Source organism: Geobacillus lituanicus (assembly GCF_050994965.1).
Lineage (GTDB): Bacteria > Bacillota > Bacilli > Bacillales > Anoxybacillaceae > Geobacillus > Geobacillus stearothermophilus.
Genome location: NZ_CP194773.1, coordinates 593877 through 651547 on the forward strand (window position 1 = coordinate 593877; position 57671 = coordinate 651547).

The window sequence follows — 57671 nt, forward strand, 5'->3', positions numbered from 1 at the left end:
AAGACGTCATTTTGTTCCGAAAACGAATTGTCTATGATACGGTATACAAGTCGCTGACCGTGACCATGAGCGGGCTGTTTATCGTCATGTTTGTAACGATGGTGTTGACGATCACCGAGAGCGGAAAAGACTTTCTCATGATTTTATTCGAAGCGACGTCGGCGTTTGGGACCGTCGGACTGTCGATGGGACTGACTCCAGAGTTGTCTCCGCTTGGAAAGGCGGTCATTATCTTGACGATGTTTGCCGGCCGCGTCGGTCCGCTGACGATCGCGTACGCGGTCACGCTGCGCCGTCAGCCTGATCCGTTCCGCTATCCGAAAGGGAAAATTATGATTGGATAGAGGCAAGACAGGAAAAAGAAAGAAAGCATAAAGATAAGGACGGTTTATGCGAAAAAGCGGCTCAAAGGCAGAGAAAATCGTTGTTTTTTCCGCTTTTTCTCTGTTTACGGAGAAAAGGGGGAGGAGTAATATATGGAAGCAGAAACAACTGAATATTTAGCGCTGAATCCGTCATGGAGCGGGGGACCCACTTGTTGCAACGCTCGTTGCTAGGGGTGAATCCGAAAGGACGGGCATCTCTCCAAGCCCGAACCCGACAGCTAACCTCGCAAGCGCTTTGGGGAGGGACGAGTATGGTTTTGAACCAAACGTAGCCGTTGAGCGCGTCCTCAGCGGTTTTTTCTTTTTGAATCAACTCGACATCACGAAAGCGGAAAAAGAAGCAGACCGCGCGCCGGTGACAGTGCTCTTGCCGCAATTTATCGTGAAAAAATGGTGGCATACATTTTTGCATAACCAAACCGCCATCATCTTGCGCTTTTTCTTGATCATGAAAAAAGATGTGGTCATTGCGACGCTGCCGTATCATTTGCGGGAATAATGTCGAGAAAAGGGGAAACATTTCCCCGGAAATCGATGCGTGTCGAATGGCAAGAAAGTCCCCTCTCTGTACGGAATTGCATATCGTACGGCAGGGGGGATTCCTATGTGGTTATGGGTGTCCATGATTTTGCTCGCTTTCAGCGTGAGCATGGACAGTTTGAGCGTAGGCATTACGTATGGAATGGGTGGTGTCCGTTTTTCCTGCTTTTCGTTGGCGCTTATTGCATGCATGTCTGGAATGATGGTGTTTGCGTCCATGAACATCGGCCGCCTGTTGGCGCTTGTTTTGCCATTGCAAGTCGAGCGAGGGCTTGCTTCGGTCATTCTCATGGCGCTTGGCGGTTGGGCGATTTATAACGTCTATAAACCAAAGGGAGACGGGAGCGAGTTTTCGATGGAGCCTGATGAAGCAGGGGGGGCTAACCGTTTCAGCGGCACTGTTCAAGTATTGAAACGCCCCGAACTTGGCGATCTTGATCGTTCAGGCACGATCAGTCAAAAAGAAGCGTTATTAATCGGCATTGCTCTTTCGATGGATTCCTTTGGCGCCGGGATCAGTTCGTCGCTTTTGCATTTTCCGCCGCTTTCGTTTGCCTTGCTGGTTGGTATGTTTAATCTTGTGTTCATCCGAGTCGGCTTATCGTTGGGGTACATGGTGTCGAAAACGGGAATCATGAAAAAGACGACAATGCTGCCTGGGGTTGCATTGATCGTCTTGGGGTTGATCAAATTATTTCGGTGACACCATGTTGGCGGCTTGTTCGTAATTCAAATGTGAAAATAGGTTGATGAAAAAGGAGAGAGGTCCGATGTGGAAAAAGTTTTTATCGAAATTCGGCATTGGCGCTGCCAAAGTGGATCTCGTGCTGCATCGCCCTCATGTGCGCCTTGGTGAAACGTTGGAAGGGGAATTTTTGCTGGAAGGTGGTTCGGTCGCCCAACACATTCGGAACCTAGATGTCGTATTGCAATTGGAGGTGCACGCGGAAGGAAAGGCATATCGCCGAACCGCAGCGGTGATCCCGGTCGCTTCCTCGTTTACGATTCAGCCCGGTGAGCGGAAAGTGCTCCCGTTTTCGTACGCACTGCCGCTCCATTTGCCGATCAGCCGCCCAACGGTCCGTTATACGTTCGTCACCCGGCTCGATATTGCCGATGGGGCGGATGCATATGACCAAGACGCCATTCACATTTTGCCGCCGACGGCCTTGGAGCAAGTGTTTTCCGCTTTGGCCGCCCTGGGATTCCGGGAGAAAGCGACATCCGGAAGCATTACGCCGCATGGCCAGGAATTTGCGTTCTTCCCGACGAGCGAATTTCAAGGGATCGTCCAAGAAGTCGAGTTTTTTGCCCTCGTCGAGGGAGAAGGGGTGCGTTTGTATCTGGAGATCGACGTCCGCCACGGCTTTGGCGGGGAACGCGAAATGAAACGGGAGCTGTTGATCACTCATGAACAGCTTCGCGATTCGGCGGCGGCAGCCCGTCTGCTTCGAGAAGCCATCGAAGAGGCGGTGCAGGCGGCTGGGGAGTTCGGCCAGCTGAGCGGGCATCCGTTGGCAACGCCACATTCGCCAATCTATAGCCATCCCGTAGGCCATTATTCACCCGTCCATCATTCGCACCATGGCGGACATGGATGGGCCGGAGCCATTGGCGGATTCGCGGCTGGCATGTTGGCGGGAATGGTAGCGGAGGAGTTGCTCGACGATGCCGTTGATGATGTGGCTGACGGTCTGGATGTCGATGACTGGTTTGACGGCGGCGATGGATTTGATGGCGGGGATTGGTTGTAAACAGGATGGAGGAAGGCGTTTCGCCTGAGGCGAGACGCCTTTTTTTGCTGGTGCGGGAAGCTTGGACAATAGTGACCATTTCCTTTTGGCAGGCATATACAGTAAATGGAAATCAACCAATGAAAAACAAGGGGAGAACGTGATCCATATGCATGGACAGATGCACGGCCATCGCCATTTGGCTTGGCATGAAACGTTGGAGTTGCATGAACTGATCGCTTTTCAAGCAAACGGTCTCATAAAAATGAAAAAGGCGGTCGGCAAAATCGACTGTCCTGAATTAAAAGGATTGTACCTTGAGACGATTCAAGGGCTGGAAACGAATTTGCGCGAGCTGCTTGCCTTCATTCCGGCGGCACCGATGATGGAAGAAAGCCGCGACCATGATGATGGCGACCGCGCCTTGCACGCTGGCGACTTGCTTGGCTTTTCAAAAACGGCAGTGCGTAATTATGCTGCTGCCATTACCGAGGCGGCGACGCCGGTGCTGCGCAAAACGTTTGTCAAACATCTGCTCAAAGCCATTGACACGCACGAAAAAGCGTTCAACTATATGTATGAACGAAGTGATTATCCAGCGTACGATCTCGTCCAGCTCCTTCACAACGATGTTCGCAATGCGCAAAAGGCGTTGTCAATGGGATATGAACGATGATGATGGCGAGGGGCTGACCCAAAAGTCCGCCAAAAAGCGGACTTTTGGAGTCAGCCCTCTCTGGTTTTTGTATATTTTACCAAACGGAACAAAATTCCGACTCTGTTCTCCCCCTCATTTACGCCACCAAGGACAATTGCTTGTCCCTAGCGGCTTTTTTGAGAAGATTGTGGGCAGCACAAACCAGCCCCCATTCGATGGAAACTTTTTGGAGGCCTCGCAGGACAAAGCGACGAAACCCGCGATTTTGTTTGATTTGCCCAAATACACTCTCAATGTCGGTTTGGCGTTGGCGGTATCGGGCTTGCCCTTCTTCACTCTCCAACCGTTCGCGGGCTTTCTGTTTTTGTTCATGATAGACGGGGTTCCATTGCGTGGTTCGTCCATACTTGGAAGTCGTGCAGGCCGAACGGAACGGACATCCTTCGCATTCATGGCATTGGTAGTGTCGGGTGACCGAGGTGTATCCTGATTCCGTGGTCTGTTTCGAAGTTCCGGTGCGAACCAGCTTTTTCCCATTGGCGCAAATCCAAACGTCTTCTTCTTCCACATAGGTCCAATTCTGCTGATGATGCGGATTTTTCTTGACCTTGCGCGTGTTCTCCTTCTCATACGTATGGTACTTGATCAAGGCCGATATGTGCTTCTCTTCCAGCTTCACGTAGTTCTCTTCCGAGCCATAAGCCGCGTCAGCGATCAAACGTTCGGGTTCCACGCCGTACTTCTCTCGAACGGTCTCCAAATGCGGGAGAAGACAACGAGTGTCGCCCGGCCTCTGATGAAGGGAATACCCCAAAATAAATTGGCCGGAAGAACCCACCTGTACGTTATAGGCCGGCTTGAGCTGGCCGTTTCGCATGTGATCCTCCTTCAACCGCATGAAGGTGGCATCCACATCGGTCTTGGAATAGCTGTTGCGATCCCCGCATACATGGAGTTGGTGTTCATACTTTTCACTGCGGGGCAAGTAGTCCTCCTTCATCTTCTTGATGGCCTTCTTCAACGGTTGGTTGTCCGGCTCGGCCTCCAACCGTTTTTCCCACTCCTCGGTTTTCTTTCGGATTTCTTCTGACGTAAAGGCCGGCGAAGGGTCGATGTCTTCCGCCTTTTCTTCTTCCACGATCGCCTCGATCTGGGCAATCAGCCGATCGACATTGGCTTGGAGTTTCTCCTGGTACTTCTCAGCCGATTTGCGCCAAACGAAGGTGTACCGGTTGGCATTCGCTTCAATTTTCGTTCCATCCACAAAATAATCTTCCATCTTGACATAGCCGTCGGCCACGAGCAGCGTGATCATTTCCCGGAACAGGTCGTCAATCAGGTCTTTCATCCGCTCCGAACGAAACCGATTGATGGAGCGGAAGTCCGGCTTTTGAAATCCACTTAGCCACATGAGGGGAAGGTGGACTTCGAGCTGCCGTGCAATCTCACGGCCATGATACATTTTTTGGGTGTAAGCGTAAAGGAGAATTTTGGTCATCATTTTCGGATGATAGGCGGAGGCGCCCCCTCCTTTGTAGTAAGCAAGAAACGTCTCCATCGGGATGCGTTCAACCATCTCATGAACCACGTGGGCCATGTTATCCCGTGGAATGAGATCGGCGATGTTGCTTGGCAAAGAGAGGTTGTCCATGGTATACTCTTTAAAGGAAATATGATCATGTTTCATAAAAGAATCGCCCTTCTTTCGGTGGTAGTGGTTTTGGTGACTCTATTCTACCAGAAAAAAGGGCGATTCTTCTATATTTGAGGCAAAAAAGTGGGGGCTGATCCCAAAACGCATTCGCGTTTTGGGTCAGCCCCCTCTTTCCTTGCAGCGGGGAGGAGCGGATGGACCGACGGCGAATACATAAAAGCGGAGAAACAGCTAAGCCTAATGGAGCTAGAAGAGAGGAAAGATCGTAAACGAAGGAGGCGCCATCGATGCGTTGCTATATCGTTTTCGACATTGGCGGCACGTATGTGAAACATGCCGTCATGAACGAGCGCGGTGATTTTTTGGAAAAGGGGCGCTACCGTTCGGAGCGTCATGACTTTCAACGGTTTCGCGACGACTTGCTTCGCGTCGTCCGCCACGCGCAGGCGAGTTACGAACTTTCTGGCATCGCGATCAGTTCGGCAGGCAGCGTCGACAGCGACATCGGTGTCATTGGCGGAAGCAGCGCCTTGCCGTGCATTCACGGCCCCAACTTTAAAGACGTATTCGGCGGGGCGACGGGTCTGCCGGTGGAGCTGGAAAATGATGCGAACTGTGCGGCGCTCGGCGAATTATGGAAGGGAGCGGGCCGGGGCTGCCGCGACATCGCCTTTGTCATCGTCGGCACCGGCATCGGCGGAGCAATTGTGAAAGACGGACGCATCCATAAAGGCGCGCATTTGCATGGCGGAGAGTTTGGCTATATGTTGATGGATGTCCGTTATGCAAACGGAACCCTTGAATGCAAAACATGGAGTGAACTGGCGGCGACGAGTGCGCTGATCCGGATGGCGGCCGAGGAAAAAGGGATGCAAGAAAGTGAACTGGACGGGGAAAAAGTATTTGCGTTGGCAGAGGGCGGCGATGAAGCCGCGCAAAAGGCGATCGATCGATTTTACTTCTCCTTGGCGCAAGGCATTTTTAATTTGCAGTATGCGTACGATCCGGAAAAAATCATTGTCGGCGGGGGCATTAGCAGCCGTCCTGATTTCATCAGTGAAATCAACAAGCGGCTTTCTGCGCTGCTGTCGGTTGTTTCGATCGCGAAAGTCCGCCCCGTTGTGGAGGCGTGCCGCTTCAAAAACGATGCGAACTTGCTCGGCGCTTTGTACCACTACCTAGAACGGCGCGGGGAGCTGGGGGCAGGCCCATTTCCGCCCGCTGACTGATGACTGACGCTCTTCCCGGCATCACACCCATCCAAAAACGTGCGGGTAGTAGAAACGAATGATTTGTAGTACAATAGAGCAGGCACGGCCGAAGCAGGGTGTTATTTTGCCCGCCCGGCCCATATGTATAAAAAGGACGACCCCGCGCAGAAAGGATGGAACGAATGAACTGGATCGAGCTGTTGAAGGCGGTTATTTTAGGGATGGTCGAGGGGCTGACCGAGTTTGCCCCTGTGTCTTCGACCGGGCATATGATCATTGTGGACGATCTTTGGTTGAAATCGACCGAGTTTTTAGGCAAGTACGCGGCGAATACGTTTAAAGTCGTTATCCAGCTCGGCTCGATTTTGGCCGCTGTTGTGGTGTTTAAAGACCGATTTCTTGATTTGCTTGGTTTCCGCGGCCGCCATCCGGGCGGACATCCGCGGCTGACGCTTCTTCACGTCATCGTCGGCCTGCTTCCAGCCGGGGTGCTCGGCGTCTTGTTTGAAGACTACATCGACGAACATTTGTTTTCTACGAAAACGGTGCTCATCGGCCTTGTGCTCGGCGCGCTGCTCATGATCGCCGCCGACAAATTCGCGAAAAGAGCTGCGCGGGCGCAGACGGTCGACGAAATTACGTACAAACAGGCGTTTCTCGTCGGATTGGTGCAATGCTTATCGTTATGGCCCGGTTTTTCCCGCTCCGGTTCGACGATTGCCGGCGGGGTGCTCGTCGGCATGAGCCATCGCGCCGCCGCCGATTTCACGTTCATTATGGCTGTTCCGATCATGGCCGGGGCGAGCGGGCTGTCGCTGTTGAAAAACTGGCAATACGTCACGGCTGCCGACATCCCGTTTTTCATCGCCGGTTTTTTGAGCGCCTTCGTCTTTGCCTTGCTGGCGATCCGTTTCCTCCTGCAGCTCATCAACCGCATCCGCCTCGTGCCGTTTGCGGTATATCGGATCGTGCTAGCCGTTGTTATTTCTTTGTTATACTTTTAGTCGCGCCGCTTGGCGGAGGTGTTCCGCCGGGCGGTTGTTTGTTATCTTCTTTTACTCTGTTGGCTGGCATGCATTCCGCTTAGGGGAACAAAAGATGATGGATTGTAGAAGACCAAGGATTTAAGGGGAAATGTTGTGCTTCAACAAGGTTTTTCAAATAGAAAAGTCTTGAAACATCATCATTTGCTTTTGGGCGAGCTCCCCAAACCGCATGAATTCGTTGTTTTTCGCCAGTCCGTCTTCTAAAAAATGTTAAGAAAAGTAAAAAAATAGTTGTTGCTTATCTGTACTATGGATTATAATACGGATAAGCCGTTTAGTCGAGTTGCTTATTTCCATGCCTATGCAAAATAAGGCGATGCCGAAAAAACGGCCGTGGTTGGCCGCGTCAGGCATCGCCTGCTTTCACCGGCGGGCGGTGTCTTGAATGATGGAAAGCAATGTTTGCAGCGGATCGCTTCCGCCGGCTTTCTCCATGTTTTTCCGGTAGCGCTCTTTGTTTTCATATAGGCAGCGAATGGCGGCATAGAACGATTCGTTTGTCAAGTCTTCTTCCATCAGCACTTCCGCATAGCCCGCGTTTTTAAACGAGCGGGCGTTGAGAATTTGGTCGCCGCGGCTTGCCGCTTTCGAGAGCGGGATGAGCAGCATCGGCTTGCGCAAGGCGAGCAGTTCGAAAATGGCGTTTGCGCCCGCGCGAGAGACGACGATGTCGGCCAAAGCCAACAAGTGTGGCAGCTCTTCGTTGACGTATTCGAACTGTTTGTATCCTTTTTGGTCTGCGAGGCTTGGGTCGATGTTTCCTTTGCCGCAAATGTGGATGATGTCAAATTCGGCAAGCAGCGTTGATAAGTTGGCGCGCAAGGCGTCGTTGATTCTTTTCGAGCCTAAGCTGCCGCCCATCGCCAGCAGCACCGGTTTTTTGCCGTCGAACTGGCACATCCTCCGCCCTTGGGCAACGCTGCCGTGCTTCAGTTCCTCGCGGACGACGGCGCCGATGTAGACCGCTTTATCGGCGCTGACGTGTTGCTTCGTTTCCGGAAAGGTGAGGCAAATTTTCGTCGCAAAGGGCATGGCGATTTTGTTTGCAAGACCGGGCGTCAAGTCGGATTCATGAATCACCGACGGTACACCGTTCAGCCAGGCGCCAAGAATGACGGGAACGGAGACGAATCCGCCTTTGGAGAACACGACGTCCGGCCTTTCTTTTTGGATAAGGCGGTACGCCTGCCAAACGCCTTTTAGCACGTTGAACGGATCTTTAAAGTTTTTCCAGTCAAAATAGCGTCGCAGTTTTCCGGTCGAAACCGAATAGTACGGTACGCCGTCGATGCGGCCGATGATCTCCCGTTCAATTCCCTCGTGAGAGCCGATGTAGATGATGTCCCAGCCTTGTGCTTTTAGTTTCGGAATCAAGGCGACGTTGACCATCACATGGCCAGCCGTGCCGCCGCCGGTTAAGACGATTTTCTTTCGCAATGCAGATCACCTGTCTTTTTGCAAGATGAATAACGTACAATGCGGCCGTCCCGTTCCGGCCGTCCGGCGGAACGGATATGCCGATGAATTGCTCTTTGCGGCTAGAGTTTCATACCGATTATGTATTATAGCAGATGCAACGTCATTTATGGAGGAAACCGATCGGCTGGACGTTTCGTATAGAAAAAGGGAACGCTTGGGCGTCACATGAAAATTTCATTGTTTTCCTTATTGATTTTTCATCGAAATTATATATAAATTTAGTAGTCTGTATTATATATTATTTATTATAGTAGTCTGTTCGCACGTTGTGATTTTTTAAAGGAAAAAATATTGCGAGGTGAGGACGATGTTGGCATGGCTTTTCGGTTGTCTGATCGCTGGAATCATCGTTTACGGGGTTGTGCCGACGATCGTCATTCGCAAAAAGCGGGTACTGTTGTTTCGGGAAGGAACAGCGCCCGATTGCCTTGCTTTGACGTTTGATGACGGTCCTGACCCGTATTATACGCCAAAACTGTTGGATTTATTAAAGAAACACGGTGTCAAGGCGACGTTTTTCGTCGTCGGCCGCAAAGCGGAACGTTATCCGGACATTGTGCGGCGCATGGTGGAGGAAGGCCATGAAGTCGGCATTCACAACTATCGCCATATAAGCAACTGGCTTGTGCCGCCGTTTTGGCTCGATTGGGGGGTGCGCCGCGCCGCTGCGGCGATTGAGCGGGCGACGGGCCAACGACCGATTTATTACCGCCCTCCGTGGGGGCATTTTAACGCATGGGCACCGATCGTACAAAAACGGTATACGACCGTGTTATGGACGCATATTGTTGGCGACTGGAACGCCAAACTGGGGGCAATGGAGTTGTTCCGCCGGTTAAAAGGAGCGTTGCGCGGCGGAGCTGTGATTGTTCTTCATGACAACGGCGATGCGTTGGGGGCCGACCGGCATGCGCCGGAGCAAATGTTGTCAGCGCTTGAGCTGCTGCTGAAAGATGAAGCAGCGAGAAAGATGCGCTGGGTGACGATTACAGAAATGAGAAACGCGCAAACTAACAAACGAATCTCGTCGATGTGATGGGGGAGCCATGGAAACAGGTGTATGGTTGCCGTACGTTCAGTCGTACGGATATGTGACGCTGTTTTTGTTTTTATTTTGCGGCATTGTCGGCATCCCAGCGCCGGAGGAAAGCTTGCTTTTTTTCGTCGGTTTGATCGTCGCCAAGGAGCAGCTGCTGCTTTGGCCGTCGCTCGCGTCATGCTGGGGAGGAGCGATGACCGGCATGGTGGCGGCGTATGGCGCCGGACGATGGTGGGGGGCGCCGTTTATGAAAAAGTACGGCAAATACGTGGGAATTACGGACGAGCGGTGGGGGCGGGCTCAGCTTTGGTTCCGCCGTTATGGGAAATGGGGCATTTTGTTCGGCTGTTATGCGCCAGGCGTCCGGCAAATCTGCCCGTATATGGCGGGGGTAAGCCGGTTTCCGTTTCGGCCGTTTTTGCTGCTTGCAGCGCTTGGAACGGCTGGATGGGTCGCCCCGCTGATGTTCGTTGGGCTGCTGCTCGGCCGGCATGTCCATATTCCCCTCGTTTTTTTCCCGCTTGTCGGATTGGCGTTGTTTTTGCTGTTTTTGCTTGCGGCGTGGATCGGACAGCGGAGGCGCAAAAAATCTTTCGAAAGCTAAAGGGTGCGATCGATGATGAAAGTGTTGTTCTTGCCGTTGTTTCAAATGAACACGGGACACCATAAAGTCGCGGATACGTTGATCGATTTTTTGCGGCGCCAGTTTCCGGCGGTCGAAAGCAAAAAAATCGATTTTTTGAGCTATTGCAATGAACTGATGGAAAAAATGGTGTCAGAAGCGTATTTGCGCTGGATTCGTTCACATCCCGCTTCCTATCATCGCGTGTACAAAACGTTTATGTATCAAGAGCCGCCGCGGTTCGAGTTTGTTTCATTTGAGCCATGGCTGCCATATTTCGAAAGCAAAATGAAAAAAATGCTCGAGCAGGAACGGCCGGATTTGATCGTTTGCACCCACTCGTTTCCGTCTCGCATTTTGCAGCAGCTTAAGCGGAAACAGGCGTTGTTTGTTCCTGTGGTGAACGTCTATACCGATTTTTTCATGAACAGCGTCTGGGGGAAACGGTTTATCGATTATCACTTCGTCCCCCATCCAGAGGCGAAATGGGAGCTGGTCACAAAATACGGGATTGACGAAGGGCGCATCGTGGTCACAGGCATTCCGGTTCATGATGCGTTTCGGAACACGACGGAAACGCGGCGAAAGAGGTGGCCGGCCCATATACTTGTCGCCGGCGGAAGCCAAGGGCTTGGCAATATGATGGCCTTTTTGCGGGCGGCCCGGGCATCGACGCTGTTTCGCTATTCCGTGCTATGCGGCGCCAACCGCCAGTTATACGACGAAATTTCCAGCTGGAATCTCCCGCACATCCGTCCGCTCCCGTACATTGCCGACCCGGAAGAAATGAACCGGCTGTATGATGAGGTGGACGCGGTGGTGACAAAGCCGGGTGGAGTGACGGTGAGCGAGCTGCTTCATAAACGCATTCCGATGTTTACGATCGATTGTCTGCCGGGTCAGGAGCGCATCAATTTGCAATATTTGCAGCGGAACGGCTTGATTTACCATTTAGCTGAACCAGACCGCGGCGAGCGGGCCATGTTGCGCCTGCTCAATGATGATGTTGAGAAAAACCGGTTTTTCCGCCGTGTGTCCGACTATTTCGCCGGGGTGGAGAAAACGGGGCAGGAAGCGCTCGCCGAAATGGTGGCGGCGATGCCGAGGCGTCGCGCCCAGCGTGTGCTTCACCCGTAGCGTGGGCCATCTAACGGACGTTAGATGGCATTTTTTTGTGCTAGGCGGATGCACCAAGAGTAGCGAAACAAGCTGCATCGTACATATAAAATATCAGACCGTTGGGCGCGAAACGTGTTACAATAGGAACGATGGCCAAGGAAAGAGGAGGAACGAAGATGAAAACGAGAGTCGGAGTGTTGTACGGCGGGAAGTCGCCGGAGCATCAAGTATCGTTGTCAACGGCGATGGCAGTGATGAACGCCATCGATCCCCATAAATTTGATGTGATTCCGATTTACATTACTCCACAAGGGCAGTGGATTAAAGGAAAGCGATTGACCGGACCGGTCAAAGAAGTGAAACAGCTGCAGTTCACGTCGACAGCGACGGCCATGATCCCGATATCTTTAAACCAGGTGCCGGCGTCGGAATCGTCGTCTGCGGACAGCGAGGAAACGATTGACGTCATCTTCCCGCTTTTGCATGGGCCGAACGGCGAAGACGGAACTGTGCAAGGACTGCTCGAAATGTTAAACCTCCCGTACGTAGGCAACGGTGTGCTTGCCTCGGCCGTCGGCATGGATAAAGTGATTATGAAAAACTTGTTTGCCCAAGCCGGGCTGCGCCAGGCGAAATATGTGGCGGTGACCAAATATGACTGGCAAAAAAGCGGGGAAGCCGTTTACGACCGGATCGAACGAGAGCTTGGCTACCCGTGCTTTGTCAAGCCAGCCAACGCCGGTTCGAGCGTCGGCATTTCCAAATGCAAGCAGCGCGGCGATTTGCACAAGGCGTTTGCCGAAGCGTTTAAGTATGACCGGAAAATCATCATTGAAGAAGCGATCGTCGGCCGGGAGATCGAGATCGGCGTCATCGGCAATGATGAACCGATTTGTTCGGTCGTCGGAGAAATTGTGCCAAAAAAGGAATTTTACGACTATGAGGCAAAATATGAAGACGGACAAACGGAACTGATTATTCCCGCTAAGGTGACGCCAGAGCAGTATGAAACGATTAAGGAAATGGCCATTGCCGCGTTTAAAGCACTTGACTTGTCCGGGCTCGTGCGTGCCGACTTTTTCCTCGCTGAAGATGGCACTGTGTATATTAACGAAATTAATACGATGCCGGGATTTACCCCGTACAGCATGTTTCCGCTTCTTTGGCAGCACAGCGGCGTGCCGTATCCGGAACTGATCGAGCGCCTCATTGCGCTGGCGTTGGAACGGCATCAAGAAAAGCAGACGATCACGTACACATTTGAAAAATAAAGAGGGTGAAAGCGGATGATGAAACGGACGGTGCGGCAAATTGCGGAGATGTCAGGCGGTCGGTGCGTGAAGCCGGAATGGGAGACGATTGCCGTCAGCGGCGTATCGACAGACACGAGAGCGATCCAAGCCGGCAACTTGTACGTTCCGCTTATTGGCGCGAAGTTTAACGGCCATGCCTTTGTGAACGAGGCGGTGCAAAAAGGAGCGGCAGCAGTGCTGTGGGCGGAAGCGGAAGGGACGCCGCCAGAAGGCGTTCCGGCGATTATCGTTGACGATACCCTTTCGGCGCTGCAGCGGCTTGCCGCCCGTTACCGCCAACAGCTTGGGCTGAAAGTGGTTGGCGTGACCGGCAGCAACGGCAAAACGACGACAAAAGATATGATTGCTGCGTTGTTGGCGGCCAACTACCGCGTGCAAAAAACAGAAGGCAACCTTAACAATCATATCGGCGTGCCGTTGACGCTGCTTTCGCTCGAGGAAGACACAGAGATTGCCGTTGTCGAAATGGGGATGAGCGGATTCGGAGAAATCGAGCGGCTCACGTTGATTGCCAAACCGGATGCAGCCGTCATTACCAACATCGGGGAATCACATTTGCAAGAGCTTGGTTCACGGGAAGGCATCGCCAAGGCGAAGTTGGAAATTTTGGCGGGTTTGCACCATGATGGTTTATTCGTCTACCACGGCGATGAGCCGCTCTTGACGGAGCGCGTGCCGAAGTTGCCGATTCCCCGCCATGTCGTGACGTTCGGGGCGGGCGAACAGAACGATTACTATCCGACCGATGTGCGCATTGAAGCGGGAGGAACATCGTTTGTCATCAATGCGCTCCCCGGCCGGACGCTGTTTATGCCGGTATTAGGCAAGCATCATGTGTACAACGCGCTCGCCGCCATTGCGGTCGCCCGCTTTTTCGGCATCGATTGGGAAGGCATTGATGCGTCTCTCTCCCGCCTGCAAGTGACGCGCATGCGTACGGAAGTCGTCAAGACGAAATATGGCTTTACCGTCATTAATGACGCCTACAATGCTAGCCCGACATCGATGCGCGCCGCCTTGACGCTGCTTGGGGAATTAGGCGGCTACCGGCAAAAAATCGCCGTATTGGGCGATATGTTGGAGCTTGGTGACGAAGAAGTGGCGTTTCATCGAGAGATCGGGGAGGTGCTGCGGCCGGGAATGGTGGACTATGTGTTCACTTACGGGCCGCTTTCGCACCATATCGCCGCGGCGGCCGCCCCATTTTTTGATGATGGACGGGTGAGGGAGTTCGACGATAAAGCAGCGTTGGCCGAGGCCGTGCGTTCCGTCGCGACTTCGGATGACATTGTTTTATTGAAGGCATCGCGCGGCATGAGATTGGAAGAACTGCTCCGCTATTGGGTGTAAAATTAGGCCAGCCGGAAAAACTAAGAGCGGCGTCATGGGCACCGCTTTTCATTCGGGCGGGGGTGGAAATGATGATCGGCTGTTTATGTATTCACGGGTTTACGGGAAGTCCAGAAGAAGTGGCGCCGCTGGCCGATTATTTGCGAGAGCGGACCGATTGGATGATCGAAACGCCAACCTTGCCGGGCCACGGAAGCGAACTGCGGTTGAAAGGAATTACATACGACCAATGGATCGCAGCGGCGGAACAAGCGTTTTTAGCGCTCCATCACCGTTGCAGTGTGGTGTATGTCATTGGGTTTTCAATGGGTGGAGTGATCGCCGTCTACTTGGCGGAAAAATACCCGGTCGCCAAACTCGTGCTGCTAAGCGCTGCGTTTTACTATGTCAACCCGCGCCAATTATGGCGCGACATCCGCGAGATGTTTGCCAATGGATGGAAAGGAGCGCGGGAGCACCCACTGTTTCTCCGCTATCGAAACAAAATGATGGCGACGCCGTTTTCAGCTGTCAGGGAGTTTCGCAAACTCGTTCGCGATGTGCGTCCCCGACTTCCGCGCGTCGCGGCACCCGCGCTCATTGTGCAAGGAGAAAAAGATGGGATCGTGCCGTTAAAAAGCGCCTGCTATTTATATGAACGCATGGGGTCTTCAGAAAAAAAGCTGTTGCTTTTGCCCAATTCGTTCCATCATGTTTGTCATAGCATCGATCGGCACGTTCTGTTTGCTGAGGTGGAAACATTTTTGCGCGCTGCCCATGCCCATCATTGCAAATCACCGCATAACATGGTATGATAACTGTCAAACCTTTCTCTCGGATAAAGGGACGATTTTTTATAAGGAGTTTGGATAACATTGACGACATTTCAAGAATTAGGATTAAGCCAAGAAGTGATGAAAGCGATCGAGCGGATGGGATTTGAAGAGACGACTCCGATTCAAGCAAAGACGATTCCGCTCAGTCTGCAAAATAAAGACGTAATCGGTCAAGCGCAAACCGGAACGGGGAAAACGGCGGCGTTTGGTATTCCGATTGTGGAAAAAGTGGACGTAAAAAACGGCGCCGTTCAAGCGCTCGTTGTCGCGCCGACGCGGGAGCTCGCCATTCAAGTGTCGGAAGAGCTGTATAAAATCGGCGCGGTCAAGCGGGTGCGCGTTTTGCCGATTTACGGCGGTCAAGATATCGAGCGGCAAATCCGCGCTTTGAAAAAACATCCGCACGTCATTGTCGGCACGCCGGGCCGCATTCTTGACCATATCAACCGCGGCACGCTGCGTCTTGAGCACGTGCATACCGTCGTGCTCGATGAGGCGGATGAAATGCTCAATATGGGCTTTATCGAAGATATTGAGGCGATTTTAAGCCATGTGCCGGCCGAGCGGCAGACGTTGCTGTTCTCGGCGACGATGCCGGACCCGATCCGCCGCATCGCCGAGAGGTTCATGAATGAACCGGAGCTCGTGAAGGTCAAGGCGAAAGAGATGACCGTGCCGAACATTCAACAGTACTACTTAGAAGTGCACGAGAAAAAGAAATTTGACATTTTGACGCGGCTTCTTGATATTCAGGCGCCGGAGCTTGCGATCGTGTTCGGCCGCACGAAGCGGCGCGTTGATGAGCTTGCCGAGGCGCTCAACTTGCGCGGTTATGCGGCGGAAGGCATCCACGGCGATTTAAGCCAGGCGAAGCGCCTGTCGGTGTTGCGCAAGTTTAAAGAAGGATCGATCGAAATTTTAGTCGCAACCGACGTTGCCGCGCGCGGATTGGATATTTCCGGCGTGACGCACGTATATAACTTCGACATCCCGCAGGATCCGGAAAGCTACGTCCATCGGATCGGGCGGACAGGTCGCGCCGGGAAAATGGGTGTGGCGATGACGTTTGTCACGCCAAGGGAGATCGGCCAACTTCACCATATTGAGCGGACGACGAAGCGGAAAATGGAGCGGATGAAGCCGCCGACGCTCGATGAGGCGCTGGAAGGCCAACAGCGCATTGCCATTGAGAAGCTTCTCAATGTGGCGGAAACGGAAAACTTGTCGTTTTACAAGCGGGCCGCCGAGGAGCTGCTGGAAGAGCATGATTCGGTGACGCTTGTCGCCGCCTGCTTGAAAATGTTGACGCGCGAGCCGGATACTACGCCGGTAAAACTGACCGAAGAGCCGCCATTAGCGGTCAAGCGGGAGAAAAAACGGGGCGGCCGCCCGGACGGCTCCGCGCGCGGACGGACGAAAAAACGGCGGATTACGGCGCATTAAGCGCCGTTTTTTCATGGCCGGACGACATGAAACGACGGCGGTCCGGGGCGGACGGTCAAAAACGGAGCGAGCAGCCCGCCGGTGACAAAGCCGAACAGATGGGCGATGAGGTTGCCGTCCGGCTCCATCAAGCCGAGCAACAGGTTGATGGCCATAGCGGCCAACAGCAACTGGGCGTGCCGGGGGGCGATGAGGTCGCGGCGAAAAAGGGCGAGATAGCTGTACATGCCAAATAAGGAGAAAATGGCGCCCGACGCCCCAACATGGCTGTACATCGGCGGAAGAAGCAAGGCGGTGGCAAGGTTGGCGCCGACGCCTCCCCCGATATAAAGAAGCAAAAACTTCCTTTTCCCAAGCGCTTGCTCGAGCCACGAGCCGAACAACCATAAGGAGAGGCTGTTCGCGGCTAAATGGTCGAAATCGAGGTGCAATAAAAGCGGGCTGACAAGCCGCCAATACTCCCCATGGCGGATGGCGCCGTTCGTTCCGACGATGCTCTGCCAGACTGGCTCAAGCGCCGGAAGAGGAAGCGTGAACAACCCCCATAAGCCAACATGGACGAGCAACAGGATGAATACGGCGGGGCAAAGGCGAGGCAGCGGCCGACCGTCCCCGGTACGGTGAAACATGAACGAGCCTCCTTTCTTGGCAGGAAACCAAACATAGGGATTGCTATAAGCCATCTTATGCGCGACGGCCGGAAAAAATTTGTCCGCGGCCGGCAAATCGATAGCAGGGGGGAACGCGATGATCATCGGCATCGGCATCGACATTGTGGAATTGGAGCGCATTCGGTCCATCCTTGCCCGCAGCCGCAAACTTCCGGAGCGGATTTTAACGCCGCGGGAGAAGGCGCGGTTTGATGAGTTGCCGCCTGCCCGGCAGGTGGAATTTCTCGCCGGACGGTTTGCGGCGAAGGAAGCGTACGCCAAGGCGCTCGGGACAGGAATTGGACGGCATTTGTCATTTCAGGATATTGAAATCGCCACAGACGCCTATGGAAAACCGCGCATTGCCGCTCACCGCGAACGTGAAGTCGTTCATCTTTCCATTTCCCATAGCCGCGATTATGCGGTCGCCCAAGTCGTCATCGAGCGATTGGAACCGTTCAAGCCGTTCGATCTTTGTCATAGCTAGTCTGCATATTCCCGGGTGTTGTCTCATATATTGTAGTGCATGGACAGAAACCGATATATGAGGCAAAGGGGTTGAAGCGATGGGCAGAAAGGTGCTTATGGCATTGGTCGGCATCATCTTTCTATTTGTGTTAGCTGGCTGCGGGTCCAAATCGCAGGAGGAAGTGCTCAAGGCGCTGAATGAAAAGATGGATGAGCTGACAGGCTACCAAGCGGAAGCGAAAATGACGTTCCGCACCGGCGCCGAGCCGCAAGTATACCATGTGGAAGTGTGGCATAAGCAGCCGTCGTACTACCGCGTCAGCTTGAAAAACGCCGACAAAGGGCAAAGCCAAATGATTTTGCGCAACGATGAGGGGGTATTCGTCTTTACACCCGCCCTCAACAAAAGCTTCAAGTTTGTCAGCGATTGGCCGAAAAACAGCAGCCAAGCGTATTTGTACGAATCGCTCGTCAAAGACATTTTGAGCGATCCAAAGGCAAAGTTTAAGGCAACGAAAAATCATTACGTGTTCGAGACAAAAACGAACTACCCGAACAGTGAGGTCGTCCCAACACAGGAGATTACACTGCGCAAAAAAGATTTGGCGCCGGTCTCGGTCAAAGTGATGGATACCGACCGGAAAGCATTGTTGACGGTCGAATTCTCCAATGTTGAATTTAACAAAAAGTTTGATGACGATGCGTTCGACACGTCCAAAAACATGACCGGGGCGCGTCTTGAGGTGCCAACGATGGCCGAAGGAAAAGAACAAGTGATGGAAGTCATGTACCCCGATTTGAGCCGGCTGCCTGAAGGAGTGAAAATGCTCGAGGAAAAAGAGGTCAAAAGTGAGAGTGGCAAACGAGTGATTATGACGTTTGGCGGCAAAAAATCATTTACGCTCGTTCAAGAAAAAGCGGAAGTGCTTCCGGCAACGAGCATGCCCGTCTTGGTGAACGGCGATCCCGTCGATTTAGGCTTCACCGTCGGCGCTCTCACCGATCGAACGCTGACATGGTCGTACAACGGGGTGGAGTTTACGCTCGCCTCGGACGATTTGACTCTACAAGAAATGATAATGGTGGCCAGCACAGTGCAGGAAAAAGCGGCAAAATAACGATGCCATCCGAAAAAAGGCGTGTCTCCCCGCTTCCGAAAGCAGGGGAGCCGCCTTTTTTCTATTGCCCGATTGGAGTTGCGGCACCGGTGCAGCCAACCGCAGCGCCCGTCCAACGTTTTTCGCTGTCTTCGCACGCTTTCCCCTATTCCTTCTTCCGCAATGGCATGGTAAACTAAAAAAGGACAAAAATGATTTCGAGCGCTTTCAAGTTTGCGCAACAGGAAAGGCAGCGAGAAACCATGAACGACTTTCATCGCGATACGTGGGCGGAAGTGGATTTGGACGCCATTTACGACAATGTGGCGAATTTGCGCCGTTTGCTGCCGGACGACACGCACATTATGGCGGTCGTGAAGGCGAACGCCTATGGACATGGGGATGTGCAGGTGGCAAGGACAGCGCTCGAAGCGGGGGCCTCCCGCCTGGCGGTTGCCTTTTTGGATGAGGCGCTCGCTTTAAGGGAAAAAGGAATCGAAGCGCCGATTCTAGTTCTCGGGGCTTCCCGTCCAGCTGATGCGGCGCTGGCCGCCCAGCAGCGCATTGCCCTGACCGTGTTCCGCTCCGACTGGTTGGAAGAAGCGTCCGCCCTTTACAGCGGCCCTATTCCTATTCATTTCCATTTGAAAATGGACACCGGCATGGGACGGCTTGGAGTGAAAGACGAGGAGGAGACGAAACGAATCGCAGCGCTGATTGAGCGCCATCCGCATTTTGTGCTTGAAGGGGTGTACACGCATTTTGCGACTGCGGATGAGGTGAACACCGATTATTTTTCCTATCAGTATACCCGTTTTTTGCACATGCTCGAATGGCTGCCGTCGCGCCCGCCGCTCGTCCATTGCGCCAACAGTGCAGCGTCGCTCCGTTTCCCTGACCGGACGTTCAATATGGTCCGCTTCGGCATTGCCATGTATGGGCTTGCCCCGTCGCCCGGCATCAAGCCGCTGCTGCCGTATCCATTAAAAGAAGCATTTTCGCTCCATAGCCGCCTCGTACACGTCAAAAAACTGCAACCAGGCGAAAAGGTGAGCTATGGTGCGACGTACACTGCGCAGACGGAGGAGTGGATCGGGACGATTCCGATCGGCTATGCGGACGGCTGGCTCCGCCGCCTGCAGCACTTTCATGTCCTTGTTGACGGACAAAAGGCGCCGATTGTCGGCCGCATTTGCATGGACCAGTGCATGATCCGCCTGCCTGGGCCGCTGCCGGTCGGCACGAAGGTGACACTGATTGGTCGCCAGGGGGACGAGGTGATTTCCATTGATGATGTCGCTCGCCATTTGGAAACGATCAACTACGAAGTGCCTTGCACGATCAGTTATCGAGTGCCCCGTATTTTTTTCCGCCATAAGCGTATAATGGAAGTGAGAAACGCCATTGGCCGCGGGGAAAGCAGTGCATAATCTGCTTCAAAAGACAAAGGATAGAAAATGGAGAAATGACTTTGCAGCGCCGTTGTTTAATGGTATCATGAAGTGGAAGCAATGAATGGCTGCAGTTCGTGGAGGTGTATATTTGTGTCGGAATCTGGCGCAACAACGGAAATCATCGTTCGTTTGCCGCAGTCGCTGCTGACGGAGCTCGACGTCCTCGTCAAACAGGAGAACGGCAATCGCAATGAACTTATTTACCAGGCGACGAAAATGTATATCCGGGAGCGGAAAAAGCGGCAAATTCGCGAAGCGATGAGACGTGGCTACATGGAAATGGCGAAAATCAATTTATCTATTGCTTCTGAAGCGTTTCATGCTGAATACGAGGCCGACCACACCGTTGAACGCTTAGTTAGCGGGGGGTAATGCTTTGATTGTCAAACGTGGCGACGTGTATTTTGCGGACCTTTCCCCGGTTGTTGGCTCAGAGCAGGGCGGCGTCCGCCCCGTGTTGGTGATCCAAAACGATATCGGCAATCGCTTCAGTCCAACGGTTATTGTAGCGGCGATCACGGCGCAAATCCAAAAGGCAAAGCTGCCGACGCATGTCGAGATCGATGCGAAGCGTTACGGGTTTGAGCGGGACTCGGTCATTTTGCTTGAACAAATCCGTACGATTGATAAGCAGCGGCTGACTGACAAAATCACCCACCTGGATGATGAGATGATGGACAAAGTCGATGAAGCGCTGCAAATCAGCCTAGGACTGATCGACTTTTGAAGCAAGCGCAAGGAAATCTTTCCGCTTCAACGTGAGGGACGCCAAAACAGCAAGTGTTGCTGTGGGAAGATCAATCGATGCGCGTGGAAGCAGCATGGGTGCGCAACGCCTCATGGCAGCGATGTCGGCTCACCGGCCAAACGGGCAGATCGGCTCATGGAACGGTCTGTCCCCTCTATTGGCATTTATGTGTATTCTTTCACAAAGAGGCTACGAATAAGTAGCTCTTTTTTTGTCATCCCCGGTCCGGAACTCTCTCCCTGCCCCAAGCTCGGTGCAACCGGCGGGGAATGATGGCTTCCTCTTGCTTCGAATGGACAAAAGATCAGCGGGCGCGCCCGGATTGCGGTGCGGTTGCGGCTGGGACATCGTGCCGCCCGGAATATGTTGCGTGAAGAAACGTCGTTTGCCGTCTTCGGAAGGCGGCCGAAGTGTGGAATACGCAGAGACGGTCTAGCGGGCAGCTGTTTGCAAACATTGCTCATTTTCAGGAGTGAGTGTAGATGGGAGAACGTTCAAGGCTGTGCATAAGGAGGGAACGGGTTGGCGATTGAACAGCGTTTGATTCAAACGATCGCTGCTGAACAACGGCTGGCAGCCAAACAAGTTGAAAACGTCATCACCCTGCATCAGGAAGGAAATACGATTCCATTTATCGCCCGCTACCGGAAAGAGATGACGGGGGCGCTCGATGAAGTGCAAATTCGTGCGGTGCTTGAGCGCTGGGAGTATTTGCAGCATTTAGAGCAGCGGAAAGAAGAGGTCATTCGGCTGATCGATGAGCAAGGGAAATTGACCGAAGAGCTGAAAAACGCGATTATCAGCGCCACGAAACTGCAGCAAGTCGAAGATTTGTACCGCCCGTACCGGCAAAAGCGGCGCACGAAGGCGACGATTGCGAAAGAAAAAGGGCTTGAGCCGCTTGCCGATTGGCTTCTTTCCTGCCCTGCCGCCCCAGCTCCGGAAGAGCAGGCCCGGGCGTTCATTGATACAGAAAAAGGGGTCGCAACGGCAGACGAGGCGCTGCAAGGGGCGAAGGACATCATCGCCGAGCGGGTGGCCGACGATGCCGCTCTTCGTCAATGGGCGCGGGAACAGACGTGGCGGAAAGGGATGATCGTGTCCACCGCGAAGGCGTCGGAGAAGGACGAAAAAAACGTATACGAGATGTATTACGACTACGAAGAACCGGTGGCGAAAATCGTCCCCCATCGCGTCTTGGCGCTAAACCGCGGCGAAAAAGAGGAGGTGCTGCGCGTCTCGGTCCAAGCGCCTGCCGAAGAAATCATCCGCTATTTGCAGCGGCAAACGATCGTCAACGAGGCGTCCCCGGCCGCTCCCGTCGTGGCCGAAGCGGTGGAAGACGGATACAAACGGCTGATGGAGCCCGCCATTGAGCGCGACATCCGCAATGAGCTGACAGAAAAGGCGGAAGAGCGGGCGATCCATATTTTTGCCGAGAATTTACGCAAACTGCTTCTTCAGCCGCCATTGAAAGGAAAAACGGTGCTCGGCATCGACCCAGCCTATCGGACTGGGTGCAAGCTCGCCGTTGTTGATGAAACAGGGAAGCTGCTTCATATCGATGTCATTTACCCACACCCGCCGCAAGAGAAAAAGGATGAAGCGAGGACAAAGATTCTTCGTTTACTTGACGACTATCATGTGGATATGATCGCCATCGGCAACGGAACAGCCTCTCGGGAAACTGAACAGTTTGTCGCCGACACGCTGAAGCATGTGCAACGCGATATCTTTTATTTGATTGTCAATGAAGCAGGAGCGAGCGAGTCAGTCAAGACTTTGTGGAGAACATTTTTTCGGTTCACTACGGGTGTTGTCAATCACTAGTTATAGAACCATTTTCAGGAATTAATATCGTAAGCGCTTTCGGACTCTCATCCCTCATCTTGAAGTGATGATATTGTATTCCATTTTTTTACACCCAACCACCATCCCGGAGCGCCGACAACGCTTGATGGATCGGCGTCCCGGATGACCGCTGCAGACACGGTAGATTCTGACGCACCACATCTGCCCATAACCGTCCGGCCTTCCGTTTGGCCTGTTCGATCCGCTTGGACTTTGTTGAGGCCGAGACGGCCGACTGGGGCTCTTGCTCCTCCCACCGTCCCTTTCTCCACCCGATCCCGTCGATTCGGGCCGCCATCGCCCTCAGAAACGCCCGAAGCCCTTGGTCTTTCCAGCTGCGGCGGGATTTCACCCGATGCGCAAACCGGCTCATCACGCTCTCGGCGTGGCCCATCGGACGCATGCCGGTCGTCTCCACCCCTTGCTCCGACAGCCACTCCCGATAGTCCCGGATGCATCCCGGCATCGACTCGATCCGGCGAATCAAGGCGGCCAGCTGTTGTTCTTTGCCTTCGTCCTCCAACGTGCCGACCGCGCTGTTCAGCTCCACGAGAAGCCCCTCTTCGTCTTGTTTCGCCAGCTTCTTCCGCACCTCCCGCCAACGCGGATGGCCGGACAGACACTGACGCAGCTCCCGCGCCACATGAAATCGATCCAGCTGAAAGCACGCCCGCTTCCCAAAATACTCCCGGCAGGCTGTGATCCACGACGCCGCGTCGCCGTTGATGATCAAAAGGTCCCGGCACGGGTCATAGGCATATTCGTTCATCAGCCACTCCTCAAACCGTTCCCACACGTCTCCCGCCCCTTCATGGAGGTAGTGGCGCCGGTTCACGAGCTCGAGCTGCGAACCGTTTCGTTTCCATCCCTCGTGAACCGCCAGGATTTTCTCTTCTTTCGCCCGTTTCCCTTTCCCCTGGCGGGAAATGAACAGCCCATCCGCCTCCACAAACAGCACTCGGCCGTGCCGTTGGGAAACAGGGTGGTGCAGCGAGACAGGGGCCTCCAGCACCAGTTGGCGAATCGCCTCGTGGCTCATGACCGCATACCCCACGATCGACTCCAACGTACGGGCCGCTTTGCGGTAGGAAGAGCACTCTACGGCCAACTCGACCGCCGTTTCCTCGAGGCAAGGACTGATCGATCGGGCCCCATCAAAGCCTAATTCGGCATCCAGCAAGAAGGTATAGTTCCCCGTTTGCCGGTCATAGTAGTAGTTCCGTCGAAACGTCACTTCTCCAAACAGCGTTTGGATCGTAGTCGGCCGTTTGTCTTTCAGCTGATACCGGCGCTTGTCCCGCGCTTCCGCCAGTTGTTGATCAATCTCCTCCAAAAGGGCCGCCAACAAGACAGCGAACACCTTTTGAAGAGTTCTGACTAATTGTTCCTCCAGCTCTTTTAATAAAGGCCATTCTGTGGTAAGATGTTTCATGGACTCTCTCCCTCCTGTTTTATGGATGTTGGTCATCACCATCATAGCAGGGAGAGAGTCCTTTTTGCATGACATTTGCTTTTTTCTACCGCGCTTCGCTTGGTGGCCCCGACGAGCGTCGCGAACAAAAGTTCGCAACCCTCGTCGGGGAATCATTCCTGAATGTCACCCACAAATATTTTACTCACACGGAGCGAGCGTCTACTCGGCTTCCGACCTTGCGCGCGCCGAGTTTCCCGACTTGCAAGTTGAAGAGCGGAGCGCGGTCTCAATCGCCCGCCGCGTCCAAGACCCGCTCGCCGAACTGGTGAAGATTGACCCGAAATCGGTTGGCGTCGGCCAATACCAGCACGATGTGTCGCAAAAAAAGCTGGCGGAGTCGCTCCGTTTCGTCGTGGAGACGGTCGTCAATCAAGTCGGCGTCAACGTCAACACGGCGTCCGTTTCGTTGCTCCAATACGTCTCGGGACTGACGAAAACCGTCTCCGAAAACATTGTCAAACGCCGCGAAGAGCAAGGGAAATTCCGCAGCCGCGAGGAGCTGAAAACGATCCCGCGTCTTGGGGCGAAAACGTATGAGCAATGCATCGGGTTTTTGCGCATTGTCGACGGCGACGAACCGCTTGACCGCACGCCGATTCACCCCGAGCGGTACGCGGAAGTGAAGCAGTTGTTGCAAAAGTTAGGATTTACAACCGCCGCCATTGGCAGCAATGAGCTTCGCCAAGCGCTGCAAGCCATCGATGTGAAAGCAGCGGCATCCGAATTCGGCATCGGGGAACTGACGCTCCGCGACATCATTGACGCGTTGTGCCGTCCGGAGCGCGACCCGCGCGACGAGCTGCCCAAGCCGATATTGCGAAAAGACGTTTTGAAAATGGAAGACTTAAAGCCAGGCATGGAGCTCGAAGGAACGGTGCGCAACGTCGTCGACTTCGGCGCCTTTGTCGACATCGGCGTCAAACAGGACGGGCTCGTGCACATTTCCAAGCTAAGCAAACAATACGTCCGCCATCCGCTTGATGTCGTCTCCGTCGGCGACGTCGTCAAAGTGTGGGTGGAAAGGGTTGATGCAGCGAAAGGAAGAATTTCATTATCGATGCTTCCGCCGGAATAAGCTGGAGAGGCTGTCCCGTACTGCCCAATGAACAGCAGGGACAGCCTCAAACACATGTTACGAACAGTGCTTTCTCCGATAAAAAAACCAGCATTGGTTTAACAACTTGATTTGATCCCGGTTTTTCTCATAATAGGCTCGTCTCATTTGATTTTTTAGCCATGTAGGCACATCGTCCACCCCCTGATGCGGAAAGGTAGTATATAATGTATGTAGCTGCGCATTGTCCTGTGCTGAAAACATAAAAAGGGGGGCGCCTGTCATGGATCAAAAACGCTTGCAAGCGCTCGTTGAACAAATTTCCATGAGCACATTTGGCAAGCCGTTCCGCCATACCGCTTTCTTCAACCCTCGTTTGCGCACTACCGGCGGGCGCTACATGTTGCAGACGCATAACATTGAGCTCAATCAAAAACATTACGAGCAGTTCGGCGAGGAAGAATTGATCGCCATTATCAAACATGAGCTTTGCCATTACCACTTGCACCTTGAGGGAAAAGGCTACCGCCATCGCGACCGCGACTTCCGCGAACTGCTGCAAAAAGTGGGGGCGCCTCGCTATTGTCGTCCAATCGGCCAAAAAACAGACAGGTCGAAAACGATCTATACATACATTTGCACATCTTGCGGCCTGACGTACACTCGAAAAAAGCGCATGAACACCGCCCGCTACGTCTGCGGGAACTGCCGCGGGCGGCTTAAACTAGCGAACCAACGCCGTTGAACGCTTCCTTGCTTATGCCGAACCCTATTAGGAACATCCGCCGTGTCTTTCCCGAAGGAAACGAAGCTTTTTATGGAGCTCTTGTATCACGGCCCGGATATGCGAACGTCCTCTTCGAAAAGAGAGCAGTATCACATTTTGCAAAAAAAGTGGTTGACAATTAAATTGGCCATATGCTAAATTATAAAAGCCGTCGCCAAACGGCGATGAAACAAACAGCAAAAAACATGTTGACAAAGAGTCGACAGCTCAATATAATAAACAATGTCGATTGTGAAAGTGTAGGAAATCTGATCCGTTCCACAATAGTTCAGCGACGAGCATTAGCATCATCGAATTCACTACGAGTTGCCTCGACGCATCTTGCCTCTTTGAATTATCTGGTAGAGGAAGAGGCAACGAGCACATCGTGGAGTATAGCATATAATTTCTTCATCATTCCGCAATAGCTCAGCGGTAGAGCAACCGGCTGTTAACCGGTAGGTCGTAGGTTCGAATCCTACTTGCGGAGCCAGTGTTTGGAGAAGTACCCAAGTGGCTGAAGGGGACGGTTTGCTAAACCGTTAGGTCGTGACTTAACGGCGCGCGGGTTCAAATCCCGCCTTCTCCGCCACTTTCAATAGTCGCATGGCCCGTTGGTCAAGTGGTTAAGACACCGCCCTTTCACGGCGGTAACACGGGTTCGAATCCCGTACGGGTCACTTACAGCGCGGGGGTTTCCCGCGGATTGCGGTCCCGTAGTGTAGTGGTTAACATGCCTGCCTGTCACGCAGGAGATCGCGGGTTCGAGTCCCGTCGGGACCGCCATTACACCAATCGCTGGGCCATAGCCAAGCGGTAAGGCAACGGACTTTGACTCCGTGATGCGCTGGTTCGAATCCAGCTGGCCCAGCCATTTTTTATCGCTATACATACCCGCAAGCTTGCCAAATCGGTGGGAAAGAAAGTATTATGAGCCATTAGCTCAGTAGGTAGAGCAACGAGCTTTGCATCGCTGAGTTCGCTTCGAGTTGTCCCGACGCATCCTGCATCTTCGAATATGCTAGTAGAGGAAGGGACATCGTTCACTGTGAGTGTATACCCAACTATGAGCCATTAGCTCAGTAGGTAGAGCAACGAGCGATGCATCATCGAGTTTGCTACGAGTTGTCCCGACGCATCGTGCATCTTCGAATACGCTAGCAGAGGAAGGGACATCGTTCACTGTGAGTGTATACCTAACCATGAGCCATTAGCTCAGTAGGTAGAGCATCTGACTTTTAATCAGAGGGTCGGAGGTTCGAGTCCTCCATGGCTCACCATTTGCGGGTGTGGCGGAATTGGCAGACGCACCAGACTTAGGATCTGGCGCCTCACGGCGTGGGGGTTCAAGTCCCTCCACCCGCACTGATTAGTTCATACGCGGTCGTGGCGGAATGGCAGACGCGCTAGGTTGAGGGCCTAGTGGGGGCAACCCCGTGGAGGTTCAAGTCCTCTCGACCGCATTTCACTAAACCAAAACATCATGTTGACAAAATAATGAGTGGTTGTTATAATAAAATTTGCTGTTAAAAATGCGCTCGTAGCTCAATTGGATAGAGCATCTGACTACGGATCAGAAGGTTAGGGGTTCGAATCCTCTCGAGCGCGCCATGATCGGGAAGTAGCTCAGCTTGGTAGAGCACATGGTTTGGGACCATGGGGTCGCAGGTTCAAATCCTGTCTTCCCGATTTGAATATCTTCATCAATTGCTATACGGGTGTAGTTTAGTGGTAAAACCTCAGCCACGAGCACTGCCTCATCGAATCCGCTTCGAGTTGCCCCGACGCATCCAGCGTCTTTGAATGTGCTTGCAGAGGAAGGGGCACGGAAGAGCGTGGCGGATGTTGGTTCGAAATCATATGCGGGTGTAGTTTAGTGGTAAAACCTCAGCCACGAGCATCGGCATCATCGAATTGGCTTCGAGTTGCCCCGACGCATCTGGCTTCTATGAATCAGCTGGTAGAGGAAGGGGCATGGAAGCAGCGTGGCGGATGTTCAACTAAATGATATGCGGGTGTAGTTTAGTGGTAAAACCTCAGCCTTCCAAGCTGATGTCGTGGGTTCGATTCCCATCACCCGCTCCACGAAGAAGCAAGAAGAGAAAAATGCAGGAAGTTACCTTGTTCCTTGAAAACTGAACGAAACGAAGCGCGACGAAAAGCGGAGGTCCGCGGGTCGCCGCGACGGGCAAATGTTCTTCGCCTGCAAGGGTGCTTGCACCCGGAAGGCGAAGGTTATTTGACCCCGAGCGGCGGCGGACCGAAGCTGGACAATACGAAAAGCGGAGGTCCGCATGGGCCGAAGCAAAAGCCAATCAACTTTCTTTGGAGAGTTTGATCCTGGCTCAGGACGAACGCTGGCGGCGTGCCTAATACATGCAAGTCGAGCGGACCGAACGAGGGCTTGCTCTTGTTTGGTCAGCGGCGGACGGGTGAGTAACACGTGGGCAACCTGCCCGCAAGACCGGGATAACTCCGGGAAACCGGAGCTAATACCGGATAACACCGAAGACCGCATGGTCTTCGGTTGAAAGGCGGCCTTTGGGCTGTCACTTGCGGATGGGCCCGCGGCGCATTAGCTAGTTGGTGAGGTAACGGCTCACCAAGGCGACGATGCGTAGCCGGCCTGAGAGGGTGACCGGCCACACTGGGACTGAGACACGGCCCAGACTCCTACGGGAGGCAGCAGTAGGGAATCTTCCGCAATGGGCGAAAGCCTGACGGAGCGACGCCGCGTGAGCGAAGAAGGCCTTCGGGTCGTAAAGCTCTGTTGTGAGGGACGAAGGGGCGCCGTTCGAAGAGGGCGGCGCGGTGACGGTACCTCACGAGAAAGCCCCGGCTAACTACGTGCCAGCAGCCGCGGTAATACGTAGGGGGCGAGCGTTGTCCGGAATTATTGGGCGTAAAGCGCGCGCAGGCGGTCTCTTAAGTCTGATGTGAAAGCCCACGGCTCAACCGTGGAGGGTCATTGGAAACTGGGGGACTTGAGGGCAGGAGAGGAGAGCGGAATTCCACGTGTAGCGGTGAAATGCGTAGAGATGTGGAGGAACACCAGTGGCGAAGGCGGCTCTCTGGCCTGTACCTGACGCTGAGGCGCGAAAGCGTGGGGAGCAAACAGGATTAGATACCCTGGTAGTCCACGCCGTAAACGATGAGTGCTAAGTGTTAGAGGGGTCACACCCTTTAGTGCTGCAGCTAACGCGATAAGCACTCCGCCTGGGGAGTACGGCCGCAAGGCTGAAACTCAAAGGAATTGACGGGGGCCCGCACAAGCGGTGGAGCATGTGGTTTAATTCGAAGCAACGCGAAGAACCTTACCAGGTCTTGACATCCCCTGACAACCCAAGAGATTGGGCGTTCCCCCTTCGGGGGGACAGGGTGACAGGTGGTGCATGGTTGTCGTCAGCTCGTGTCGTGAGATGTTGGGTTAAGTCCCGCAACGAGCGCAACCCTCGCCTCTAGTTGCCAGCATTCGGTTGGGCACTCTAGAGGGACTGCCGGCGACAAGTCGGAGGAAGGTGGGGATGACGTCAAATCATCATGCCCCTTATGACCTGGGCTACACACGTGCTACAATGGGCGGTACAAAGGGCTGCGAACCCGCGAGGGGGAGCGAATCCCAAAAAGCCGCTCTCAGTTCGGATTGCAGGCTGCAACTCGCCTGCATGAAGCCGGAATCGCTAGTAATCGCGGATCAGCATGCCGCGGTGAATACGTTCCCGGGCCTTGTACACACCGCCCGTCACACCACGAGAGCTTGCAACACCCGAAGTCGGTGAGGTAACCCGCAAGGGAGCCAGCCGCCGAAGGTGGGGCAAGTGATTGGGGTGAAGTCGTAACAAGGTAGCCGTACCGGAAGGTGCGGCTGGATCACCTCCTTTCTAAGGACGAAAAGCGGAGGCCGCAATGGCCAACTGTCGATACACAGCGCTTTCGTTTCGTTCGGTTTTGAGGGAATGAGAAATTCCTTCACTTGTTTTGCGCCTGCGTCTTCTAGCAGATTCAAGGAAGATGGATTCCTCGGCGCAAAGCTGCAAGGAAGCAGACTCAAGGCAGTCGCTTCGTTCAGTTTTGAAGGAATGAGAAATTCCTTCAAAAGCGCCTGTGCCTGCGTCTGCTAGCAGGTTCGGGGAAGTAGCTTCGTTTGCGTCTGCGTCTACAAGCGGATTCGGAGAAGCCGAATTCCTCGACGCAAGACTGCAGAGAAGCAAATTCAAGAAGCAGTCTCGTTCCTTGAAAACTAGATAACCGGAAACGCAAAGGAAGAAGCCGAGAGCGCTGTAGGTTAAGCTAGAAAGGGCGCACGGTGGATGCCTTGGCACTAGGAGCCGATGAAGGACGGGGCAAACGCCGAAACGCTCCGGGGAGCTGTAAGCAAGCGTCGATCCGGAGATGTCCGAATGGGGGAACCCACTGTCCGTAATGGGGCAGTATCCATGCCTGAATCCATAGGGCATGGAGGGCACACCCGGGGAACTGAAACATCTTAGTACCCGGAGGAGAAGAAAGCAAACGCGATTCCCTGAGTAGCGGCGAGCGAAACGGGAACAGCCCAAACCAAGAGGCGTGCCTCTTGGGGTTGTAGGACCGCTCATTGTGGGAGTGAGAAAGGAACGGGGTAGACGAACCGGTCTGGAACGGCCGGCCAGAGAAGGTGACAGCCCTGTAGTCGAAACTTCGTTCCCTCCCGAGCGGATCCTGAGTACGGCGGGACACGGGAAATCCCGTCGGAAGCAGGGAGGACCATCTCCCAAGGCTAAATACTCCCTAGTGACCGATAGTGCACCAGTACCGTGAGGGAAAGGTGAAAAGCACCCCGGAAGGGGAGTGAAAGAGAACCTGAAACCGTGTGCCTACAAGTAGTCAGAGCGCGTTCATGCGTGATGGCGTGCCTTTTGTAGAATGAACCGGCGAGTGACGATGGCGTGCGAGGTTAAGCCGAAGAGGCGGAGCCGCAGCGAAAGCGAGTCTGAACAGGGCGAAAAGTACGTCGTCGTCGACCCGAAACCAGGTGATCTACCCATGTCCAGGGTGAAGGCCGGGTAACACCGGCTGGAGGCCCGAACCCACGCACGTTGAAAAGTGCGGGGATGAGGTGTGGGTAGGGGTGAAATGCCAATCGAACTTGGAGATAGCTGGTTCTCCCCGAAATAGCTTTAGGGCTAGCCTCGGGATGGAGAGTGTTGGAGGTAGAGCACTGATTGGGCTAGGGGCCCTCATCGGGTTACCGAACCCAGTCAAACTCCGAATGCCAACGACTTATGCCCGGGAGTCAGACTGCGAGTGATAAGATCCGTGGTCGAGAGGGAAACAGCCCAGATCGCCAGCTAAGGCCCCAAAGTGCACGTTCAGTGGAAAAGGATGTGGAGTTGCAAAGACAACCAGGATGTTGGCTTAGAAGCAGCCACCATTTAAAGAGTGCGTAATAGCTCACTGGTCGAGTGACTCTGCGCCGAAAATGTACCGGGGCTAAACGTGCCGCCGAAGCTGCGGGATGACCGTTGGTCATCGGTAGGGGAGCGTTCTAAGGGCGTTGAAGCCAGACCGGAAGGACTGGTGGAGCGCTTAGAAGTGAGAATGCCGGTATGAGTAGCGAAAACAGAGGTGAGAATCCTCTGCGCCGAAAGCCTAAGGGTTCCTGAGGAAGGTTCGTCCGCTCAGGGTTAGTCGGGACCTAAGCCGAGGCCGAAAGGCGTAGGTGATGGACAACAGGTTGAGATTCCTGTACCACCTCCTTCCCGTTTGAGCGATGGGGGGACGCAGGAGGATAGGGCGAGCAGGCGGCTGGAAGAGCCTGTCCAAGCCGCAAGGCTGATCCGTAGGCAAATCCGCGGATTGTAAGGCCAAGCGGTGATGGCGACGGAGTCATCCGGAAGTCCCCGATTTCACACTGCCAAGAAAAGCCTCTAGCGAGGGAAGAGGTGCCCGTACCGCAAACCGACACAGGTAGGCGAGGAGAGAATCCTAAGGCGCGCGGGAGAACTCTCGTTAAGGAACTCGGCAAAATGACCCCGTAACTTCGGGAGAAGGGGTGCTCGTTTGGGTGAAGAGCCCGAACGAGCCGCAGTGAAAAGGCCCAAGCGACTGTTTATCAAAAACACAGGTCTCTGCGAAGCCGAAAGGCGACGTATAGGGGCTGACACCTGCCCGGTGCTGGAAGGTTAAGGGGAGCGCTTAGCGGAAGCGAAGGTGCGAACCGAAGCCCCAGTAAACGGCGGCCGTAACTATAACGGTCCTAAGGTAGCGAAATTCCTTGTCGGGTAAGTTCCGACCCGCACGAAAGGTGTAACGACTTGGGCGCTGTCTCAACGAGAGACCCGGTGAAATTATACTACCTGTGAAGATGCAGGTTACTCGCGACAGGACGGAAAGACCCCGTGGAGCTTTACTGCAGCCTGATATGGAATTTTGGTATCGCTTGTACAGGATAGGTGGGAGCCTGGGAAGCCGGAGCGCCAGCTTCGGTGGAGGCGGCGGTGGGATACCACCCTGGCGGTATTGAAGTTCTAACCCGCACCCCTTAGCGGGGTGGGAGACAGTGTCAGGCGGGCAGTTTGACTGGGGCGGTCGCCTCCCAAAAGGTAACGGAGGCGCCCAAAGGTTCCCTCAGAATGGTTGGAAATCATTCGGAGAGTGCAAAGGCACAAGGGAGCTTGACTGCGAGACGGACAGGTCGAGCAGGGACGAAAGTCGGGCTTAGTGATCCGGTGGTTCCGCATGGAAGGGCCATCGCTCAACGGATAAAAGCTACCCCGGGGATAACAGGCTGATCTCCCCCAAGAGTCCACATCGACGGGGAGGTTTGGCACCTCGATGTCGGCTCATCGCATCCTGGGGCTGTAGTCGGTCCCAAGGGTTGGGCTGTTCGCCCATTAAAGCGGTACGCGAGCTGGGTTCAGAACGTCGTGAGACAGTTCGGTCCCTATCCGTCGCGGGCGCAGGAAATTTGAGAGGAGCTGTCCTTAGTACGAGAGGACCGGGATGGACGCACCGCTGGTGTACCAGTTGTCCCGCCAGGGGCACCGCTGGGTAGCTATGTGCGGACGGGATAAGCGCTGAAAGCATCTAAGCGTGAAGCCCCCCTCAAGATGAGATTTCCCATCGCGTCAGGCGAGTAAGATCCCTCGAAGATGACGAGGTCGATAGGTCCGAGGTGGAAGCGTGGCGACACGTGGAGCTGACGGATACTAATCGATCGAGGGCTTAACCTAGAAAAGTGGAGGCCGCCCGCTTATCGGCGAAACGCGCTGGAGGGCCTGCGAGGAGGCTGTCGTCGCCGCAGCAGGACCGAAGCGTCGCGAGCCGATGGCGGCCGGAACTAGACAGCGAAAAGCGCAGGCGAGCGGTTCGCCTCGGCTTCTTCCTGAAACGGTTATCTAGTTTTGAAGGAATGACTTTCCTTCTTGACAACATTTATTTTTTAAGTATAATAAATGATGTCAAAACTGAATCGCTTGCCTAGTGGTGATAGCGGAGGGGAAACACCCGTTCCCATCCCGAACACGGAAGTTAAGCCCTCCAGCGCCGATGGTAGTTGGGGCCAGCGCCCCTGCAAGAGTAGGTCGCTGCTAGGCAATCTTATTCACCAGGGAGTAGCAACACGCCTAATTCCCTTTTTTCTTTTTGTTTTGCGAGTTTGATCTCAGGACTGCCCGGGAGGCTCAATATGGCCTTAGTAGGGCAGTCCTTTTGTTTTGTATGGCTGTTTTTTTGGCGCCGGCAGTGGCAACGTTGCCGTTCCTTATGGTAAAATTTCAAAAGCGGAAGCAAAGATGATAAAATGGAATAAGGTGGAACACCATGAAGCAGTTTGAACTTACCGTGCATTCTCCGGAAGAGACGAAGGCGGTTGCACGCCGGCTCGGAGAACGGCTTCAGCCGGGGATGGTCATCGCGTTAGAGGGAGATTTAGGTGCGGGAAAAACAACGTTTACGAAAGGGATTGCCGAGGGGCTGGGCATTGTACAAAACGTCAACAGCCCGACCTTCACGATTATCAAGCAGTATGATGGGCGGCTGCCGCTTTATCATATGGATGTGTATCGGCTTGAAGACGAATGGGAGGATCTCGGATTTGATGAATATTTTAACGGTGATGGTGTTGCGGTTGTCGAGTGGGCCCATTTGATTGCGGGGCAGTTGCCTGAGGAGCGGCTGACCGTTTCTTTGTTTCGCCATGGCGGCGATGAACGGAGACTTGTCTTTGAGCCGTCAGGGTGGCGCTATGAACAGCTATGCAAGGAGATTTTTGCGTCATGAAAATATTAGGGATTGATACATCGAATATGCCGCTAGGCATTGCTGTGGCGGATGGGGATGTTATTAAAGGGGAATTCATTACGAGTGTCAAAAGAGATCATTCTGTCCGGGCGATGCCGGCCATTGAGTCGCTGCTTCGGCAGTGCGGAATGGCGCCCAATGAGCTTGATTTAGTTGTTGTTGCGAAAGGCCCTGGATCTTATACCGGGGTGCGGATCGGTGTCACCATTGCGAAAATGCTCGCTTGGTCGCTCGGCATTCCGATAGCCGGCGTCTCGAGTTTAGAGGTGCTCGCCGCTAATGGCCGGTATTTCCCCGGTTTGCTCGTCCCGCTGTTTGACGCGCGGCGCGGACAAATTTACACCGGGTTGTACCGGTACGAGGACGGCGCGCTCCGATGCCTTGAAGCGGACCGGATTGTGGCGGCGGACGAGTGGGCCGATCATTTACGCAGACGGGGAGAGGATGTATTGTTCATCGGGGCCGATGCGCCGGTATATAGTGAGCTGTTTCGGAGCCGCTTGGGCGGGCGGTTTTTCATGACGCCGCCGCCGTTGACATTGCCGCGGCCAAGTGAGCTCATCATGCTCGGAAAAGAGAAAGAACATGAGAATCCGCATACGTTTGTGCCGAATTACATCCGTCTTGCGGAAGCGGAAGCGAAATGGCTTGCGAAACAAAAAGGGGACGGGGACGATGGGGATCGATGTGCAATTCCGGCCGATGACCATTCATGATATCGATGAGGTCGTGCAAGTCGAACAGGCGTCGTTTACCGCGCCGTGGAGCCGGGAATCTTTTTATAATGAACTGATGTACAATCGTTACGCGAAATATATTGTCATGGTGCACCGCGGACGGATCATCGGGTATGCGGGGATGTGGCTCGTGATTGATGAAGCGCATGTGACGAATGTCGCTGTGCTGCCACAGTTTCGCGGACAAAAACTCGGCGAAGCGCTTATGCGCCGCCTTATGGAAACAGCCAAGCAGCATGGGGCGGCGACGATGACGCTGGAAGTGCGCGTCTCGAACCATGTCGCCCAGTCGTTGTACCGAAAGCTTGGGTTTCGCAATGGCGGCATCCGCAAACGGTATTATCCGGACAATTTTGAAGATGCGCTAGTGATGTGGGTGAAACTGACATGAATGAAAACGTGCATGTACTAGGTATTGAAACGAGCTGCGATGAAACAGCGGCGGCCGTGGTGAAAAACGGAAAAGAGATTTTATCGAATGTTGTGGCGTCGCAAATGGAAAGCCATCGGCGGTTTGGCGGTGTTGTGCCGGAAATTGCCTCGCGCCATCATGTCGAACAAATTACACTCGTCATGGAGGAAGCGATGCGGCAGGCTGGCGTATCGTTTTCCGAGCTTGATGCCATTGCGGTGACGGCCGGACCGGGGTTGGTTGGGGCGCTCCTTGTCGGGGTGAACGCCGCAAAGGCGCTCGCGTTTGCCCACGGGTTGCCGCTCATCGGGGTGCATCATATTGCTGGTCATATTTACGCCAACCAGCTCGTGGCGGAGATGAAATTTCCGCTGTTGGCGCTTGTCGTTTCCGGCGGGCATACGGAGCTTGTTTACATGGAAGGCCACGGGGCGTTTCAAGTCATTGGCGAGACGCGCGACGACGCTGCTGGTGAGGCGTATGACAAGGTGGCGCGGGCTTTAGGCCTTCCGTACCCAGGAGGACCGCACATCGACCGGTTGGCTCATGAGGGCGAGCCCGTGATTGATTTGCCGCGAGCGTGGCTTGAGGAAGGTTCGTATGATTTCAGCTTCAGCGGCTTAAAATCAGCGGTTCTCAATGCGCTCCACAACGCGAAGCAGCGCGGCGAGGAGATCGATCCGAGACAGATGGCCGCGAGCTTTCAGGCCAGCGTCGTCGATGTGCTGGTGACGAAAACGGTGCAGGCCGCCAAAGAATACGGCGTACGACAAGTGCTGCTCGCCGGTGGGGTGGCGGCCAACCGCGGGCTTCGGGCTGCACTGCAGGAGAAAATGAAAGAGCTCCCCGATGTGGAGCTTGTCATCCCACCGTTATCGCTATGCACCGATAATGCGGCGATGATTGCCGTTGCGGGAACCGTGTTATATCAACAAGGAAAGCGGGCTGATTTGGCGCTCAACGCCAATCCAAGCTTGCCGCTTGTCTAGAAGGTCGGTGATTTAGTACAAAATACTGCTAGCTCCACTTGTTTCTCAATTAGAGAAAAACTGTGGAATCAGCCTTCTTTTTTGGCGAAATGCCGTTGATTTGCTCGTGACAGCAGTTTGTCACCGGCCTTCTAGGAGGTTGGGGATTTCATCCTATTTCGCGCAGGAGACTCCCACTTCAACGACCAAAGGGAGTAAGTGGGAGAGGAATGCGCGTTCCCCCTTTCTTTTGTGTATGATATAATAAAGGCGTGGAGAAAACCGTTCAATAAAGGCACTCCAATAACTGCTACTCGATGTATGGAGTTGGTTACAGGAAACGTTGTAACCGTAAAACATCGAGCGTAGGTCCGTCTGTTGTGTGTGGAAGCCAAGTACTGCCAACAGACACACCGAGAGAATCGGTAACGATGCAGGCATGACCTGCGTCGTTGGGTAGTCGTCAACCTGCCCCCTGATGCAACCCCAAGTCAAGGAAGGAGGATGAAGTCCGTTTGCACTTCTGGGGAGTTGCAAGCCCCCACTTCAAGCGTTAGCTAAGTGGGGGTAGTTGACGAAAAACCGGCCCAAAACGCACTTTTCTCAAGTTAAAAATCCTTTTAAAGAGCGGATCGCTTAGGGCAGGCGGTCTGCTCTTTTTTGTTTGGCAAGCGGAATGGCCGTCGGGTGGGGACTTGTTGTGCATAGTTTTATCCATAGGTTGTGGACAATGTGGAAAAGTAAAAAAAACATGATAACGGCGAGGAGTGCAATACACAATCATTTTTTCATAGAGGAAAGGGATTGGTTGTGGATAATGTGGAAAAGTCGGTGAATAACTTCTGTTTTGCACAGAAAAGTGTGGATTTCTTTGTGGATAATGTGATTAACACAAAAACGGGGCTGACCTAAAAGGTCGCCTGCCTTCAAGATAGGCGCACGTCTAGTGCGGCAGAAACAGCAAGCATATATATGCAACGAAAGAGGGTGTTCCAATCCTTTGGGGACACCCTCTTGTCAGTCATCGTCCTTCACCTAAGAAGCAGCTTTCATGAACAAGGCAAAAGGCTGCTAAATGAGTTTGGCCTGTGATCGGCCTGGCGCGGTGATGCGCACGAGCAGTGCACATGAAGCCGCTAGATGCCCGTGTTGGCGTTCCCTGGCAGCGGATTGGCTCAAAACGAGGCGTAGAGCTGTTCCCACTCGGCCAATAACGTTTCAAGCTGCTGTTTCCGCTTTTCGTTTTCTTGCGTGAGCTGCTGCACGGTTTCATAATCGCCGTATACAGACGGGTCGCACAGCTGCTGCTCGGTTTCAGCGATTTGTGCTTCCAGTGCGGCGATCTCGGCTTCGATCTCTTCCAGACGGCGCTGCCGTTGGCGCTGTCGTCTTTTTTCCTCTTTTTCTTGCTCGTATGTGGATTTGGCTGTTTCGCCGCTGTCCGGTGATGCGGGCGGGTGGGAGTCCAGGCGCGCCAATTCGCGCATTTCTTCTTTTTTCGCCACGTAATAGTCATAGTCTCCTAAATATTCGACAAGCCCATCGCCCGAGAGTTCAAACAGCTTTGTCGCGATGCGATTAATGAAATAGCGGTCGTGGGAGACGAACAAGATCGTTCCCGGATAGTCGACAAGCGCCTGCTCGAGCATCTCTTTGCTGTCAAGGTCGAGATGGTTGGTCGGTTCATCCAACAAGAGAACGTTGGCTTTTTGCAGCATGAGTTTGGCGAGCGCCAGGCGTGCTTTCTCTCCGCCGCTTAAGGCGGAAACCGGTTTTAAGACGTCGTCGCCGGAAAACAAAAAGTTGCCGAGCACGGTGCGAATTTCTTTTTCGGTTTTGTCCGGGTAGGCGTCCCACAACTCGTCGAGCACTCGTTTGTTTGTCGACAGTTCCGCCTGGTTTTGGTCGTAATAGCCGATTTTCACATTTGCACCGTACCGGAGCTTTCCGGATTGAACTGGGAGCTTTCCGGCGATCGTCTTCAACAATGTCGACTTGCCGATGCCGTTTGGTCCGACCAAGGCGACACTCTCCCCCCGTGTGATGCGAAAGCTGATTTGGCGGATGACCGGTGCGCCTTCGCGATAGCCGGCGGTCAATTGCTCTGCGGTGAGCACCTCATGGCCGCTCGGCCGCTCAATCGCAAAAGAAAAAGAAGCTGATTTTTCATCTCCGGCCGGGCGTTCAAGCCGCTCCATTTTTTCAAGCTGCTTTCGCCGGCTTTGCGCCCGTTTCGTTGTCGAGGCGCGGGCGATGTTGCGCCGGATGAAGTCTTCAAGGCGGGCGATTTCCTCCTGTTGCTTTTCGTATCGTTTTAGCTCTTGTTCGTATTGCTCGACCCGAAGCTCCAAATAGCGGCTGTAATTGCCGCTATACCGCTTAAGCGTCGCGTTGGACAGCTCGTACACTTCGGTGACGACTTTGTCCAAAAAGTAGCGGTCATGGGAAACGAGCAGAACGGCGCCGGGGTATGCCTGTAAATATTGCTCGAGCCATGTGAGCGTATCGAGGTCCAAATGGTTCGTCGGCTCGTCTAAAATGAGCAAGTCCGGCTTGGCCAACAGCAGTTTTCCAAGGGCGAGCCGCGTCCGCTGTCCGCCGCTTAGCGAGGAAACGGGCGTTGTTTGGTAATCGTATGACGAAAATTGCAGCCCGTGCAAAACAGAGCGGATGTCGGCTTCATACTGATAGCCCCCTTGTTCTTTGTATTGCTCTTGCAGGTTGTCATACGCTTGAAGCATTTTTTCGTAGCGGGCCGGATCGGCGAGCAGATCCGGGTCGCCAAGCTGGGCGCCGAGCTCTGCCAGCTGCGCTTCGATCGCCCGGAGCGGCGCGAATACGTCCAGCATCTCGTCCCAAATGGAGCGTGACGAGTCGAGCCCGCTGTTTTGCGCCAAATAGCCGATTTTGATATGGCTTGGCTTGATGATTTCACCGCTGTCGGAAGAAAGTTCGCCGGCGATGATCTTCAGCAGCGTCGATTTGCCTGCGCCGTTGCGGCCGACAAGAGCAATGCGGGCGCGGGACTGTATTTCTAGTTTTATATTCGATAAAATAAGGTCAGCGCCAAAATATTTCGTGAGCCCATTCACTTGCAAAATGATCATGTCCGTCACCTCGCGAATAGTTTAACGCAAGTCGCGAAAACGGTCAAAGACAGATAACGAAAAATGGTGTATAGTGATAAATGGAGGAGATTGTCTTGGCATCGTTTACGCATTTCAATGAACAAGGCCGGGCGAAAATGGTCGACATTACACACAAGGAAGATACGGTCAGGATAGCGGTGGCGAGAACGAGCGTCACCGTCAACGAAGAGATTTATGAAAAGATGACGAACAATGCCATTGAGAAAGGTGATGTGCTGGCGGTAGCCCAGGTGGCCGGGGTCATGGCGGCGAAAAAAACGGCCGATCTCATTCCGATGTGCCATCCGCTTATGTTAAAAGGCATCGATATTGCCTTTGCTTGGGAAAAAGAGGCGGAAGCGTATAAACTTGTGATTACCGTGACGGTCAAAACGAAAGGGAGCACAGGAGTGGAGATGGAAGCGCTGACGGCGGCCTCGGTATGCGCATTGACTGTGTACGACATGTGCAAATCGCTCGATAAAGGAATGACGATCGGTCCAACGTATTTGGTCGAGAAAACGGGCGGGAAGTCCGGCCATTATCGACGGAAAACCGATTAGCTGGGGGATGAAACGATGAGCAACGAACAACCGAAAATCCCGCAGGCGACTGCCAAGCGTCTGCCGTTATACTATCGGTTTTTGAAAAATTTACATGCCTCAGGGAAGCAGCGCGTGTCCTCCGCCGAGCTGAGCGAGGCGGTGAAAGTCGATCCGGCGACAATTCGCCGCGACTTTTCGTATTTTGGCGCGCTCGGCAAAAAAGGATACGGGTATAATGTCAATTATTTGTTGTCGTTTTTCCGCCAGACACTTGAAGAGGACGAAGTGACCGAAGTCGCTCTGTTTGGCGTCGGCAATTTAGGCACCGCCTTTTTAAACTACAACTTTTCGAAAAATAACAACACGAAAATTGTCATGGCGTTTGATGTCGATGAACGGAAGGTCGGAACGACAGTCGGCGGGGTGCCGGTCTATCATCTCGATGAGCTGGAGGAGCGGCTTCGCGGCGACATTCCGGTCGCGATTTTAACCGTGCCGGCCGCCGCAGCTCAAGCGCTGACCGACCGCCTTGTCGCGCAAGGAATTAAAGGCATTTTAAACTTTACTCCGGCGCGGCTGAACGTGCCAAACCATATTCGCGTCCATCATATCGATTTAGCCATTGAGCTGCAGTCGCTCGTCTATTTTTTGAAAAACTATCCATCGCCATCGTAAAAAGGAGAGAACAACACATGAAATATTTGTTGCTCGTTCTTGTCATTTTGTTGCTGTTTGGCACGAAAAAGTTGCCGGAGTTGGGACGGTCGTTCGGCCAGTCGCTTCGCGAGTTTAAAGACGCCACAAAAGGGCTCGCTGATGACGAAGAAACGAAAACCGACCGATGACAAGGCAGGATGGGGAAACGATGAATGACAAAGAAATGTCCGTGTATGAACACCTCGGAGAGCTGCGGAAACGGCTGATCATCGTGCTTCTCTTTTTCGTTGCGGCGCTTGTAGCCAGCTTCTTTTTTGTCGATGACGTCATTGTGTATTTGCAGCACACTGCGGAAGCGAAACAGCTGACGATGAACGCGTTCCGCCTCACCGACCCGATCAAAGTGTATTTTCAGTTTGCCTTTGTCATCGCCGCTGTACTGACCGCTCCGGTGCTGCTCTATCAAATTTGGGCGTTCGTCAGTCCGGGGCTGTATGAAAAAGAGCGGAAAACAACGCTCAGCTACATTCCAGCATCGATCATTCTATTTTTAGCCGGGGTTGGTTTTGCGTATTTCGTCTTGTTTCCATTTGTCGTCCGGTTTATGAATCAGCTGGCGGAACGGCTCGGCATTCAACAGATGATCGGCATTAATGAATATTTTCAGTTTTTGCTGCAGCTCGTGCTGCCGTTTGGCATCGTGTTTCAGCTGCCGATTGTTGTCCTGTTTTTCACCCGCTTAGGGCTTATTACGCCGCAGCTTCTTGTTCGCATCCGCAAGTATGCGTATTTGGCGCTGCTTATTTTAGCGGCCGCCATTACGCCGCCGGATGTGTTGTCGCAAGTGATCGTCATGATTCCACTGACGCTTTTGTATGAGGGGAGCATCTGGGTTGCCAAAATCGGCTATCGAAAGGCGCAATTAGCGGCGGAGGAAGGAAGCGGCGATCCATATTGAGGGCAGCATCAAGAGGACGGTTCATACGGCGCCAGGCAAAAGGGGCTGACCCAAAACACGAATGCGTTTTGGGATCAGCCCCCACTTTTTTGCCTCAAATATAGAAGAATCGCCCTTTTTTCTGGTAGAATAGAGTCACCAAAACCACTACCACCGAAAGAAGGGCGATTCTTTTATGAAACATGATCATATTTCCTTTAAAGAGTATACCATGGACAACCTCTCTTTGCCAAGCAACATCGCCGATCTCATTCCACGGGATAACATGGCCCACGTGGTTCATGAGATGGTTGAACGCATCCCGATGGAGACGTTTCTTGCTTACTACAAAGGAGGGGGCGCCTCCGCCTATCATCCGAAAATGATGACCAAAATTCTCCTTTACGCTTACACCCAAAAAATGTATCATGGCCGTGAGATTGCACGGCAGCTCGAAGTCCACCTTCCCCTCATGTGGCTAAGTGGATTTCAAAAGCCGGACTTCCGCTCCATCAATCGGTTTCGTTCGGAGCGGATGAAAGACCTGATTGACGACCTGTTCCGGGAAATGATCACGCTGCTCGTGGCCGACGGCTATGTCAAGATGGAAGATTATTTTGTGGATGGAACGAAAATTGAAGCGAATGCCAACCGGTACACCTTCGTTTGGCGCAAATCGGCTGAGAAGTACCAGGAGAAACTCCAAGCCAATGTCGATCGGCTGATTGCCCAGATCGAGGCGATCGTGGAAGAAGAAAAGGCGGAAGACATCGACCCTTCGCCGGCCTTTACGTCAGAAGAAATCCGAAAGAAAACCGAGGAGTGGGAAAAACGGTTGGAGGCCGAGCCGGACAACCAACCGTTGAAGAAGGCCATCAAGAAGATGAAGGAGGACTACTTGCCCCGCAGTGAAAAGTATGAACACCAACTCCATGTATGCGGGGATCGCAACAGCTATTCCAAGACCGATGTGGATGCCACCTTCATGCGGTTGAAGGAGGATCACATGCGAAACGGCCAGCTCAAGCCGGCCTATAACGTACAGGTGGGTTCTTCCGGCCAATTTATTTTGGGGTATTCCCTTCATCAGAGGCCGGGCGACACTCGTTGTCTTCTCCCGCATTTGGAGACCGTTCGAGAGAAGTACGGCGTGGAACCCGAACGTTTGATCGCTGACGCGGCTTATGGCTCGGAAGAGAACTACGTGAAGCTGGAAGAGAAGCACATATCGGCCTTGATCAAGTACCATACGTATGAGAAGGAGAACACGCGCAAGGTCAAGAAAAATCCGCATCATCAGCAGAATTGGACCTATGTGGAAGAAGAAGACGTTTGGATTTGCGCCAATGGGAAAAAGCTGGTTCGCACCGGAACTTCGAAACAGACCACGGAATCAGGATACACCTCGGTCACCCGACACTACCAATGCCATGAATGCGAAGGATGTCCGTTCCGTTCGGCCTGCACGACTTCCAAGTATGGACGAACCACGCAATGGAACCCCGTCTATCATGAACAAAAACAGAAAGCCCGCGAACGGTTGGAGAGTGAAGAAGGGCAAGCCCGATACCGCCAACGCCAAACCGACATTGAGAGTGTATTTGGGCAAATCAAACAAAATCGCGGGTTTCGTCGCTTTGTCCTGCGAGGCCTCCAAAAAGTTTCCATCGAATGGGGGCTGGTTTGTGCTGCCCACAATCTTCTCAAAAAAGCCGCTAGGGACAAGCAATTGTCCTTGGTGGCGTAAATGAGGGGGAGAACAGAGTCGGAATTTTGTTCCGTTTGGTAAAATATACAAAAACCAGAGAGGGCTGACTCCAAAAGTCCGCTTTTTGGCGGACTTTTGGGTCAGCCCCTTTATTGTCTCGGTGTGAAGAACAAGCGAAAGGCGGTGCCGAAATCAAAAGCGGCCAGCGCCGCCAACGCGATGGTTGAGACGTTCCAAATCGTTTCATGAACGCTTTCGATCGCCAAATACGTAAACAGGAAGCCCAAGATGAAATACGGAACAGAAAACAGCCGCGGATGGCGCGTCATAGCCAAATCCTCCAAATGGCCAGCGGCAGTTCCGCTTGGCGCATCATGTTTTCCAATTCATCAGCCAACAAAATTTGAACGGCAACAACAAACGTGTTCATTGCTACATGGGCGAACATCGGCACGAAAATGCGTCCGGTTTTGGCGTATAAAAAGGCGAACACCATCCCCATGGACGTGTACAAAAGCAAATGCTCCGGCTCCATGTGGACGAGAGCGAACAGAAGCGAGCTGGCCAGCGCTGCCAACCAAAAGTTGTATTTTTCATAAAGCGAGCCAAAAATGATTTTGCGGAAGATGAGTTCCTCCAAAACCGGGCCGATGACCGACGTGACGACGACGAGCAATGGCGTCAGGCGGATGATGTCGATGATTTGCCTTGTGTTTTCCGAGCCCGGCTCAATGCCCAATAGACGCCATTCGATGTTGGCGGCAACGCTTTGCGCGGCAAGCGCCAAAAAGACGCCCGAGATCGCCCACATCCATGACGAGGCGAGCGGCAGCCGCCGCATTGTCCGTTCATCGCGGTCGCCGCGCAGCAGCCATAAAATGATGGCAAAAGCCAATAAAAAGCTGATGACCGCCCAATAGCCGGAGGCAATTTTCGCTGCTTCGAGACGTGTTTGCGCGCCTTGGCCGGCGCCGAGGGCGCGAAGGAGCGGCACACCGACAAAGGAGGACAGCTGCATGGCGATATAGGTGATGATGACATACCAGTAACGGCGCTTCAAATCGTTTTACCCCTTTATTTCAAATATATCCGTATTGTAGCACATGTTCGGCGAAAATAGTAAGAAAACTGCATCCTCGCATCCCACCTGACCGCCGTAAAAAAAATTAACCGGAGCCGTTTATCAGTCCGAGGAATGTGAAATAATGAAAACGGGCTCCGCGCGGATGGGGAGTAGAGGCAAAACAACCGGCTCCTTTTGCTCTTTCTTCTTTAGGAGAGAAAAACAGTTATTTTTTTGTATTTCCTACTTGCAAAACGGAGAAGAGTTCATTAATATTATAAGTGTGTTAGCACTCAATAATGATGAGTGCTAATAAGAACGGCGAAAACTATCGTTAAGGAGGTTGTTTCCCGTGTTGAAGCCATTAGGCGATCGCATTGTCATTGAAGTCGTGGAAACTGAAGAAAAAACGGCTAGCGGCATCGTGCTGCCGGATACGGCGAAAGAAAAGCCGCAAGAAGGCCGCGTTGTCGCTGTCGGTGCAGGCCGCGTGCTTGACAACGGCCAACGCGTTGCGCCGGAAGTTGAAGTCGGCGACCGCATCATTTTCTCGAAATACGCCGGCACGGAAGTAAAATACGACGGAAAAGAATACTTAATTTTGCGCGAAAGCGACGTTTTGGCTGTCATCCGCTAATATATTGCGTTCACCACATAAACATTCCGGAAAACTGACATATCCTTAACTTTATGACACGAATACTTACCTTTTTCACGGCATGCAGTGAAACAAATTCATAAGGAGGTAACGGGGTATGGCAAAGGAAATTAAGTTCAGCGAAGAAGCGCGCCGTGCGATGTTGCGCGGGGTGGACAAACTCGCAGACGCAGTGAAAGTCACATTAGGTCCGAAAGGCCGCAACGTCGTATTGGAGAAAAAATTCGGTTCTCCGCTCATCACGAACGACGGGGTAACGATCGCGAAAGAAATCGAACTCGAAGACCCGTTTGAAAACATGGGCGCGAAACTGGTCGCTGAAGTCGCCAGCAAAACGAACGACATCGCTGGGGACGGGACGACAACGGCTACCGTATTGGCTCAAGCGATGATCCGTGAAGGATTGAAAAACGTGGCAGCTGGCGCCAATCCGATGGGCATCCGCCGCGGGATTGAAAAAGCGGTAGCGGTAGCGGTTGAAGAATTAAAAGCCATCTCCAAACCGATCAAAGGAAAAGAATCGATCGCCCAAGTGGCTGCGATCTCGGCTGCTGACGAAGAAGTCGGCCAATTGATCGCTGAAGCGATGGAACGCGTCGGCAATGACGGCGTCATCACGCTTGAAGAATCGAAAGGCTTCACGACGGAACTCGACGTTGTCGAAGGGATGCAATTCGACCGCGGTTACGTTTCGCCGTACATGATTACAGATACGGAAAAAATGGAAGCTGTTCTCGAAAATCCGTACATCTTGATTACGGACAAAAAAGTATCGAGCATCCAAGAGCTGTTACCGGTTCTTGAGCAAGTCGTGCAACAAGGCCGTCCGCTCTTGATCATTGCGGAAGATGTTGAAGGCGAAGCACTCGCAACGCTTGTTGTCAACAAACTGCGCGGCACGTTCAATGCGGTTGCTGTCAAAGCGCCTGGCTTTGGCGATCGCCGCAAAGCGATGCTCGAAGACATCGCGATTTTGACAGGCGGCGAAGTCATCTCCGAAGAGCTTGGCCGTGAACTGAAATCGACCACGATCGCTTCGCTCGGCCGTGCGTCGAAAGTGGTTGTTACGAAAGAAACGACGACGATCGTCGAAGGCGCTGGCGATTCGGACCGCATCAAAGCGCGCATCAACCAAATCCGTGCGCAGCTTGAAGAAACGACGTCCGAATTCGACCGCGAAAAACTGCAAGAACGCTTGGCGAAACTCGCTGGCGGCGTAGCGGTCATCAAAGTTGGCGCAGCGACAGAAACGGAATTGAAAGAACGCAAACTGCGCATTGAAGATGCGCTCAACTCGACTCGTGCTGCGGTTGAAGAAGGCATTGTCGCTGGCGGTGGCACGGCGTTGATGAACGTCTACAGCAAAGTTGCGGCCATCGAAGCGGAAGGCGATGAAGCAACGGGTGTGAAAATCGTCTTGCGCGCGATCGAAGAACCGGTTCGTCAAATCGCGCAAAACGCTGGTCTGGAAGGCTCGATCATCGTTGAGCGCCTGAAAAACGAAAAACCGGGCATTGGCTTCAACGCGGCAACAGGTGAATGGGTCGACATGATCGAAGCTGGTATCGTTGACCCGACGAAAGTCACTCGCTCGGCGCTGCAAAACGCTGCCTCTGTCGCCGCCATGGTCTTGACGACAGAAGCGGTCGTTGCCGACAAACCGGAAGAAAACAAAGGCGGCAATTCGGGCATGCCGGATATGGGTGGCATGATGTAATCTCGCCGCAAAAGCCTTGGAACACTGGGGGTTTCCCCGGTGTTCTTTTTCTTTTTGACTATATATGCCTCAGCCAGGTGTTCTTACAGCCGCTGATCGGGTGAAGGGCAGCTGTTGTTTCTCCCTCATATCGCTATTCTATTGCACCTTTTCCTCCGCTGTGCTAGTTATCGCACCTCAATGAAAAACGCATAAATCGCATTCCCTTTTTTCCAAGAGGCGTGAATGGCATAAATGTATGCCCCTTTCTTTTCCGGAAGAGGAATGATTCCGTTTTGCACCGGGCGCCAGTCGGCATCTCCGCCGTTCCATACACCCGCTTCGATCGTCAACGGGCGGTCGTCAAATTGGAGGTGTAATTTTGCCCCAGGGGCAACCGGATGGGGATTCATGTTTTTCACGAGCAGCGGCGGGGCGGCAGCGTCGGCCACGACTCCGCGGCCGCCTGTTGACCATGTATATGTTCCGAGGCGGTGGTCGATTGTCTCTCCGTCGACGGCCAATCGTAAGTCAGGCGGTTGGATGTCGCCCGATTGGCAACCGGACAGCCATACAGCGATGAGGAGCCATAGCCATCTATTTTTCATGTCGTTTTCCCCTTTCTCAGTTAGACGTTTTGCCTGCTCATTTGTTTCATTGTCGATTGTGATTTTGGGTAAAATTAGAAATGGAAAGGCGATATCCAAAGGAGGAGAATGGAATGAACGTGCGGATTGAACGCGACTCGCTCGGCGAGGTGAAGGTGCCGGCCGATAAATACTGGGGGGCGCAGACGGAGCGAAGCCGGCAAAACTTTCGCATCGGCAAAGAAACAATGCCGCTTGAACTCATTTATGCCTATGCCGAGCTGAAAAAGGCGGCGGCGATCGTGAACCATCAGGCTGGAAAGCTGAGCGAAGCGAAGCAGCGGGCGATTGTGGCCGCGTGCGAGGAAATTTTGGCGGGCCGATGGGATGACCATTTTCCACTCGTCGTCTGGCAGACGGGAAGCGGGACGCAGACGAATATGAACGTCAACGAAGTCGTGGCGAGGAGGGCGAATGAGCTGCTAGGTGACGGGGAGGGGCGCATTCACCCAAACGATGATGTCAACATGTCGCAAAGCTCGAACGATACATTCCCGACGGTGATGCATATCGCGATCCACATGAAAATCCAAACACATCTCCTGCCGGCGCTTGATGGCTTGATCGGAACATTCGCTGCGAAAGAACGCCAATATGAAAAGACGATCAAAATCGGGCGCACCCACTTGCAAGACGCGACGCCGCTCACATTTGGGCAGGAGATTTCCGGCTGGCGGACGATGCTGGAAAAAAGCAAGGCCATGATCACCGAAGCGAGTGAGAAGCTGCTTGATTTGGCGATCGGCGGCACGGCGGTCGGAACCGGAATCAATGCGCCGCCGGGATTTGGCGAACAAGTGGCCGAGCAGCTGAAGGCGCAAACCGGCTATCCATTCCGTTCGGCAACAAACAAATTCCATGCGTTGACCAGCCATGACGAGATTGTTTACGTCCACGGGGCATTGAAAGCGCTCGCTGCCGATTTGATGAAAATCGCCAACGACATCCGCTGGCTGGCGAGCGGGCCGCGCTCCGGGCTCGGGGAGATCACGATTCCAGCCAATGAACCGGGGAGCTCGATCATGCCGGGGAAAGTGAATCCGACGCAAAGCGAAGCGATGACGATGGTCGCTGTTCAAGTGTTCGGCAACGACGCCACGATCGGTTTTGCGGCAAGCCAAGGCAACTTCCAATTAAATGTGTTCAAGCCGGTCATCGCCTATAACGCCATTCAGTCCGTGCAGCTGCTCGGCGATGCGATTCGTTCGTTTGATGAGCGGTGCGCCAAAGGGTTGGAGGCGAATGAAGCGAAAATGAAAGAATACGTAGAGCGGTCGCTCATGCTCGTGACGGCGCTGAGCCCGCATATCGGCTATGACCGGGCGGCGGAAATCGCGAAGCTCGCCCATCGCGAAGGGTTGACGCTCAAGGAAGCGGCATTGAAAACCGGGTATGTGACAGCTGAGCAGTACGAAGAATGGGTGAGGCCGGAGAAGATGATTTAGCGGCACAAAACGACGGGTAGATCAGCCGTGAGCGAATAGGCGGGCCAAAAACGCTCATCCCGATTCAAGGGATGAGCGTTTTTCCATTGAGACAGCCTCCTGCCGCCAGCTGGCTGCTTTGCACCGGTCAAATGTTAAGCAAACAGGCGAATGAGTTCATTAATCGACAAGACGGCAAACAGCGCCAGACAAAGAACGAGCAGCGCATTCGAGAGCCAATGGTTGCGCCCTTCGTCCGGAAGCGCTTTTTTCGAATTGAGCAAATAAAGAAGCGTCACAGCCAAAAATGGCATAAACAGCGCGCCGAGCGCCCCGTAGGCGATGATGAGTCCGACCGGCTTGCCGATGAAATGCAAGAGCATCGGCGGGAAGGTGAGCCAAAAGACGTAGAAGCGGAACGCTTTTGACTGGTTGAGCGATTCGGCTTCAACCCGCGTTTTCCGCATGTTGCGAACAAAATCGGCGAACAAATACGAAACGCCGTTCCAAACGCCGATGACCGATGTAAATGACGCCGACCAAAAGCCGAGCAAAAAGAGCCAACGGGCAGCCGGGTGCAGCTCGTTGCCCATGATCGAAGCGAATGACACAAGCCCCTGCTCACCGCTGATCGTCGTGTCAGTGCCGTACAACAAGGCGGCCCCAAGCACGAGAAGCGACAACGTAAAGATGGCGGTGACAATATAAGCGACAGCGGAATCATAGCGCATCGGCGATACGTAAGCTCGCCCTTTCCAGCCGTTTTCCTGCAGCCAATATCCGTATGACGCCATGGTGATAGAGCCGCCGACGCCGCCGATCAGCCCGAGAGCATACAAAAGCGACCCTTTCGGCAAATCCGGAACGGCCGTTTTCCAAAGATCATCGAGCTGCGGCAGGACAAGAAGCGCCGAGCCGACCACGGTAATGAACATGAGCCCGACGAGCACATTCATGACCCGCTCAAACAATTGGAATCGGCCGGACCAAGTAATCGCAAAGCCAGCCACCCCATGGATGACGGCCCACGCCCAAAGCGGAATGGACGGGATCATCGCTGACATCGCCAAGGCGCACGATGACGTACCGGCCGCGCCGTATACGAATCCCCAAATAATGGCGTACACGCCAAAATAGATTGAGGCCCATTTCCCCATTGACTGCCAGCCTTCGAAAATGGTTTTGCCGCTGAGCAAATGCCAACGGCCGACCCCTTCATTCAACACAAACTTGAACAATGCACCGACGATGATCGCCCACATAAAGACAAGGCCGTAGTTCGTTCCGGCGACAAGGGCGGCCACCAAATCCCCGGCCCCGACTCCGGTCGCTGCGACGATCAGCCCCGGGCCGATCATCGTCCACTTCGATTTCCCCATTTTTCTCTTCCCCCTTGTTGCAAATGGATTCCAAAAGTTCCGTATATTCGATATTATAGTAATAGTATAAACTGCGCCTTGTCTACCGCTGAAAGACCCATTCATTACTATAAAAGGAGTTTGATGTCATGGCGATTTACGAGCCGCTGCTTCCCCCTTTTGAAAAGGTGGTCCGCAACATTGAGCAAGTCATCGTCGGAAAACGCGACGTCATCATCCTCAGCTTAACAGCGTTATTGGCCAGAGGCCATGTGCTGCTCGAGGATGTGCCCGGCGTCGGCAAGACGATGTTGGTGCGTGCGCTGGCGAAATCGTTCAACGTGGAGCTGAAGCGCATTCAGTTTACGCCGGATTTGCTGCCGAGCGATGTGATCGGCGTTTCCGTCTACAATCCGAAAACACAGCAATTTGAGTATAAACCCGGACCGATTGTCGCCCACATCGTGCTCGCGGACGAGATCAACCGGACGTCGCCGAAGACGCAATCGGCGCTCCTGGAAGCGATGGAAGAAGGAAGCGTGACCGTTGACGGCGTCACCCGGGCGCTGCCGCAGCCGTTTTTGGTGATGGCGACGCAAAATCCGATTGAATATGAAGGAACGTACCCGCTCCCCGAGGCCCAGCTTGACCGGTTTTTAGTGAAACTGCACATGGGCTATCCGTCTCCCGATGAGGAAATCGAAATGTTAAACCGTCTCGAAAAAGCGGCGCCGCTTTCGGAGATCGGGCCGGTGATGCCGCTTGATGAACTGCTCACTCTGCAGCGAAAGGTGATGGGCGTGCATGTGAGCGACACCGTGAAGCGGTATATCGTCGATCTCATCCAGCAAAGCCGTGTGCACGAAGCGGTCTATTTGGGCGTCAGTCCGCGCGGGGCCGTCGCTTTGATGAAGGCGGCGCAGGCGTACGCGTTCATCCATGGCCGCGATTTTGTCATCCCCGATGATGTGCAACAGCTCGCTCCGCATGTGCTCGCCCACCGTCTCTTGATTCGTCCTGAAGCAAAATGGGACAAGCTTGACGCCGCTGCCGTCATCAAACAGCTTCTAGCCCGTACGCCGGTGCCGGTGCAAGGACGGCGATAAAAGCGATGAACGCGAAGCGAATGAAGAAGGGGAGGCGTTGGCTCCCGCTTGTTGGATTGTTGCTGTTGACCGCCATCTTGTTTTCCTACGCCATGTTTCAAGGCGGATTTGTCAGCTGGTTTTTGTTTTACAGCTTTTTGCCGTTTGGACTGCATGCGTTTGCCGTCGCCTTGTATCCGATCAGACGCGTTGCGGTGAGCCGGACGGTGCCGGCGAAGCGCTATCATGCAGGAGAACCGATTCCGGTGACGGTCCGCATGGAGCTGCCTTGGGCGATTCCGCCCGCTGCCCTCACCGTTTCGGGCCAGGAGCCGCGGCATGGAGGGGCGATGGCCGCGTGGCCGTTTCGACGCCGCCTTTCTTGTGCGTGGTCGCTCTCGTTGCCGCGCGGCCGCCATCAGTTGGACATCGTGCGCCTCGAGGCTTCTGACGCCCTCGGCTTTGTGAACAAAGCAGAATCGTTTTCGGCGCCGTGCACGATCATCGTGTATCCCCGCTATTGGCCTTGGCCGGCAGAAATGGTGCGTGAATGGTTCGCCTATGGAAAAGCGGCCCGCCCGCTTGCTTACCGCCGCGATCTGGCGGTGGCGGCCGGCGCCCGCGAGTACGCGCCCGGTGACAAAATGTCGTGGGTGCATTGGAAGGCGTCAGCGCGAAGGCAAGCGTTGATGACAAAAGAGTTCGATGAGCCGCGCAATGACGATTGGATCGTCGTGCTCGACGGCGCCGCATCGCCATGGTTTGAGGAGCTTGTCACGCTGGCGGCGTCCATCGCGAAAGCGTTGATCGATGAAGGAGTCCCAGTCGGCCTGCTCGTGACTGGAAAAGCCCGTTCTTATTTAGCGCCGCGGCGAAGCGAGGAGCAGTGGCCGTCGCTCCTTCTCCGTCTGGCGGAAGCGGAGGCGAACGGATCAGCGCCGCTTGCGTCTCAATTGGCGGAGGAGGGGAACTGGAGAACAGCGGCCGGTTGCGTGGTCGTGACGTCGAGGTTATCCGCCGAGTTGGCTGCGCAGCTGCGAGCGATGGCGTCAAAACGCTGCATAGTGTTGTATGTGGTCAACCGTGAATGGGGAGAGGACGAGCGGAGGTGGGCGGACGGACTCCGCCATGCGGGGGTGCACGTATCCCACATGCCCCCTCAATCATGGCAAACTGTCCGGCAAGGAGGAGAAGACGGATGAGGCGGTTAGGGACAAGGAAGTTGTCTGCTATGCTGCCCAACGTCCTAGCGGCTTGGCTGCTCACGGAATGGCTTTGGCCGTTGGAAGACGTGACGGATACAGCGCATATTAGAGTGTTTGCGGCCTTTGTCGCCCTTTGCTTCGGGATGTATTGGCTCCGCCTTCCGATCTGGCTGTCCGCTTTGGGGAAAGCGGGATATATATGGTGGTCGCTCGCTTGGCTGTTTTCGTTCCATTCGGCCGCCTCGCTGCCGTATGCCTTATGGCGGGATGGCGCGGCTTGGCTGCAGGGGGGACGCTTGTCCATGCCGAGCGATGCCGTGCGCACCTTTGCCTTTTTTCTGCTGCTATGGGCCATCTCGTTTCTGTTTCATTGGCTGATTGTCCAGAAAAAACGGTGGTTTGTCCCATACGCATTGACAGTTGGGTATATCGCTGTGCTTGATACGTTTTTTCCGTATAGCGGGAACGACGCGATCGTTCGCCTTGTGGCGCTTGGCTTTTTCGCCTTCGTTTGGCTGCATGGCGAGCGGCTGCAGGCAAAAGCGCCGTCTTTTCGCATCGGAACGTGGCGGGTGGCCGCTCTATTCATTCCGGCTGCTGCTTTGGCGGCTGGGTATGCGGGACCAAAGCTGCCGCCCCAATGGCCGGATCCGGTTGCGTTTATCCGCAGCGATCATGCCCAGCCGGAAGAAACGAACGATGACTCACCTTCTCCTGGCGTGGCAAAAGTGGGATACGGACAGAATGATTCCCGCCTCGGCGGGCCGTTTATCGCGGATGATACCGTCGTCTTTACGGCGAAAGATCGAGGGCTTCATTACTGGCGGATTGAGATGAAAGATATTTACACCGGCAAGGGATGGGAAGTGTTTCCGAGCGAGCAAGTCCGCTCGTTTGCCAACGGCGAAGAGCTCAAGTATGAATGGTGGAGCGATCAAGTTGAGACAGTGGAGCAAAAGGCGGAGATCGAGCGGCGCGATCAAGGGTTTCATCTCGTTTATCCGCTTGGGTTGCGGCGGGTGGAAGCAGCCGAACCGGTCGTGTACCGCATGGATGTGGCGACAGAGAAAATTTATACGACCGATGACAGGGCGAATGCGTTCCCTGTTGGCAAGTATTCATTGACCTATTGGGAGCCGGATTTTCCGATTGCGGCGTTGCGCGCCGCGCCCCCAGTTCGAGACCCTCTTCTGTTGAAACGATATACGCAGTTGCCAAAGACGCTTCCGCAAAGGGTGCGCGACTTGGCGAAGCAAATCGCCGCCGGAGAACAGACGGCTTACGACAAAGTGAGAGCCATTGAGCAGTATTTTCAACTTGGGCAATATACGTACGAAACAAAGGATGTCGCCGTTCCAAAAGAGAACGAAGATTACGTCGATCAATTTTTATTTGAAACAAAACGGGGGTATTGCGACAATTTTTCGACTTCTATGGTCGTGCTCGTGCGTTCGCTCGGCATTCCGGCGCGCTGGGTGAAAGGCTATACGTCCGGAAGGCTGGTCAGCGAGCAAGACGGGGAAAATCTTTACGAAATCCGCAACCATGACGCTCATGCGTGGGTTGAGGTGTATTTTGAAGGCGTCGGCTGGGTGCCGTTTGAGCCAACGCGGGGGTTTGTCAACCCGTATGCGTTTTCACTTTCTCAACAGAATGAGGAGCAACAAGCGCAGCCCTCGCAGCCGGAACCACAGGAACAGCCGCGCGTGCCGCTCGAACAATTGATCAAACGATCATCGCCAGAGCAAGACCGCCATTGGTGGGAGAAGCTGGCCGACAGTTGGTCATGGCAAATGGTGCTGGGCGTGTTCGCGATGCTAGCGGCATTGGGCGGAACGATTTACACGACAAGACGAAAATGGTGGCCGCGCCTTACGCTCCTTCGATTCCGCCGCCGCCAAGTTGACGGCCCGGAATGGCTTGTCCCCGCTTACTTGGCATTGTTGCGTCAGCTGCATGACTACGGGCTGAAACGAAAAGAAGAGGAAACGTTGCGTCAGTATGCCATCCAAGTGGATCGTTTATTCGAAACCGATGAAATGGAACGGCTGACCAAATCGTATGAACAAGCGGTCTACGGCGCAAACAGCAGTCGGATCGACCTCCGTGAGGCGCGCCAATTGTGGGAAAATTTAATAAAAAGGACGATCTCTTGACCGCCTGCCGGCAAGTTGATAGAATGAATTCAAATTTGCATACGGATAGACGAAAGCCCTTCATATAAGCGCAAGAATATGGCTTGCGCGTCTCTACCGGGCCGCCGTAAACGGCCCGACTATGAAGGCAGAAGACGCTGCTATTCTGCCTTCATCCACGTTTTGGGCAACGGCAGCGTTTATTTTTTGGACGGGGTGGAGAACATGAATCAAGAAATGATCGTCGTATTGGACTTCGGAAGCCAATATAACCAACTGATCACCCGCCGCATCCGTGAATTTGGCGTGTACAGCGAATTGCATCCGCATACGATTCGCGCCGACGAGATTCGCGCGTTGAACGCCAAGGGGATCATTTTTTCCGGCGGCCCGAACAGCGTATATGATGAGCAGGCGTTTCGGTGCGACCCGGCGATTTTTGAGCTCGGGCTGCCGATTTTAGGGATTTGCTACGGGATGCAGCTGATGGCGCACCACTTAGGCGGCAAAGTGGAAAAGGCGTCGCACCGCGAGTACGGGAAGGCGCTCATTCAAGTGAAACATGACTCCCTGTTGTTCCACGGTTTGCCGGACGAACAAGTCGTCTGGATGAGCCATGGCGATTTGGTTACCGCTCCGCCTGACGGCTTTGTCGTAGATGCCACAAGCCCTTCCTGCCCGATCGCAGCGATGAGCGATGAACGGCGGAAGTGGTATGGAGTGCAGTTTCATCCCGAAGTGCGCCACTCGGTCTACGGCAACGATTTGTTGAAGAAGTTCGTTTTCGATGTATGCGGCTGCCGGGGCGACTGGACGATGGAAAACTTCATCGATGAGCAGGTGCGTCGCATTCGCGAACAAGTGGGCGAAAAAAGAGTGTTGTGCGCCTTAAGCGGCGGGGTTGACTCGTCGGTTGCGGCTGTATTGGTGCACCGCGCCATCGGCGATCAGCTCACCTGCATTTTTGTTGACCACGGCCTTCTTCGCAAAGGCGAAGCGGAAAGCGTCATGAAGACGTTCCGTGAGCAATTCCAGATGAATGTCATCAAAGTCGATGCGAAAGAGCGCTTTTTGGCGAAACTAAAAGGGATCACAGACCCGGAACAAAAGCGGAAAATCATCGGCAACGAGTTTATTTACGTCTTTGACGATGAGGCGGCGAAGCTTGAAGGCATTGAATTTTTAGTGCAAGGGACGCTCTATACCGACATTATCGAAAGCGGCACGGCGACGGCGCAAACGATCAAATCGCACCATAACGTCGGCGGTTTGCCGGAAGATATGAAATTCGAACTGATCGAACCGCTCAATACGCTGTTTAAAGACGAAGTGCGCGCTCTTGGCACACAATTAGGCATTCCGGACGAAATCGTTTGGCGCCAGCCGTTCCCGGGTCCGGGGCTTGGCATTCGCGTCCTTGGCGAGGTGACGGAAGAAAAATTGGAAATCGTCCGCGAATCGGATGCGATTTTGCGCGAAGAAGTGAAAAAAGCGGGGTTGGACCGCGACATTTGGCAATATTTCACTGTTCTTCCCGACATCCGCAGCGTCGGGGTGATGGGTGATGCCCGCACGTACGATTATACGGTCGCCATCCGCGCCGTAACCTCGATCGACGGGATGACCGCCGATTGGGCCCGCATTCCGTGGGATGTGCTGGAACGCATTTCAACGCGCATCGTCAACGAAGTGCCGCACGTCAACCGCGTCGTCTACGACATTACAAGCAAGCCTCCGGCGACGATTGAGTGGGAATAAAAACGAACAAAAGACGAGCATTTCCAAAGAAATGTTCGTCTTTTTTCTTGACAAGCGACCGACAGGCTGATACAATAGCCGTGGAATCATGAATATTGTCGAATTCCGTCGTATAATCCCGGGAATATGGCTCGGGAGTTTCTACCAAGCTACCGTAAATAGCTTGACTACGAGGGATGTGAAATAGAGAGCCGATGTCCTCTCTCTGTTCGTCATTCCTTCTTAGTCAACGCTTCTGGTAGCTGCAGAAGCGTTTTTATTCTTTATAGGGGGGACAGACGTGAGAAAGTATTTTCAGTTTGATGAGCTCGGCACGAATTATCGGACGGAGATCATCGCCGGGCTGACGACGTTTTTGTCGATGGCGTACATTTTGTTCGTCAACCCATTTACCTTGTCGTTAGGGGCGGTGAAAGATTTTCCTGACGAACTGCGCATTGACCAAGGAGCCGTCTTTGTCGCCACGGCTTTGGCGGCGGCATACGGGTCGATTTTAATGGGAGTGCTGGCCCGCTACCCGATCGCCTTGGCGCCGGGGATGGGGCTGAACGCTTTCTTCGCCTTCACGGTCGTCTTGCATATGGGCATTCCGTGGCAAACGGCCTTGGCGGGAGTGTTTGTTTCCGGCATCATTTTTACGATTTTATCGCTCACCGGCATTCGAGAAAAAATCATCGATGCCATTCCCGTTGAACTGAAATATGCCGTCAGCGCCGGAATTGGGCTGTTCATCACGTTCATCGGCCTGCAAAACGCCGGCATTATTGTGAATAACGACGCCACCCTGGTCGGATTGAGCGATTTGAAGGATGGCAATACGCTGCTCGCCATTTTCGGATTGTTCATCACCGTTGTTTTAATGGTGAAAAAGGTAAACGGCGGCGTCTTTTACGGCATGGTCATTACGGCTGTCGTTGGCATGATTTTCGGACTGATTGAAGTGCCGAAACAAATTGTCGGCGCGATCCCGGACATTTCCCCGACGTTCGGCGTCGCGATTGAACACTTGCCAGATATTCTTTCGCTGAAAATGCTTGGCGTCGTCTTGACATTCTTTATTGTCGACTTTTTCGATGCGACCGGCACCCTTTTGGCAGTGGCCAACCAAGCCGGGCTGTTGAAAAACAACAAACTGCCGCGCGCCGGCAAAGCGTTGCTTGTTGACGCGACAGCGGTCATGGTTGGGGCGGTGTTTGGCACATCGACGACGACATCGTATATCGAATCGTCGGCCGGCGTCGCTGCTGGAGGACGCTCCGGGTTTTCCGCGGTCGTGACGGGGATTTTGTTCTTGCTGGCG

46 protein-coding genes, 11 tRNA genes, 3 rRNA genes, 3 pseudogenes and 3 riboswitches (2 of these 66 cut by a window edge) are annotated in these 57671 nt (G+C 53.7%); of the genes and pseudogenes, 53 read left to right on the forward strand and 10 right to left on the reverse strand.

The genetic code is table 11. The features are described 5' to 3' along the window. From ACR1UW_RS02985 to ACR1UW_RS03005, 5 genes and pseudogenes are all read left to right on the forward strand, one after another. A protein-coding gene (locus ACR1UW_RS02985) for a TrkH family potassium uptake protein (RefSeq protein ID WP_033010305.1) crosses the window boundary here: on the forward strand, positions 1-344 show its end. The gene continues 994 nt to the left of window position 1, outside the view; 344 of the gene's 1338 nt are visible here — the last part of the coding sequence; its start codon lies off the left edge, out of view; the stop codon is at positions 342-344. Between the two features lie 150 nt (positions 345-494). Further along, positions 495-634: riboswitch (cyclic di-AMP (ydaO/yuaA leader) on the forward strand. Between the two features lie 68 nt (positions 635-702). Next, positions 703-885, forward strand: a pseudogene (locus ACR1UW_RS02990) (hypothetical protein); the annotation flags it as partial. 105 nt (positions 886-990) lie between these two features. Then, positions 991-1629: a sporulation membrane protein YtaF gene (ytaF, locus tag ACR1UW_RS02995; RefSeq protein WP_498934506.1), complete on the forward strand. Its 639-nt coding sequence runs from the start codon at positions 991-993 to the stop codon at positions 1627-1629. A 67-nt stretch (positions 1630-1696) separates the two neighbouring features. Continuing rightward, positions 1697-2680 (forward strand): sporulation protein, encoded by a 984-nt coding sequence (locus tag ACR1UW_RS03000; protein WP_047817681.1) that lies wholly within the window; start codon positions 1697-1699, stop codon positions 2678-2680. Positions 2681-2828: 148 nt separating this feature from the next. After that, positions 2829-3335 carry a spore coat protein gene (locus ACR1UW_RS03005; RefSeq protein ID WP_015373782.1) on the forward strand — a complete coding sequence of 169 codons (507 nt, stop codon included), beginning with the start codon at positions 2829-2831 and terminating at the stop codon, positions 3333-3335. A 118-nt stretch (positions 3336-3453) separates the two neighbouring features. On the opposite strand, the gene ACR1UW_RS03010 is transcribed toward ACR1UW_RS03005, so the two are convergent. Then, entirely contained in the window at positions 3454-5004 is a 1551-nt protein-coding gene (locus ACR1UW_RS03010; RefSeq protein ID WP_171698435.1) for an IS1182 family transposase, read from the reverse strand. A 254-nt stretch (positions 5005-5258) separates the two neighbouring features. On the opposite strand from ACR1UW_RS03010, the gene ACR1UW_RS03015 reads away from it, so the two are divergent. Both ACR1UW_RS03015 and ACR1UW_RS03020 read left to right on the forward strand, forming a co-directional pair. After that, the gene (locus ACR1UW_RS03015; protein WP_063329742.1) at positions 5259-6200 is read left to right on the forward strand and encodes an ROK family protein; all 942 of its coding nucleotides are present in this window, start codon (positions 5259-5261) and stop codon (positions 6198-6200) included. Positions 6201-6364: 164 nt separating this feature from the next. Then, positions 6365-7186 (forward strand): undecaprenyl-diphosphate phosphatase, encoded by an 822-nt coding sequence (locus ACR1UW_RS03020; RefSeq protein WP_033016517.1) that lies wholly within the window; start codon positions 6365-6367, stop codon positions 7184-7186. Positions 7187-7591: 405 nt separating this feature from the next. On the opposite strand, the gene murG is transcribed toward ACR1UW_RS03020, so the two are convergent. Continuing rightward, positions 7592-8665, reverse strand: coding sequence for an undecaprenyldiphospho-muramoylpentapeptide beta-N-acetylglucosaminyltransferase (murG, locus tag ACR1UW_RS03025; RefSeq protein ID WP_498934509.1), 1074 nt, complete (start codon positions 8663-8665; stop codon positions 7592-7594). 349 nt (positions 8666-9014) lie between these two features. On the opposite strand from murG, the gene ACR1UW_RS03030 reads away from it, so the two are divergent. The 7 genes from ACR1UW_RS03030 to cshA all read left to right on the forward strand — a co-directional run bounded on the left by ACR1UW_RS03030 (position 9015) and on the right by cshA (position 16408). After that, entirely contained in the window at positions 9015-9743 is a 729-nt protein-coding gene (locus tag ACR1UW_RS03030; protein ID WP_050368093.1) for a polysaccharide deacetylase family protein, read from the forward strand. A 10-nt stretch (positions 9744-9753) separates the two neighbouring features. After that, positions 9754-10350 (forward strand): DedA family protein, encoded by a 597-nt coding sequence (locus ACR1UW_RS03035; RefSeq protein WP_094239472.1) that lies wholly within the window; start codon positions 9754-9756, stop codon positions 10348-10350. Positions 10351-10362: 12 nt separating this feature from the next. After that, a complete protein-coding gene (locus tag ACR1UW_RS03040; protein ID WP_050368095.1) occupies positions 10363-11505 on the forward strand; it encodes an MGDG synthase family glycosyltransferase in 1143 nt (380 codons plus the stop codon). A gap of 158 nt (positions 11506-11663) precedes the next feature. Beyond that, entirely contained in the window at positions 11664-12758 is a 1095-nt protein-coding gene (locus ACR1UW_RS03045; protein WP_328212662.1) for a D-alanine--D-alanine ligase, read from the forward strand. A gap of 15 nt (positions 12759-12773) precedes the next feature. Beyond that, on the forward strand, positions 12774-14150 hold the full coding sequence (locus ACR1UW_RS03050) for a UDP-N-acetylmuramoyl-tripeptide--D-alanyl-D-alanine ligase (protein ID WP_498934512.1): 1377 nt from the start codon (positions 12774-12776) through the stop codon (positions 14148-14150). A gap of 71 nt (positions 14151-14221) precedes the next feature. Next, complete coding sequence (locus tag ACR1UW_RS03055) at positions 14222-14944, forward strand: alpha/beta hydrolase (protein ID WP_021322022.1); 723 nt, start codon at positions 14222-14224, stop codon at positions 14942-14944. Positions 14945-15004: 60 nt separating this feature from the next. Continuing rightward, on the forward strand, positions 15005-16408 hold the full coding sequence (gene cshA / locus ACR1UW_RS03060) for a degradosome RNA helicase CshA (RefSeq protein ID WP_033010297.1): 1404 nt from the start codon (positions 15005-15007) through the stop codon (positions 16406-16408). 11 nt (positions 16409-16419) lie between these two features. Here cshA and ACR1UW_RS03065 read toward each other — a convergent pair whose 3' ends face one another. Further along, complete coding sequence (locus tag ACR1UW_RS03065; RefSeq protein ID WP_033010298.1) at positions 16420-17037, reverse strand: rhomboid family intramembrane serine protease; 618 nt, start codon at positions 17035-17037, stop codon at positions 16420-16422. A 118-nt stretch (positions 17038-17155) separates the two neighbouring features. Here ACR1UW_RS03065 and acpS point away from each other — a divergent pair, with 118 nt between their 5' ends. The 6 genes and pseudogenes from acpS to ACR1UW_RS03095 form a co-directional block, all read left to right on the forward strand. After that, positions 17156-17545, forward strand: coding sequence for a holo-ACP synthase (acpS, locus tag ACR1UW_RS03070; protein ID WP_498934515.1), 390 nt, complete (start codon positions 17156-17158; stop codon positions 17543-17545). Positions 17546-17624: 79 nt separating this feature from the next. Further along, complete coding sequence (locus tag ACR1UW_RS03075) at positions 17625-18644, forward strand: LolA family protein (protein ID WP_193443196.1); 1020 nt, start codon at positions 17625-17627, stop codon at positions 18642-18644. A gap of 242 nt (positions 18645-18886) precedes the next feature. Further along, positions 18887-20053, forward strand: coding sequence for an alanine racemase (alr, locus tag ACR1UW_RS03080; RefSeq protein ID WP_033010307.1), 1167 nt, complete (start codon positions 18887-18889; stop codon positions 20051-20053). Positions 20054-20167: 114 nt separating this feature from the next. Then, positions 20168-20449 carry a CopG family ribbon-helix-helix protein gene (locus ACR1UW_RS03085; RefSeq protein ID WP_033010302.1) on the forward strand — a complete coding sequence of 94 codons (282 nt, stop codon included), beginning with the start codon at positions 20168-20170 and terminating at the stop codon, positions 20447-20449. 4 nt (positions 20450-20453) lie between these two features. Then, positions 20454-20804, forward strand: coding sequence for a type II toxin-antitoxin system endoribonuclease NdoA (ndoA, locus tag ACR1UW_RS03090; RefSeq protein WP_003253417.1), 351 nt, complete (start codon positions 20454-20456; stop codon positions 20802-20804). A 543-nt stretch (positions 20805-21347) separates the two neighbouring features. Beyond that, positions 21348-22592, forward strand: a pseudogene (locus tag ACR1UW_RS03095) (Tex-like N-terminal domain-containing protein); the annotation flags it as partial. Between the two features lie 151 nt (positions 22593-22743). Here ACR1UW_RS03095 and ACR1UW_RS03100 read toward each other — a convergent pair. Continuing rightward, positions 22744-24108 carry an ISLre2 family transposase gene (locus ACR1UW_RS03100; RefSeq protein WP_498932867.1) on the reverse strand — a complete coding sequence of 455 codons (1365 nt, stop codon included), beginning with the start codon at positions 24106-24108 and terminating at the stop codon, positions 22744-22746. Between the two features lie 187 nt (positions 24109-24295). Here ACR1UW_RS03100 and ACR1UW_RS03105 point away from each other — a divergent pair. After that, a pseudogene (locus ACR1UW_RS03105) lies at positions 24296-25225 on the forward strand (helix-hairpin-helix domain-containing protein); the annotation flags it as partial. A gap of 57 nt (positions 25226-25282) precedes the next feature. On the opposite strand, the gene cmpA reads toward ACR1UW_RS03105, so the two are convergent. Continuing rightward, positions 25283-25396 (reverse strand): cortex morphogenetic protein CmpA, encoded by a 114-nt coding sequence (gene cmpA / locus ACR1UW_RS03110; protein ID WP_089135018.1) that lies wholly within the window; start codon positions 25394-25396, stop codon positions 25283-25285. A gap of 91 nt (positions 25397-25487) precedes the next feature. Between cmpA and ACR1UW_RS03115 the strand changes: the two genes are divergently transcribed. From ACR1UW_RS03115 to tsaD, 19 genes are all read left to right on the forward strand, one after another. After that, a complete protein-coding gene (locus ACR1UW_RS03115) occupies positions 25488-25949 on the forward strand; it encodes a SprT family protein (protein WP_033010304.1) in 462 nt (153 codons plus the stop codon). Positions 25950-26388: 439 nt separating this feature from the next. Then, a tRNA-Asn gene (locus ACR1UW_RS03120) sits at positions 26389-26463 on the forward strand. 6 nt (positions 26464-26469) lie between these two features. Continuing rightward, positions 26470-26562 (forward strand) — tRNA-Ser (locus ACR1UW_RS03125). A gap of 16 nt (positions 26563-26578) precedes the next feature. Beyond that, positions 26579-26650: transfer RNA gene (locus tag ACR1UW_RS03130), tRNA-Glu, on the forward strand. Between the two features lie 30 nt (positions 26651-26680). Next, positions 26681-26756, forward strand: a tRNA-Asp gene (locus ACR1UW_RS03135). A gap of 13 nt (positions 26757-26769) precedes the next feature. Continuing rightward, a tRNA-Gln gene (locus tag ACR1UW_RS03140) sits at positions 26770-26844 on the forward strand. A gap of 330 nt (positions 26845-27174) precedes the next feature. Next, positions 27175-27250: transfer RNA gene (locus ACR1UW_RS03145), tRNA-Lys, on the forward strand. 3 nt (positions 27251-27253) lie between these two features. Beyond that, a tRNA-Leu gene (locus tag ACR1UW_RS03150) sits at positions 27254-27335 on the forward strand. A gap of 15 nt (positions 27336-27350) precedes the next feature. Continuing rightward, positions 27351-27433: transfer RNA gene (locus ACR1UW_RS03155), tRNA-Leu, on the forward strand. A gap of 71 nt (positions 27434-27504) precedes the next feature. Then, positions 27505-27581, forward strand: a tRNA-Arg gene (locus ACR1UW_RS03160). Between the two features lie 4 nt (positions 27582-27585). Further along, positions 27586-27659, forward strand: a tRNA-Pro gene (locus tag ACR1UW_RS03165). A gap of 322 nt (positions 27660-27981) precedes the next feature. Then, positions 27982-28055 (forward strand) — tRNA-Gly (locus ACR1UW_RS03170). Positions 28056-28292: 237 nt separating this feature from the next. Continuing rightward, positions 28293-29851 (forward strand): 16S ribosomal RNA (locus tag ACR1UW_RS03175). 402 nt (positions 29852-30253) lie between these two features. Further along, positions 30254-33181, forward strand: a 23S ribosomal RNA gene (locus ACR1UW_RS03180). Positions 33182-33427: 246 nt separating this feature from the next. Continuing rightward, a 5S ribosomal RNA gene (gene rrf, locus ACR1UW_RS03185) occupies positions 33428-33544 on the forward strand. The 16S, 23S and 5S rRNA genes sit together here with 11 tRNA genes alongside, the layout of an rRNA operon. A 226-nt stretch (positions 33545-33770) precedes the next feature. Beyond that, on the forward strand, positions 33771-34229 hold the full coding sequence (tsaE, locus tag ACR1UW_RS03190) for a tRNA (adenosine(37)-N6)-threonylcarbamoyltransferase complex ATPase subunit type 1 TsaE (RefSeq protein ID WP_033010045.1): 459 nt from the start codon (positions 33771-33773) through the stop codon (positions 34227-34229). Continuing rightward, positions 34226-34966: a tRNA (adenosine(37)-N6)-threonylcarbamoyltransferase complex dimerization subunit type 1 TsaB gene (gene tsaB / locus ACR1UW_RS03195; protein ID WP_033010043.1), complete on the forward strand. Its 741-nt coding sequence runs from the start codon at positions 34226-34228 to the stop codon at positions 34964-34966. The genes tsaE and tsaB overlap by 4 nt, the downstream gene beginning before the upstream one ends. Next, a complete protein-coding gene (gene rimI / locus ACR1UW_RS03200; protein WP_033010040.1) occupies positions 34926-35378 on the forward strand; it encodes a ribosomal protein S18-alanine N-acetyltransferase in 453 nt (150 codons plus the stop codon). Before tsaB ends, rimI begins: the two co-directional genes overlap by 41 nt. Further along, positions 35375-36388, forward strand: a complete 1014-nt coding sequence (gene tsaD, locus ACR1UW_RS03205; RefSeq protein ID WP_277392280.1) for a tRNA (adenosine(37)-N6)-threonylcarbamoyltransferase complex transferase subunit TsaD — start codon at positions 35375-35377, stop codon at positions 36386-36388. Before rimI ends, tsaD begins: the two co-directional genes overlap by 4 nt. Positions 36389-37542: 1154 nt before the next feature. Here the strand turns inward: tsaD and abc-f are convergent. Beyond that, positions 37543-39474: a ribosomal protection-like ABC-F family protein gene (gene abc-f, locus ACR1UW_RS03210; RefSeq protein WP_047817701.1), complete on the reverse strand. Its 1932-nt coding sequence runs from the start codon at positions 39472-39474 to the stop codon at positions 37543-37545. A 95-nt stretch (positions 39475-39569) separates the two neighbouring features. On the opposite strand from abc-f, the gene moaC reads away from it, so the two are divergent. From moaC to ACR1UW_RS03235, 5 genes are all read left to right on the forward strand, one after another. Continuing rightward, positions 39570-40058, forward strand: a complete 489-nt coding sequence (moaC, locus tag ACR1UW_RS03215; protein ID WP_033010052.1) for a cyclic pyranopterin monophosphate synthase MoaC — start codon at positions 39570-39572, stop codon at positions 40056-40058. Positions 40059-40073: 15 nt separating this feature from the next. Then, entirely contained in the window at positions 40074-40715 is a 642-nt protein-coding gene (locus tag ACR1UW_RS03220; protein ID WP_033010037.1) for a redox-sensing transcriptional repressor Rex, read from the forward strand. Between the two features lie 17 nt (positions 40716-40732). Further along, positions 40733-40885 (forward strand): twin-arginine translocase TatA/TatE family subunit, encoded by a 153-nt coding sequence (gene tatA, locus ACR1UW_RS03225; protein ID WP_031406010.1) that lies wholly within the window; start codon positions 40733-40735, stop codon positions 40883-40885. A 20-nt stretch (positions 40886-40905) separates the two neighbouring features. Beyond that, a complete protein-coding gene (tatC, locus tag ACR1UW_RS03230) occupies positions 40906-41655 on the forward strand; it encodes a twin-arginine translocase subunit TatC (RefSeq protein WP_063330684.1) in 750 nt (249 codons plus the stop codon). A 175-nt stretch (positions 41656-41830) separates the two neighbouring features. Next, a complete protein-coding gene (locus ACR1UW_RS03235; protein WP_171698435.1) occupies positions 41831-43381 on the forward strand; it encodes an IS1182 family transposase in 1551 nt (516 codons plus the stop codon). A gap of 110 nt (positions 43382-43491) precedes the next feature. On the opposite strand, the gene ACR1UW_RS03240 is transcribed toward ACR1UW_RS03235, so the two are convergent. Both ACR1UW_RS03240 and ACR1UW_RS03245 read right to left on the reverse strand, forming a co-directional pair. Continuing rightward, positions 43492-43671: a YdiK family protein gene (locus tag ACR1UW_RS03240; protein WP_033010036.1), complete on the reverse strand. Its 180-nt coding sequence runs from the start codon at positions 43669-43671 to the stop codon at positions 43492-43494. Further along, a complete protein-coding gene (locus tag ACR1UW_RS03245; RefSeq protein WP_498934520.1) occupies positions 43668-44402 on the reverse strand; it encodes a CPBP family intramembrane glutamic endopeptidase in 735 nt (244 codons plus the stop codon). The genes ACR1UW_RS03240 and ACR1UW_RS03245 overlap by 4 nt, the downstream gene beginning before the upstream one ends. A 355-nt stretch (positions 44403-44757) precedes the next feature. On the opposite strand from ACR1UW_RS03245, the gene groES reads away from it, so the two are divergent. Continuing rightward, entirely contained in the window at positions 44758-45042 is a 285-nt protein-coding gene (groES, locus tag ACR1UW_RS03250) for a co-chaperone GroES (protein WP_033010033.1), read from the forward strand. A gap of 118 nt (positions 45043-45160) precedes the next feature. Beyond that, a complete protein-coding gene (groL, locus tag ACR1UW_RS03255) occupies positions 45161-46780 on the forward strand; it encodes a chaperonin GroEL (RefSeq protein ID WP_050368107.1) in 1620 nt (539 codons plus the stop codon). A gap of 167 nt (positions 46781-46947) precedes the next feature. Here the strand turns inward: groL and ACR1UW_RS03260 are convergent, their stop codons facing one another. Next, the gene (locus ACR1UW_RS03260; RefSeq protein ID WP_047817703.1) at positions 46948-47367 is read right to left on the reverse strand and encodes a hypothetical protein; all 420 of its coding nucleotides are present in this window, start codon (positions 47365-47367) and stop codon (positions 46948-46950) included. Positions 47368-47480: 113 nt separating this feature from the next. On the opposite strand from ACR1UW_RS03260, the gene fumC reads away from it, so the two are divergent. Continuing rightward, on the forward strand, positions 47481-48851 hold the full coding sequence (gene fumC, locus ACR1UW_RS03265) for a class II fumarate hydratase (protein WP_498934523.1): 1371 nt from the start codon (positions 47481-47483) through the stop codon (positions 48849-48851). 134 nt (positions 48852-48985) lie between these two features. Here the strand turns inward: fumC and ACR1UW_RS03270 are convergent, their stop codons facing one another. Continuing rightward, a complete protein-coding gene (locus tag ACR1UW_RS03270; RefSeq protein WP_063330678.1) occupies positions 48986-50209 on the reverse strand; it encodes an Nramp family divalent metal transporter in 1224 nt (407 codons plus the stop codon). A 128-nt stretch (positions 50210-50337) separates the two neighbouring features. Here ACR1UW_RS03270 and ACR1UW_RS03275 point away from each other — a divergent pair, with 128 nt between their 5' ends. The 5 genes from ACR1UW_RS03275 to ACR1UW_RS03295 form a co-directional block, all read left to right on the forward strand. Beyond that, positions 50338-51294: an AAA family ATPase gene (locus ACR1UW_RS03275; protein WP_050368110.1), complete on the forward strand. Its 957-nt coding sequence runs from the start codon at positions 50338-50340 to the stop codon at positions 51292-51294. A gap of 5 nt (positions 51295-51299) precedes the next feature. Then, positions 51300-52475 (forward strand): DUF58 domain-containing protein, encoded by a 1176-nt coding sequence (locus tag ACR1UW_RS03280; RefSeq protein ID WP_044742400.1) that lies wholly within the window; start codon positions 51300-51302, stop codon positions 52473-52475. After that, positions 52472-54634: a DUF4129 domain-containing transglutaminase family protein gene (locus tag ACR1UW_RS03285; RefSeq protein WP_498934526.1), complete on the forward strand. Its 2163-nt coding sequence runs from the start codon at positions 52472-52474 to the stop codon at positions 54632-54634. Before ACR1UW_RS03280 ends, ACR1UW_RS03285 begins: the two co-directional genes overlap by 4 nt. Before the next feature lie 40 nt (positions 54635-54674). After that, a riboswitch (purine riboswitch) is annotated at positions 54675-54776 on the forward strand. Between the two features lie 62 nt (positions 54777-54838). Then, entirely contained in the window at positions 54839-56371 is a 1533-nt protein-coding gene (gene guaA, locus ACR1UW_RS03290; protein ID WP_050368746.1) for a glutamine-hydrolyzing GMP synthase, read from the forward strand. 88 nt (positions 56372-56459) lie between these two features. Next, a riboswitch (purine riboswitch) is annotated at positions 56460-56561 on the forward strand. 90 nt (positions 56562-56651) lie between these two features. Further along, positions 56652-57671, forward strand: the 5' portion of a protein-coding gene (locus ACR1UW_RS03295; protein WP_044742397.1) for an NCS2 family permease. The gene runs 306 nt beyond the window's last position; only the first 1020 of its 1326 coding nucleotides appear in the window; it begins with the start codon at positions 56652-56654; the stop codon falls past the right edge of the window.

What these genes read in the sequence shown, in the direction of transcription:
- rimI (WP_033010040.1), top strand. Translation starts at nt 34,926, where the DNA reads ATGGGGATCGATGTGCAATTCCGGCCGATGACCATTCATGATATCGAT.
- tatA (WP_031406010.1), top strand. Translation starts at nt 40,733, where the DNA reads ATGAAATATTTGTTGCTCGTTCTTGTCATTTTGTTGCTGTTTGGCACG.
- ACR1UW_RS03115 (WP_033010304.1), top strand. Translation starts at nt 25,488, where the DNA reads ATGGATCAAAAACGCTTGCAAGCGCTCGTTGAACAAATTTCCATGAGC.
- ACR1UW_RS03075 (WP_193443196.1), top strand. Translation starts at nt 17,625, where the DNA reads ATGGGCAGAAAGGTGCTTATGGCATTGGTCGGCATCATCTTTCTATTT.
- ACR1UW_RS03285 (WP_498934526.1), top strand. Translation starts at nt 52,472, where the DNA reads ATGAGGCGGTTAGGGACAAGGAAGTTGTCTGCTATGCTGCCCAACGTC.
- ACR1UW_RS03220 (WP_033010037.1), top strand. Translation starts at nt 40,074, where the DNA reads ATGAGCAACGAACAACCGAAAATCCCGCAGGCGACTGCCAAGCGTCTG.
- ACR1UW_RS03010 (WP_171698435.1), bottom strand. Translation starts at nt 5,004, where the DNA reads ATGAAACATGATCATATTTCCTTTAAAGAGTATACCATGGACAACCTC.
- fumC (WP_498934523.1), top strand. Translation starts at nt 47,481, where the DNA reads ATGAACGTGCGGATTGAACGCGACTCGCTCGGCGAGGTGAAGGTGCCG.
- ACR1UW_RS03270 (WP_063330678.1), bottom strand. Translation starts at nt 50,209, where the DNA reads ATGGGGAAATCGAAGTGGACGATGATCGGCCCGGGGCTGATCGTCGCA.
- ACR1UW_RS03240 (WP_033010036.1), bottom strand. Translation starts at nt 43,671, where the DNA reads ATGACGCGCCATCCGCGGCTGTTTTCTGTTCCGTATTTCATCTTGGGC.
- groL (WP_050368107.1), top strand. Translation starts at nt 45,161, where the DNA reads ATGGCAAAGGAAATTAAGTTCAGCGAAGAAGCGCGCCGTGCGATGTTG.
- ACR1UW_RS03100 (WP_498932867.1), bottom strand. Translation starts at nt 24,108, where the DNA reads ATGAAACATCTTACCACAGAATGGCCTTTATTAAAAGAGCTGGAGGAA.
- tsaE (WP_033010045.1), top strand. Translation starts at nt 33,771, where the DNA reads ATGAAGCAGTTTGAACTTACCGTGCATTCTCCGGAAGAGACGAAGGCG.
- ACR1UW_RS03235 (WP_171698435.1), top strand. Translation starts at nt 41,831, where the DNA reads ATGAAACATGATCATATTTCCTTTAAAGAGTATACCATGGACAACCTC.
- ACR1UW_RS03040 (WP_050368095.1), top strand. Translation starts at nt 10,363, where the DNA reads ATGATGAAAGTGTTGTTCTTGCCGTTGTTTCAAATGAACACGGGACAC.
- tatC (WP_063330684.1), top strand. Translation starts at nt 40,906, where the DNA reads ATGAATGACAAAGAAATGTCCGTGTATGAACACCTCGGAGAGCTGCGG.
- tsaD (WP_277392280.1), top strand. Translation starts at nt 35,375, where the DNA reads ATGAATGAAAACGTGCATGTACTAGGTATTGAAACGAGCTGCGATGAA.
- ACR1UW_RS03045 (WP_328212662.1), top strand. Translation starts at nt 11,664, where the DNA reads ATGAAAACGAGAGTCGGAGTGTTGTACGGCGGGAAGTCGCCGGAGCAT.
- guaA (WP_050368746.1), top strand. Translation starts at nt 54,839, where the DNA reads ATGAATCAAGAAATGATCGTCGTATTGGACTTCGGAAGCCAATATAAC.
- abc-f (WP_047817701.1), bottom strand. Translation starts at nt 39,474, where the DNA reads ATGATCATTTTGCAAGTGAATGGGCTCACGAAATATTTTGGCGCTGAC.
- tsaB (WP_033010043.1), top strand. Translation starts at nt 34,226, where the DNA reads ATGAAAATATTAGGGATTGATACATCGAATATGCCGCTAGGCATTGCT.
- alr (WP_033010307.1), top strand. Translation starts at nt 18,887, where the DNA reads ATGAACGACTTTCATCGCGATACGTGGGCGGAAGTGGATTTGGACGCC.
- acpS (WP_498934515.1), top strand. Translation starts at nt 17,156, where the DNA reads ATGATCATCGGCATCGGCATCGACATTGTGGAATTGGAGCGCATTCGG.
- ACR1UW_RS03055 (WP_021322022.1), top strand. Translation starts at nt 14,222, where the DNA reads ATGATCGGCTGTTTATGTATTCACGGGTTTACGGGAAGTCCAGAAGAA.
- ACR1UW_RS03260 (WP_047817703.1), bottom strand. Translation starts at nt 47,367, where the DNA reads ATGAAAAATAGATGGCTATGGCTCCTCATCGCTGTATGGCTGTCCGGT.
- ACR1UW_RS03275 (WP_050368110.1), top strand. Translation starts at nt 50,338, where the DNA reads ATGGCGATTTACGAGCCGCTGCTTCCCCCTTTTGAAAAGGTGGTCCGC.
- ytaF (WP_498934506.1), top strand. Translation starts at nt 991, where the DNA reads ATGTGGTTATGGGTGTCCATGATTTTGCTCGCTTTCAGCGTGAGCATG.
- ACR1UW_RS03050 (WP_498934512.1), top strand. Translation starts at nt 12,774, where the DNA reads ATGATGAAACGGACGGTGCGGCAAATTGCGGAGATGTCAGGCGGTCGG.
- ACR1UW_RS03030 (WP_050368093.1), top strand. Translation starts at nt 9,015, where the DNA reads ATGTTGGCATGGCTTTTCGGTTGTCTGATCGCTGGAATCATCGTTTAC.
- ACR1UW_RS03020 (WP_033016517.1), top strand. Translation starts at nt 6,365, where the DNA reads ATGAACTGGATCGAGCTGTTGAAGGCGGTTATTTTAGGGATGGTCGAG.
- ACR1UW_RS03280 (WP_044742400.1), top strand. Translation starts at nt 51,300, where the DNA reads ATGAACGCGAAGCGAATGAAGAAGGGGAGGCGTTGGCTCCCGCTTGTT.
- ACR1UW_RS03005 (WP_015373782.1), top strand. Translation starts at nt 2,829, where the DNA reads ATGCATGGACAGATGCACGGCCATCGCCATTTGGCTTGGCATGAAACG.
- ACR1UW_RS03015 (WP_063329742.1), top strand. Translation starts at nt 5,259, where the DNA reads ATGCGTTGCTATATCGTTTTCGACATTGGCGGCACGTATGTGAAACAT.
- ACR1UW_RS03035 (WP_094239472.1), top strand. Translation starts at nt 9,754, where the DNA reads ATGGAAACAGGTGTATGGTTGCCGTACGTTCAGTCGTACGGATATGTG.
- ACR1UW_RS03000 (WP_047817681.1), top strand. Translation starts at nt 1,697, where the DNA reads ATGTGGAAAAAGTTTTTATCGAAATTCGGCATTGGCGCTGCCAAAGTG.
- ACR1UW_RS03065 (WP_033010298.1), bottom strand. Translation starts at nt 17,037, where the DNA reads ATGTTTCACCGTACCGGGGACGGTCGGCCGCTGCCTCGCCTTTGCCCC.